General features: G+C 38.3%; 47 protein-coding genes, 1 pseudogene, 1 riboswitch and 1 other annotated feature (1 of these 50 running past the window's edge). Of the genes and pseudogenes, 2 read left to right on the top strand and 46 right to left on the bottom strand.

Features of this window, described 5'->3' with window-relative positions; all coding sequences use genetic code 11:
* The 25 genes from cbiB to E7276_RS09050 all read right to left on the bottom strand — a co-directional run.
* On the bottom strand, window positions 1–695 hold the 5' portion of the coding sequence (cbiB, locus tag E7276_RS09170) for an adenosylcobinamide-phosphate synthase CbiB (protein WP_294216616.1). 289 nt of this gene lie to the left of the window's left edge; 695 of the gene's 984 nt are visible here — the first part of the coding sequence; its start codon is at window positions 693–695; the stop codon falls past the left edge of the window.
* Entirely contained in the window at window positions 628–1,212 is a 585-nt protein-coding gene (locus E7276_RS09165) for a histidine phosphatase family protein (protein ID WP_294216614.1), read from the bottom strand. The genes cbiB and E7276_RS09165 overlap by 68 nt, the downstream gene beginning before the upstream one ends.
* Window positions 1,212–1,544 (bottom strand): bifunctional adenosylcobinamide kinase/adenosylcobinamide-phosphate guanylyltransferase, encoded by a 333-nt coding sequence (locus tag E7276_RS09160; RefSeq protein ID WP_294216612.1) that lies wholly within the window; start codon window positions 1,542–1,544, stop codon window positions 1,212–1,214. Before E7276_RS09160 ends, E7276_RS09165 begins: the two co-directional genes overlap by 1 nt.
* A 3-nt stretch (window positions 1,545–1,547) precedes the next feature.
* Window positions 1,548–2,309: an adenosylcobinamide-GDP ribazoletransferase gene (locus tag E7276_RS09155; protein WP_294216610.1), complete on the bottom strand. Its 762-nt coding sequence runs from the start codon at window positions 2,307–2,309 to the stop codon at window positions 1,548–1,550.
* Window positions 2,310–2,313: 4 nt separating this feature from the next.
* The gene (locus E7276_RS09150; protein WP_294216609.1) at window positions 2,314–2,874 is read right to left on the bottom strand and encodes a bifunctional adenosylcobinamide kinase/adenosylcobinamide-phosphate guanylyltransferase; all 561 of its coding nucleotides are present in this window, start codon (window positions 2,872–2,874) and stop codon (window positions 2,314–2,316) included.
* Window positions 2,871–3,962, bottom strand: a complete 1,092-nt coding sequence (locus tag E7276_RS09145) for a nicotinate-nucleotide--dimethylbenzimidazole phosphoribosyltransferase (RefSeq protein ID WP_294216605.1) — start codon at window positions 3,960–3,962, stop codon at window positions 2,871–2,873. The genes E7276_RS09150 and E7276_RS09145 overlap by 4 nt, the downstream gene beginning before the upstream one ends.
* The gene (locus E7276_RS09140; RefSeq protein ID WP_294216602.1) at window positions 3,955–5,286 is read right to left on the bottom strand and encodes a cobyrinate a,c-diamide synthase; all 1,332 of its coding nucleotides are present in this window, start codon (window positions 5,284–5,286) and stop codon (window positions 3,955–3,957) included. Before E7276_RS09140 ends, E7276_RS09145 begins: the two co-directional genes overlap by 8 nt.
* Before the next feature lie 37 nt (window positions 5,287–5,323).
* Window positions 5,324–7,402 carry a precorrin-6A reductase gene (gene cobK, locus E7276_RS09135; protein WP_294216599.1) on the bottom strand — a complete coding sequence of 693 codons (2,079 nt, stop codon included), beginning with the start codon at window positions 7,400–7,402 and terminating at the stop codon, window positions 5,324–5,326.
* Window positions 7,395–8,147, bottom strand: a complete 753-nt coding sequence (cobJ, locus tag E7276_RS09130; RefSeq protein WP_294216596.1) for a precorrin-3B C(17)-methyltransferase — start codon at window positions 8,145–8,147, stop codon at window positions 7,395–7,397. Before cobJ ends, cobK begins: the two co-directional genes overlap by 8 nt.
* Before the next feature lie 5 nt (window positions 8,148–8,152).
* Window positions 8,153–9,079, bottom strand: coding sequence for a cobalt-precorrin 5A hydrolase (locus E7276_RS09125; protein WP_294216593.1), 927 nt, complete (start codon window positions 9,077–9,079; stop codon window positions 8,153–8,155).
* The gene (cobM, locus tag E7276_RS09120) at window positions 9,072–9,830 is read right to left on the bottom strand and encodes a precorrin-4 C(11)-methyltransferase (protein WP_294216591.1); all 759 of its coding nucleotides are present in this window, start codon (window positions 9,828–9,830) and stop codon (window positions 9,072–9,074) included. Before cobM ends, E7276_RS09125 begins: the two co-directional genes overlap by 8 nt.
* Before the next feature lie 29 nt (window positions 9,831–9,859).
* Window positions 9,860–10,966 carry a cobalt-precorrin-5B (C(1))-methyltransferase CbiD gene (gene cbiD, locus E7276_RS09115; RefSeq protein WP_294216589.1) on the bottom strand — a complete coding sequence of 369 codons (1,107 nt, stop codon included), beginning with the start codon at window positions 10,964–10,966 and terminating at the stop codon, window positions 9,860–9,862.
* Window positions 10,963–11,592, bottom strand: coding sequence for a precorrin-8X methylmutase (locus E7276_RS09110; RefSeq protein WP_294216587.1), 630 nt, complete (start codon window positions 11,590–11,592; stop codon window positions 10,963–10,965). Before E7276_RS09110 ends, cbiD begins: the two co-directional genes overlap by 4 nt.
* A complete protein-coding gene (locus E7276_RS09105) occupies window positions 11,589–13,088 on the bottom strand; it encodes a cobyric acid synthase (protein WP_294216585.1) in 1,500 nt (499 codons plus the stop codon). The genes E7276_RS09110 and E7276_RS09105 overlap by 4 nt, the downstream gene beginning before the upstream one ends.
* Window positions 13,076–13,876, bottom strand: coding sequence for an ABC transporter ATP-binding protein (locus tag E7276_RS09100; protein WP_294216582.1), 801 nt, complete (start codon window positions 13,874–13,876; stop codon window positions 13,076–13,078). Before E7276_RS09100 ends, E7276_RS09105 begins: the two co-directional genes overlap by 13 nt.
* On the bottom strand, window positions 13,869–14,843 hold the full coding sequence (locus E7276_RS09095; RefSeq protein ID WP_294216644.1) for a FecCD family ABC transporter permease: 975 nt from the start codon (window positions 14,841–14,843) through the stop codon (window positions 13,869–13,871). Before E7276_RS09095 ends, E7276_RS09100 begins: the two co-directional genes overlap by 8 nt.
* A 45-nt stretch (window positions 14,844–14,888) precedes the next feature.
* Window positions 14,889–16,415, bottom strand: coding sequence for an ABC transporter substrate-binding protein (locus E7276_RS09090; protein ID WP_294216579.1), 1,527 nt, complete (start codon window positions 16,413–16,415; stop codon window positions 14,889–14,891).
* Window positions 16,402–16,932 (bottom strand): hypothetical protein, encoded by a 531-nt coding sequence (locus tag E7276_RS09085; protein WP_294216575.1) that lies wholly within the window; start codon window positions 16,930–16,932, stop codon window positions 16,402–16,404. Before E7276_RS09085 ends, E7276_RS09090 begins: the two co-directional genes overlap by 14 nt.
* Before the next feature lie 3 nt (window positions 16,933–16,935).
* A complete protein-coding gene (locus E7276_RS09080; RefSeq protein WP_294216573.1) occupies window positions 16,936–18,147 on the bottom strand; it encodes a sirohydrochlorin cobaltochelatase in 1,212 nt (403 codons plus the stop codon).
* A 102-nt stretch (window positions 18,148–18,249) separates the two neighbouring features.
* Window positions 18,250–18,437, bottom strand: a riboswitch (cobalamin riboswitch).
* 43 nt (window positions 18,438–18,480) lie between these two features.
* Entirely contained in the window at window positions 18,481–20,637 is a 2,157-nt protein-coding gene (locus tag E7276_RS09075) for an EAL domain-containing protein (RefSeq protein WP_294216572.1), read from the bottom strand.
* A gap of 84 nt (window positions 20,638–20,721) precedes the next feature.
* A complete protein-coding gene (locus tag E7276_RS09070) occupies window positions 20,722–23,274 on the bottom strand; it encodes a translation factor GTPase family protein (protein WP_294216570.1) in 2,553 nt (850 codons plus the stop codon).
* An 18-nt stretch (window positions 23,275–23,292) separates the two neighbouring features.
* The gene (locus E7276_RS09065) at window positions 23,293–24,159 is read right to left on the bottom strand and encodes a YitT family protein (protein ID WP_294216569.1); all 867 of its coding nucleotides are present in this window, start codon (window positions 24,157–24,159) and stop codon (window positions 23,293–23,295) included.
* Window positions 24,156–25,481: an RsmF rRNA methyltransferase first C-terminal domain-containing protein gene (locus tag E7276_RS09060; RefSeq protein ID WP_294216566.1), complete on the bottom strand. Its 1,326-nt coding sequence runs from the start codon at window positions 25,479–25,481 to the stop codon at window positions 24,156–24,158. The genes E7276_RS09065 and E7276_RS09060 overlap by 4 nt, the downstream gene beginning before the upstream one ends.
* Complete coding sequence (gene argS, locus E7276_RS09055) at window positions 25,481–27,241, bottom strand: arginine--tRNA ligase (RefSeq protein ID WP_294216563.1); 1,761 nt, start codon at window positions 27,239–27,241, stop codon at window positions 25,481–25,483. The genes E7276_RS09060 and argS overlap by 1 nt, the downstream gene beginning before the upstream one ends.
* Window positions 27,242–27,268: 27 nt before the next feature.
* Window positions 27,269–27,769 carry a QueT transporter family protein gene (locus E7276_RS09050; RefSeq protein WP_294216561.1) on the bottom strand — a complete coding sequence of 167 codons (501 nt, stop codon included), beginning with the start codon at window positions 27,767–27,769 and terminating at the stop codon, window positions 27,269–27,271.
* A 166-nt stretch (window positions 27,770–27,935) separates the two neighbouring features.
* Between E7276_RS09050 and E7276_RS09045 the strand changes: the two genes are divergently transcribed.
* Window positions 27,936–28,319, top strand: a complete 384-nt coding sequence (locus tag E7276_RS09045; RefSeq protein ID WP_294216559.1) for a thioesterase family protein — start codon at window positions 27,936–27,938, stop codon at window positions 28,317–28,319.
* A gap of 87 nt (window positions 28,320–28,406) precedes the next feature.
* Here the strand turns inward: E7276_RS09045 and E7276_RS09040 are convergent, their stop codons facing one another.
* On the bottom strand, window positions 28,407–28,970 hold the full coding sequence (locus E7276_RS09040) for a biotin transporter BioY (RefSeq protein ID WP_294216556.1): 564 nt from the start codon (window positions 28,968–28,970) through the stop codon (window positions 28,407–28,409).
* Window positions 28,971–29,169: 199 nt separating this feature from the next.
* Between E7276_RS09040 and E7276_RS09035 the strand changes: the two genes are divergently transcribed.
* Window positions 29,170–29,628 carry a C-GCAxxG-C-C family protein gene (locus tag E7276_RS09035; RefSeq protein WP_294216551.1) on the top strand — a complete coding sequence of 153 codons (459 nt, stop codon included), beginning with the start codon at window positions 29,170–29,172 and terminating at the stop codon, window positions 29,626–29,628.
* Between the two features lie 36 nt (window positions 29,629–29,664).
* Here E7276_RS09035 and E7276_RS09030 read toward each other — a convergent pair whose 3' ends face one another.
* The 20 genes and pseudogenes from E7276_RS09030 to E7276_RS08935 all read right to left on the bottom strand — a co-directional run bounded on the left by E7276_RS09030 (window position 29,665) and on the right by E7276_RS08935 (window position 57,465).
* On the bottom strand, window positions 29,665–31,410 hold the full coding sequence (locus E7276_RS09030) for an ammonium transporter (protein ID WP_294216549.1): 1,746 nt from the start codon (window positions 31,408–31,410) through the stop codon (window positions 29,665–29,667).
* Between the two features lie 20 nt (window positions 31,411–31,430).
* Window positions 31,431–33,524, bottom strand: coding sequence for a glutamine synthetase III family protein (locus E7276_RS09025; RefSeq protein WP_294216547.1), 2,094 nt, complete (start codon window positions 33,522–33,524; stop codon window positions 31,431–31,433).
* A 129-nt stretch (window positions 33,525–33,653) separates the two neighbouring features.
* Window positions 33,654–35,240 (bottom strand): asparagine synthase B, encoded by a 1,587-nt coding sequence (asnB, locus tag E7276_RS09020; RefSeq protein ID WP_294216544.1) that lies wholly within the window; start codon window positions 35,238–35,240, stop codon window positions 33,654–33,656.
* 231 nt (window positions 35,241–35,471) lie between these two features.
* Window positions 35,472–36,968, bottom strand: a complete 1,497-nt coding sequence (locus tag E7276_RS09015) for a glutamate synthase subunit beta (protein WP_294216542.1) — start codon at window positions 36,966–36,968, stop codon at window positions 35,472–35,474.
* Between the two features lie 12 nt (window positions 36,969–36,980).
* Window positions 36,981–41,513, bottom strand: a complete 4,533-nt coding sequence (gene gltB / locus E7276_RS09010) for a glutamate synthase large subunit (RefSeq protein ID WP_294216539.1) — start codon at window positions 41,511–41,513, stop codon at window positions 36,981–36,983.
* Between the two features lie 194 nt (window positions 41,514–41,707).
* Window positions 41,708–43,363, bottom strand: a complete 1,656-nt coding sequence (locus tag E7276_RS09005; RefSeq protein WP_294216537.1) for a methyl-accepting chemotaxis protein — start codon at window positions 43,361–43,363, stop codon at window positions 41,708–41,710.
* 141 nt (window positions 43,364–43,504) lie between these two features.
* The gene (locus E7276_RS09000; RefSeq protein WP_294216535.1) at window positions 43,505–44,071 is read right to left on the bottom strand and encodes an anthranilate synthase component II; all 567 of its coding nucleotides are present in this window, start codon (window positions 44,069–44,071) and stop codon (window positions 43,505–43,507) included.
* Complete coding sequence (trpE, locus tag E7276_RS08995) at window positions 44,068–45,564, bottom strand: anthranilate synthase component I (RefSeq protein ID WP_294216533.1); 1,497 nt, start codon at window positions 45,562–45,564, stop codon at window positions 44,068–44,070. The genes E7276_RS09000 and trpE overlap by 4 nt, the downstream gene beginning before the upstream one ends.
* Complete coding sequence (gene trpA, locus E7276_RS08990) at window positions 45,554–46,330, bottom strand: tryptophan synthase subunit alpha (RefSeq protein WP_294216529.1); 777 nt, start codon at window positions 46,328–46,330, stop codon at window positions 45,554–45,556. Before trpA ends, trpE begins: the two co-directional genes overlap by 11 nt.
* Entirely contained in the window at window positions 46,323–47,552 is a 1,230-nt protein-coding gene (gene trpB / locus E7276_RS08985; protein WP_294216641.1) for a tryptophan synthase subunit beta, read from the bottom strand. The genes trpA and trpB overlap by 8 nt, the downstream gene beginning before the upstream one ends.
* A pseudogene (locus E7276_RS15125) lies at window positions 47,547–48,116 on the bottom strand (phosphoribosylanthranilate isomerase); the annotation flags it as partial. The pseudogene E7276_RS15125 and the gene trpB, both read right to left, overlap by 6 nt.
* 1 nt (window position 48,117) lies before the next feature.
* Window positions 48,118–48,897, bottom strand: a complete 780-nt coding sequence (gene trpC, locus E7276_RS08975) for an indole-3-glycerol phosphate synthase TrpC (RefSeq protein WP_294216528.1) — start codon at window positions 48,895–48,897, stop codon at window positions 48,118–48,120.
* A complete protein-coding gene (gene trpD, locus E7276_RS08970) occupies window positions 48,863–49,930 on the bottom strand; it encodes an anthranilate phosphoribosyltransferase (RefSeq protein ID WP_294216526.1) in 1,068 nt (355 codons plus the stop codon). The genes trpC and trpD overlap by 35 nt, the downstream gene beginning before the upstream one ends.
* Before the next feature lie 96 nt (window positions 49,931–50,026).
* Window positions 50,027–50,271, bottom strand: a binding site (T-box leader).
* Window positions 50,272–50,468: 197 nt separating this feature from the next.
* On the bottom strand, window positions 50,469–50,870 hold the full coding sequence (gene rbsD, locus E7276_RS08965; protein WP_294216524.1) for a D-ribose pyranase: 402 nt from the start codon (window positions 50,868–50,870) through the stop codon (window positions 50,469–50,471).
* 20 nt (window positions 50,871–50,890) lie between these two features.
* Window positions 50,891–51,949: an ABC transporter permease gene (locus E7276_RS08960; RefSeq protein WP_294216522.1), complete on the bottom strand. Its 1,059-nt coding sequence runs from the start codon at window positions 51,947–51,949 to the stop codon at window positions 50,891–50,893.
* 5 nt (window positions 51,950–51,954) lie between these two features.
* On the bottom strand, window positions 51,955–53,508 hold the full coding sequence (locus E7276_RS08955; RefSeq protein ID WP_294216518.1) for a sugar ABC transporter ATP-binding protein: 1,554 nt from the start codon (window positions 53,506–53,508) through the stop codon (window positions 51,955–51,957).
* Window positions 53,509–53,521: 13 nt separating this feature from the next.
* Complete coding sequence (locus E7276_RS08950; protein ID WP_294216515.1) at window positions 53,522–54,103, bottom strand: DUF2291 family protein; 582 nt, start codon at window positions 54,101–54,103, stop codon at window positions 53,522–53,524.
* 70 nt (window positions 54,104–54,173) lie between these two features.
* A complete protein-coding gene (locus E7276_RS08945; RefSeq protein ID WP_294216513.1) occupies window positions 54,174–55,220 on the bottom strand; it encodes a D-ribose ABC transporter substrate-binding protein in 1,047 nt (348 codons plus the stop codon).
* A 166-nt stretch (window positions 55,221–55,386) separates the two neighbouring features.
* Entirely contained in the window at window positions 55,387–56,406 is a 1,020-nt protein-coding gene (locus E7276_RS08940; RefSeq protein WP_294216511.1) for a LacI family DNA-binding transcriptional regulator, read from the bottom strand.
* 174 nt (window positions 56,407–56,580) lie between these two features.
* Complete coding sequence (locus tag E7276_RS08935) at window positions 56,581–57,465, bottom strand: ribokinase (RefSeq protein ID WP_294216510.1); 885 nt, start codon at window positions 57,463–57,465, stop codon at window positions 56,581–56,583.
* Between the last annotated feature and the right edge of the window lie 206 nt (window positions 57,466–57,671).

The raw sequence follows: 57,671 nt of genomic DNA, 5'->3' as shown, positions 1-57,671 counted from the left end.
AACAAACAGCTAATAATCATTAATAAAGCACTTATTCGAGCGGGTATAAAGTTTGCTATATCATCTAGCTTGGCTGCAATTCTGCCAAAATCCATATACTTATCGTTTTTATATCCTACCATAGAATCCATTGTATTAATCGCTTTGTAAATGAATCCCAAAACTGGACCGCCTATAGCAAGATAAATCATAGGCGCAATAACTCCGTCAGATGTGTTTTCAGCCACAGTTTCAACTGCCGCCTTAATTACACCATTTTGATCTAAGTTTACAGTGTCCCTACCAACAATCATAGAAACCGCTCTTCTTCCAGAATCAAGCCCCTCATTTTTAAGGGCATGGAAAACCTTCATGCTTTCAGAATATAAGGACTTTGAAGCCAAGCAATAGTAGGTCATTATAGCTTCTATAATAACCCCTAATAATGTATTTATTGTGTAAGCGCTAAATAAGAGTAAAAATGAAATCCCGCCTGATATCGTGATTACGATAATTACTAAGAATAATCCATATAACCTCTTGCGTTTATGGATAGAATCAGTATCTAAGCTTCTATCAGCTCTATCCAATAATTCTCTTGTGGTAAATCCAATCAAACTGCCAATCCATCTTATTGGATGTGGCCAATTAATTGGATCCCCTAAGAAAAGATCTAGGACAAAGCCCGCTACAAATGCCATCAAATGATAAATCAAAAGTATATCCCTCACCGTTTTCGACATGATATGAATAATATTCTCCCCCAAAAAGCTCACTGAGTATAGCCATTATCGTTCCTCCGTGAGCTACAATTGAAATGCTCCTATAATTTTTACTTTGCTCTAAAACCTTTGCAAAGCCTTCCATTGTTCTTTGAATCGCTTGAGTTCTGCTTTCTCCACCTGGGAAAGCATCCTCACCGCCACTTTCCATCCAGGCAATATAATCTGGGTTATGGGAAAGCTCTTTATAGTTTTTCCCCTCAAAAAGTCCAAAATCAGTTTCCCGCAAATCCTCTACAATAACTATTTCATTGGTTGGATAAATAATTTTAGATGTACGTATGCATCTACTTAATGGGCTGGAATAAACTATGTCTGCTTCAGGATACTCACGGAGTCTAATTTCATTTTCACCATCCAGCGTCATCTGCTCATCTGTGACTCCTATGTATCTCTTTTCATAATTCCCTGCCGTTTTGCCATGGCGAATCAAGGTAAACTTTCTATCCATTACTTTATCCTTTGTCCGATACCACAGACCACTCTATAAACCTCTTCAGCCTCATCAGCTAATTCTATGAGAATCTTGCCTGTAATATCTCTGTATTCTCTATCCTCTTGTTCAATAGGTACAACACCATTCCCAACCTCATCTGAAATGATAACCCACTGTCCATCACCTATAGCATCTTTGATTTCTGTTAGTATCTGTATAGGCTTTTTCTCTTCTTGCAATCTTTTTTTAATGAACAAATGCAATTGATTGAAATAGCGACACTCCGGGAAATTGTTCCTAGCAAATTTTGTTTTTCCTTGATAGCTTCCGCCTACAATAAGAATCATTTTCTACCTCAAAACTGTATATAGTGCAATAGCCACAGCCGAAAAGGTCTCGGCCATACAAACGAACCATCCTGCCAAATCACCTGTTATTCCGCCAAATTTTGAATAAGCAGTATAAATATAATAAATCAACGAAATGAATATAGCCAAAAGACCTATAGTCCAATACCACTGAAAATAAATTCCAGCAATAACTGCACAAATTATAAACTGTATTGCAAGACAAAACATAACAACCTTGTCTGATGCAGTTTCAGCAGAAGTATTTAAAATTCCTTCTGATTTAGCTTTTTTATATCGGACAACACAAATGCCACTAACAGCTCTAACTGCAAACAATGTAAAACACCAAGCCAAAAAGCCATTAAGATTTAAAGTCAATATTGCAGCAAATAGTATCAATCCTAATGTAATAAGCCTTATTATCGCAAAGGCTCCCACATGGGAATCCTTTAGTATTTCTAGTCGCTTTTCTTTGTCTCCCCAAGATGATAAGGCATCACTTGTATCCATAAACCCATCTATGTGAAAACCGCCTGTTACTATAATAGGAATAGCTAATACAATTATTGAAAATACGGTATGTGTCAAACCAAATTGCTGACAAAACAAAAGCCATAAATATTCTATTACTGCAATTACCGCTCCTACCCATGGGAAAAAGATCAAATGATATTTCATATCTTCTGATGCCCAATTAAACCTCGGCATAGGTATTCTTGAATACATAGAAAATGCAACTGCTATTGATTTTAATATTCTCATATATTCATCCCTTTATTTTAATTCCGATTCCCACAACTACTTCATAAACTTCATCAGATATAACACTGAGTTTTTGATTAAGTGTGCCTAGGGCTCGTAGATAATCCTTTGTACCAGCATCATATTCTCTTCCGTCTTCAAAAATATTATTGGAAACTATTACTATTGAAGAAACCTTCTGACTAAGCTTTTTTAAATCGTCTATTATTTTTGCAACGCAGTAATCAGAGCTGTTAACCAGTCCATCTCTAAACATTTCGTTAGCCACAAGATTCGATAGACACTCTAGCAAAATAATATCGTCATTTCCTTCGGTGGAAAAATCTCCCTGGTCTATTTGATCAATGCCGTAAATAGCGTCAACAATATCTACTGGTTGTTCAAGTGTCACAAAACCTTTCCCAGCGCGCATTTTTCTATGATTGTTAACTCGTTTTATTGATTCATTATCATTGGCACTCATAGTAGCCATATAGTATTTGTTTTTGCATTTTGAAGCACATACATAGTTTTCAGCAAAAGCTGATTTTCCACTACTACTTCCACCGTAAATTAAGGTAATCATTTTGAATCATCCTTTGAGAAATCCTCATACTGCTCAACACCTGAATCTCCAAATTTCAAAGCATCATGAAATACAACGTCTGTAAGCTTCAAAAGTTGAGCCATCATAACAGCTCCTGCTCCCTCTCCAACTGCCATGTTTGCTTCGAGAACAGTAGGCAGATTTAGCTTTTTACCAAGCTTTATAGCCACTGGCTCTTTGCTAATGTGCGAAGGAATCAAATAGTCTTTTGCGTTTTCAATGAGACGCTCCGCCACCAAGGCTGAAACCTGGCTAAGCATACCGTCTATTATAATTGGCACCTTGTAAAGGCCACCACCAATCACAACTCCAGTCATAGCCGCTAGCTCAAGCCCACCAAAATATGAGCAAATCTCAACTGGTGAAAGCCCACTGTACATTGATAATGCCATAGAAACTACTGCGCGCTTACGACTAAGTCCCTCATCATCAAGGCCAGCACCTCTACCTGTTACAGCCTCTGCGTTTAAATCTAAAAGATATCCTGCAACCACAGCTGCAGAAGTAGTATTTCCAATTCCCATTTCCCCTACAAGCAAAGTGGTAAATCCCTGCTCCTTGCTTTCTTTTACAAGGTCCATACCAACCTGAACTGCCTTTGAAAACTCTTCAACTGACATAGCTGGCTGCTTTAGGAAATTACATGTGCCATATTTTACTCTTCTGTTGAGAGTGTAAGGCACTTCCTTTGAATAATTAATCCCCACATCAACTGCCACAATGTCTATGCCCAGACTTTTGGCCATAACACCTGCAGTGGTTAATCCCTTTGCAATGTTGGTGGCGCATATTCTTGTAACGTCCTGGCTTGTCTGGGTAACACCTTCCTCAACAATTCCATGATCGCCACAGCAAACAATTAATCGCATGTGGGATAAATCAGGAGCTTTAAATCCCTGAATAGCAGCAATTTTAGAATGCAAATCTTCTAGGCTGCCAAAGCTATTTATTGGCTTAGATACTTTATTCCAAGCCTCTTTCATTTCGGTATATGCCTTTTTATCCAATGGCTGTATAGACAATTTATTCTCTAGAACATCTTCAAATAGGTATCTAGTTTCATCCATAGTTTTTCATAGCCTCCACGAATTTATCTACAAAAACAGGTGCTGATGGATAATACAAATGTGGGAATCCAATATATGAGCTTCCTGATTTGTGCATACATGGCCAGCTTCTGTTTCCTGTTGGCTTTTTAGCAACAAATGATGAACCATTATTATCGGTATCATAATAGTGGAATTCATGGCCCTTAATATCAAATCCATCGGCCTCGATTGTCACATATCCAAATCTAACTAGTTTGCCGGTCCACTCTGCTTTTCCATTAATGGCGCCAACCATATTGTAGCTTTTATCTTTTTCGTTTTTTATTGAATCCAATAGATACATGAATCCGCCGCACTCAGCTAAAACAGGCATTCCATGATCCATTGCCTTTTTAATTTCTTGTTTAATAAATGTATTACCCTGCAAATCCACTAAATAATTTTCTGGGTAACCGCCACCAAGAAGTATTCCAGAAATATTATCAGGAAGATGATGGTCCACCATAGGGGAGAATTCTACTAGCTCAACTCCTCTTTCTTTTAGCATCTGTAGGTTCTCTCTATAGTAGAAGCAAAATGCTTTGTCTCTTGCTACTGCAAGTCTTACATTATTCGTATTTACGATATTATTATTTTCAATATTTATATCTAAGTGTTCTGCTCCTTTTGCCAAAGCAATAATGGCCTCCAAATCAATTCCCTCAGATATCATTTTTGTTTCTTGGTCTAGTATTTCCTTTAGTTCGTTTATTTCCTCCGGTAATACTAATCCTAGATGTCTACTAGACAATTCAATATCTTTATTTTCTGGAACAACACCAAAGCATTTAATGCCAAATTCTTTTTCAATTAATTCTCCCAAGGTTTTGCCAAAGGCTAAAGAGGTTTTATTTAGAATAACACCTTTAATTAAGTGTTCTTCATCATAGTCTAAAAAGCCCTTGATTTCAGCAAGCACTGATCTACCTGCTCCCTTAGCATTAATTACTAGAATAATTGGTGTCGATAAAACCCTAGCCAAATCGTAAGAAGAGCCTGAAAGCTCTATACCACCAAGGCCATCATAGAGTCCCATAACACCTTCTATTACTGCAACATCACCTTCATATTCCTTTTCAAATAGTGACTTCGTAATATTATCATCTGTAAAAAAAGTATCTAAATTTCCTGCTGGAACGCCAATTACATTTCTATGAAACATTGGATCAATGTAATCTGGCCCACACTTGAAACTACATGGATTCAGTCCCTTCTCTTTTAAAGCAGCTAGTATGCCGCAAGTTATTGTTGTCTTTCCGCTGCCACTTTTAGTTGCGGCTACCATAAATCTTGAATAATCCATAATGTGCCCCCATATGTTGTTTTTGTTCCTTTTCAGGTTAAATATTAATTGTCACTATGTATACTGGATTCTGTCCTTGCATAAGCGAATAATCCCCAGCTTTTTTCGCCTTTGACACTGCAACTTGAATTATGTCTTCATTTTCAATTCCAAGCTTTTTGATGACTGCATTTATCTCAGCTATAGTCTCCAAAGTGACTGCATTAATAACAATTCGCATTTGCGAATTATATGCTTTTAGTTTTAAAAGAATGTCTTCTAAACGACCAGCACTCCCCCCAATAAATACATGGGTAGGAACTGGCAGTCCTTCTAGACAATCAGGAGCTGTTCCCTCTATAACAGCTACATTTTTCAGCATGAATCTATCAAGATTTTTTTGTATGAGATTGCATGCTTCATTTTTAAGTTCAACTGCAAAAACCTTTACAGATGAATCAAGGCTTGCAAGCTCCACAGCAACTGAGCCGCTACCACTACCAATGTCATAAATAATACTATCTTTTGTAGGTAGAAGCTTGCATATTGAAAGAGCCCTTATCTCCTCCTTAGACATAGGTACCTTATCTCTAATAAACTCTTCATCCTTCATTCCAGGCGACAATTGTTTTGGAGTGAATTTAGTATTCTTAATTAGCAAAGAACATAAACCATCTCTTTCAAAATTCCAGCATTTTTCTGGTGTAAGCCACTCTAGCTTTTCTGCAGAATAAAGATTTGTTCCCACAAAAATTCTGAAATCACAAGTGTTATTCTCCTGTAAGCCAATTAGAATTTGGCCAATTTTTCTGACGTCCTTGGAGCCTGATGTCAATGCAAATGTTTTTTCATTATGCAAAACCGACTGAATCAATTCCGGCATCCATATAGCTTCTTCTACACCATGAGTACTAACTAATGAGCCCTCCTGCCAGGTCTCATTTGCTCTAGCTGCCAGGGCGCTGACAGTACTGATGCCAGGTAATATTTTAACCTTGCAATACTCCAATTCCATTAATGCAGCTTTTAGTTTGCTGGCGCCACTATAAAATCCTGTATCACCAGAGAAAAGAACAACTATATTTTTGATTCCATATGATATTTCTGCTGACAGGCTTTGAATTGTAGGAATAATATCCTCTGCAAGATAATATGGATACTTTTTGGCATTAGTATCTATACCAACTACCATTCTCGGTGCTCCGAAAATATAGTCCGCATCATCTATTAGCTCTTGAACCTCTTTTGTTAAGGTGGCATGTCCCATGCCAAAGCCTGCTAGTGAAACATTAAATTTAATATCCGGTGTTATTTTTTCTTTGATTTTGTCTGCTGCCGAATGTAAATCATCAACCTTTGTGAAGCGCTCTTTTATATCAAACTGAGAAAAAAGCCTATCCTCAACCTCAGCAAAAGAATAAGTGCCAGGCGCTTCCTTTGGACGCCTGATTACAAAGCATTTTGCACCGCAGGCATTAGCAGCCTCTATCCTTGCTGCCTCTCCACCAGCTTTGCCGCTTTCCTTAAGAACCATAATATTGGCTTCGTACTCGCGCATAAAAGCAATATTCATCATTTTAGAAAATGGTCCCTGAAGGGCAACAATTTGATTTCCCTTCAAGCCACAGGATTTGCAAATTTCTAGACTCTCATCATTAGGAAGAATTCGAGCGATGATTCTATCTCTTAAGGACTCCTCCTGACAAAAAGTAGGCAATTCCTTGCTTCCTGTAGTTAAAAAAACTTTACCCTCTGTATTTAAAAGTGCTCTAGCACAATCCACAGCCGAATCAAAAAAAACACAGTTACTAACATCTACCGTATCTTCTTCCCTAGAAAGCCTGTAAAATGGAACAGTTTCGTAATTCCTTAAGCTATTTGTTATCTCTCCCTTAACAACCTCTGCAAAGGGGTGAGTAGCATCAATAATGGCATCAGGTCGCTCGCACTGGTAAAGCTTTAACATCTCATTTGAATCCATTCTACCAGAATGGATGTGAATACAGCTGGATTCCTCAATTGGTTCCTTGCCATATTCTGTAGCAACACAATAAATGCTAACCACATCATGTTCAGCTAAATCCTGAGCCAATCTTCTGCCTTCAGTTGTACCGCCAAAAATAATAACCTTATTCATACTTATATCCCCTTGGTGTAACTATTTTATCACCAATAATTTTGCTATTAGAATTGCCAATGAAAACTGTTGTAAACATGTTTACTTCAGTATCCATCAGCTCCTTAAGTGTGCATGTGTTATAGCTTTGGCCTTCTCGTCCAATGTTTTCTACATACCCACAGGCTCTATTTTTATCTGCACCAGCCGCAAGCATAATGCTGCATGCCTTTTTTAAATAGTCATGTCTTTTGTGACTAGAAGGGTTGTATATTGCAATGGCAAAATCTCCCATTATAGCTGCTTGTAATCTCTTTTCGATTCTGTCCCATGGAGTAAGCAAATCGCTAAGACTGATTACACAAAAATCATGATTAATTGGAGCCCCTAAAACTGCTGCTCCTGAAATCGCAGCTGTGACACCAGGAATAACTGTGATATTTTCTTCACCAAAGTTATCTGTTGTATATTCAGGCAGCAGCTCAAACATTGGTGCAGCCATTCCATAAACCCCTGCATCACCACTACAAATAAAGGCTACATCCTTTCCTGAAATAGCGTAATCAAAGCATGCTCTACATCTTTCAATCTCCTTTTTCATAGGAGTTGTAAAGAATTCCTTTTCAGGAAAATGTTCCTTAACTAAATCTATATAAACAGTATAACCAACGATAACATCAGACTTTTCCATAGCCGAAAAAGCTGCTTCAGTCATCATCGATTTAAATCCCGGTCCCATTCCAATAATGTATATTTGTCCTGCCATATTATTTACCATTTTAATTCAATTTTTTCTCTTTTTGCTTCAGCCAAGGTGATTCCATCTGAAGCGTATTTGTTCATAACTAAGTATGATTTCTCACCAGCCCCCAGTATAGCTGAGCGCTCGCAAACATTTCCCGTTCCAACTTTTTCTTTGACAAACTGAGAATTAGAGAAATCTCCCTGAAGGCTATCAAGCTCCTCAGAAGAAAAAGTAAGGAATTTTACTCCATAAAACTGAGCTAGCTTTATCAATCCCACCTCGTCAGCTTTTACATCGATGGAACATATCGCATATAGATTATTAAAAAGATAGTCATCCTCATAAAATCTATTTATAAATTCATGAAGCTCCTGAAAGGTTTTTCCTCTTTTACAGCCAATTCCCAGTACCACCCTTTTGGGAATAAGCTTTAGACCTTCAATATCTATTTGTCCATCCTTTTCAATAACATGTAATTTTTCCCCAGCAAGTGCCAAGGTTGACACCTTTTTAATAAGGGATTTATCTGTGATTAAAAGACCATTTTCTTTAGCAAAAACATCTACCGCAAATACGTTATTAATATCTGTGGCTGTCGTAATAATAGGATTCGCTCCAAGGACTTCTGCTATTTCCCATGCAAGTGCATTAGCACCTCCAAAATGTCCTGACAAAATCGGAACAATATTACGTCCTAATTCATCCACCACTATTACTGGAGAATCCTTTAATTTATCAGAAACAAATGGTGCAATTGTCCTGACTGCTATTCCAACAGAGCTTACAAATAGAATAGGTAAATGCATTTTAAAACAATCACCTGTCCACTCTGATAGCGAGGCTTCATCTGATTTTGATTCAATAATGAACCTATCATCTCCTGCGATTTTGTCTATCAAGTTTTTACCATTTGTAGTAAATGCAACTACTCTAAGTATCTTTTTTTCAATCATTTTTCTTCCTAAATGCTGTCTCAAAATCAGGATCGTATAATTTGGATAATGCATAACCAGATTTTGAAATCACATTTCCAACTAAAACAACTGCCAAATTTTTAATACCATGTTTTTCACCTGTTGAAGCAAGTGTATCAACCGTACAAATGTATTTTTCTTCTTCTGGCCATGTAGCCTTATAAACAATTGCCGCTGGAGTATTTCCTGAGTATCCACCATCAATAAGTCTGTTTTGTAATTCTTCAAGCATACCAGCGCTGAGATAAATAGCCATAGATGCTCCATGAGCAGCAAAGCTTTCTATTGATTCTTTTGGTGGTACAGATGTACGTCCTGCCATTCTAGTAATAATCAAGGATTGGCTGATTTCTGGCAATGTATACTCTAAATTAAGGCTGGCTGCGGCACCAAAGCATGCGCTAACCCCTGGGCAGCTCTCGTAGGCAATTTTGTTTTCATCCAAAATATGCATTTGCTCCTGAACAGCTCCATAAATACTAGGTTCACCAGTATGAAGTCGTACGACATTTTTACCTTCTTTTGAAGCCTTTAGTGTTATATCCATCACTTCATCCAAGGTTAAAACTGCACTATTATATATTTCGCAATCCGACTTTGCGTATTCTAAAAGCTGTGGATTAACAAGTGAACCAGCATAAATAACCACATCAGCCTGCTTTATTAAATTCATGCCACGAACTGTGATTAAATCTGCCGCTCCGCATCCAGCACCAACAAAATAAACCATTTTTTTGCCCTTTTTATACAAATAATTCTCTAGTTATTCTTTATATATTCTATCATATTTCTAGCATCAGAAGACTCTGCCAGCAGTCCAAATTCGTTTGAATATAAAATACATTCGATTTGGATTTTACCTTGGCTTCTAAAGTTAAGATAAAACAGTATTTTCTCTAGGATTAATTCCATTGTCTCTTTTATCAATCCTGCTTTATCTAAGATTTGTAATGCCTCTTCTGTATTTAAGCAATCAAGTATTTTCTTTGCCACCTCCAAATCACAGCCTGCCTTAATAGCTGCCGCCGAAAGCAGTTCTGCTCTGGCATCTGCCTCATGGGAATGGGTATTCATAATACCACCAGCCACCTTCACCAGCTTTCCAATGTGGCCTGTAATAATCATGCCTTCAAAGCCTAAAACACAAACCTCATCCACTGTTTGACCAATGAAATTAGAGCATTTTACACTTGCATCCAAGTCATACCCAAAATTGTCCTTCATAAATTGTAAGCCGTAATTACCTGGGGACACTGCAACATATTTTTGTCCTAAGGCTTTCTTTTGGCTAAGCTCAACTTTAATTGTATCAATTAAAGCTTTATTGCTCATTGGTTCCACAATGCCGGTGGTGCCAAGGATTGATATTCCATCTGTTATTCCAAGTCTAGGATTAAAGGTTTTCCCTGCCAGTGTACGCCCCTCTGGGACAGATATAACAACCTTCACTTCACCATTAAAATCTAGGAGCTTACAAACCTCAGTAACCTCCTTTTCAATCATCTCCCTTGGAACATGATTGATTGCTGCATTTCCTACCGGTTGGTCTAGACCTGGCAAATTAACTCTTCCTACGCCTTCGCCACCATCGATTGAGACCTTAAATTCGCATGCTTGCTCATTCAAGGAAACAGTGGCAACTACATGGGCTCCTGTTGTCACATCAGGATCATCCCCACCATCCTTTATTACAGCACAAGAAACCTGCTTTTCATCTCTTTTAATATCAACTATTGTTGCATTAAAAATAACTCCTGCAGGGGTGGTGATTTCTATATTATGTTTTTCTTGTCCAAACAGCAGCATATATGTGGCTGCCTTTGCGGCTGCCGCCGCACAGCTTCCTGTTGTGAATCCTTTTCTCATAAACTATATAATAACGCATTTACGATAGCAGCTGCTATATTGCTACCGCCTTTGCGTCCTCTATTGATAATATATGGTACATCTGAATCCAAAAACAATTCCTTAGCAGCCACCACATTAACAAAGCCCACCGGAACTCCGATAACAAATTCTGGAGTAAACACTTTCTTTTCCATCATTTCATAAAGGCTTATAAGGGCAGTTGGGGCATTTCCCAGTGCAAATATAACAGGCTTTTTAAGCAAAGCTGCTCTTTCCATGGAAACAGTTGCTCTTGTAACCTGACGTTTCTTGGCCTCAGCTGCTACATCTTCATCTGCCATAAAACAATGCACTTGGCCTCCGTACTCTGCTAATCGTTTTTTATTTATTCCAGACATTGCCATATTAGTATCTGTTACAATATCAGCTCCTGATGTGATTAACTCCTTTGCTATTGCTATTGCCCCAGGGGAATAACACATAGTTTTAGCATAATCAAAATCAGCACTAGTATGTATCACTCGCTTTGTAATAGGAGCCTCCTCCTCTGGGATGACAATACCCATTTCAGCCAATTCCTGTCCTATTATTTCAAAGCTTCTTTTTTCTATTTCATTTGGTAAAACGTACTCTATGTTTTTCATTTTAATAATCCATAAATATAATCCATGTCCAAATTTGTTCGTACAACCTTTGCAAGCTTGTCATACTCACCTTCTTTGAATTCCTGATAGTTCAGGGCTGACTGATTATCAAGACTAAGTCCCTTTCTATTTGCAAGCTCACTAACAAGCCTAAAGGCCAAATCCTCATTATCAAATATGCCGTGAACATAAGTACCCAGACAATTTCCTTGTTGTACCAATATAATATTGCCCTCGTCGTCTCGCTCGATAACCTCAGGAATATTAGCCGAAGCATCAATGCTACTAATCCCATTGTGGATTTCATAGCCTATAAATTCTTCCCCTGAGAGAACTTCAAACACTCCAAATAAATCTTCAAAGCAATCCTCTGTCTGGCTGCGATATTTTTGTCCACTTAAGGTGGTAGTCATAGGAATGAGCTCCATCCCTCTTAAGCTTCCCCCTTCTTCCACTCCAAGTGGATCAGAAACTAAATTTCCCATCATTTGAAAGCCACCGCATATACCAATAACTGGTTTTGTAGCATAAAATTTCTTTATGGCAGCTTCAAAGCCCGACTCTCTCAAATAACGTAAATCCGATAATGTATTTTTGCTACCGGGAATAATTACAAGATCTGCATCTTCAATTTCTCTAGGATTAGTTATGAAATTAACCTTGACACCCTTAATACTCTCAAATGGTGCCACATCAGTAAAATTAGAGATTCTTGGAAGTCGAATGACAGCAATATTAACTATGCATTTTGCTTCGTCCTTTATATGATTTCCTAATCTCTCACTAAGGCTATCCTCATCATCAATCATTAATTGAGTGTATGGTATGGTTCCAACCACTGGAACCTTTCCCATGCTTTCTAGCATCTCAATTCCAGAATCCAAAAGGGTTTTGTCCCCTCTAAACTTATTGATGATAAGCCCCTTTACTCGTTCTCTTTCAGAAGGCTCTAACAACTCTATGGTACCAAGCAGCTGAGCAAATACTCCACCTCGGTCAATATCTCCCACTAAAAGTACAGGAGCATCCACCAGCTCTGCCATACCCATATTTACAATGTCATCTTTTTTAAGATTTATTTCAGCAGGAGAGCCTGCTCCTTCTATAACTATAATATCAGCCCATTCTTCTAGCTTTTTATAGGCCTTCAAAATGTCGTTTACAAGTGATTTTTTGTAAGCAAAATAATCCCTAGCCGACATATTACCTACAACCTCACCATTAACAATTACCTGTGAGCCCACATCATTTGTAGGCTTAAGCAAAATTGGATTCATATATACCGATGGCTCCACCCCAGCACATTCTGCCTGCATGGCCTGAGCTCTTCCAAGCTCTAGCCCATCCTTAGTAACAAAGGAATTAAGAGCCATATTCTGTGATTTAAATGGGGCTACCTTATATCCATCCTGCTTAAAAATTCTGCACAAGGCCCCCACTAACAAGCTTTTGCCAACATTAGACATGGTGCCCTGAACCATTATTACTTTTGACATAACATAATCCTTTTCAAAGCATCAGCGTATTTTAAAATACCATCAACAATAATCTCTCCAGCTTCCTTATTCATTCCATATATTTCATGAATAATATCACCTGTAAATATCTCTCCGGCAGTGCCACAGGCTACCACCCTTTTATCTCCTACAGCCACCACCTTGTCAGCTATAGCAGGAACAAATTCAAGTTCATGTATAGACATAAGAACTGCAATATTTCTTTCCTTAGCAAGTCTTTTTATTACAGATAAAATATCTATTTTAAAACTAATATCAAGAAATGATGTTGGCTCATCAAGAATCATAATCTGAGGCTCCTGACAAATAGCTCTTGCAAGCATAACTCTTTGCCTTTGGCCATCACTGACCTTCATAAAATCCTTGTCTGCTACCTCTTGAGCTCCAACTAATTCTATGGACTGATTTATCTTTTCCATATCGGATTTTGATAATATTCCCATCCTTCCTGTATATGGATATCTACCTGTGGCAACCACCTCAAAGCAGCTCATTAATTCTGGATGAATTCTTTCTGTCATAACCATTGAAAGCTTCTCTGAAAGCTTCTGCTCTGTTAATTCATTCTCATCAGTTCCACAAATATAAATGCATCCATCTAATTTTTTTAGCTGACGAGTAATTGTTTTAAGAAGGGTAGACTTACCTGCTCCATTAGGGCCAATTAAGGCAACAATATCTCCCGCCTCAATATTAAGGGAAACATTTTCTATTACTTTACTAGAATAACCTACTGTTAAAGCATCTAATTCTATGCCATTAACCATGATAAACCTCTTTTCGCTTTATCAGCAAATATATAACTACTGGTGCTAAGCCAATAGCTGTAACGGCACTGATGCTTAATTCCCTAGGGGCAAAGGCAGTGCGTGCAATACTATCACAAAGCAATGTAATTATAGCTCCTCCCAAATAGCATGAAGGAATCATTACGATTGGCTTTGACGTTTTCATTATTGTTCTCATAATATGAGGAACTGCTATTCCTACAAATGAAATAGGACCTGCAAAGGCTGTTACTGTAGCTGACAAAATGCTAGATAAGAGAATTAATACAATGCGAAGTCTCTTAATGTTAACTCCCATATTCCTAGCATATGCCTCTCCCAATTGATATGCTCCAATTGGCTTTGAAAGCATAAATGTAATAATCATTGTAACAAGCACTATAACAAAGGAAATCAAAACATCATTCCAACTAATTCCAGAAAAGCTGCCTAGAGACCAATTGTGGAGATTTACAATATTTGTATCATCTGCAAAGGTAATTATGAACTCTGTAATAGCTGAGCAAATATATCCAATCATGACACCACATACTACTAGTAATGACATATTCCTTACCTTGTTTGCCATTACCATTACAAGTCCCATGGCTACAAGGGAGCCAATAAATGCAGCTATAACCATTCCTATTGCACTTATGTATTTGCCATTGCTAAGCATGAACACCATTACCAATGCCACAACAAGCTTGGCTCCTGAAGAAATTCCTAATACGTAAGGGCCTGCAATAGGATTTCCAAAGAAAATTTGTAGCAAAAATCCAGAAACAGCCAGTGCTCCACCAAGGCATATTGCCCCAAGAATTCTTGGCAATCTTATAGAAATTACGATTTTACCCATATGAACATCCCCTGGATCAAATAGGGACTTCATGATGGTTTTTAGACTAATATCAGCGCTTCCGAAACCTAAACTAAAGATGAAAAATGCTAAAAGAAGGGCTAACATGATGATTAGTAACAATCCATACCGTTTTCTATTATTCTCCACTTTTTACTCCTCTAGCTTATAAATATGCTTTAATATATTTTCTTCCCCACATAATATATTGTGTACATCTTCTATAAATTCTGCCACATCTGAGCTCTGTTGGAAATAGGCTTTTTCCAAACAATAAACCTCACCTGACTGAACCGCATTAAAGTCTGCTAAGATTTCTGCTTTTTTCACTAATTCATCAATAGAAGAAACCTCACCTTCTATGGTGCTGTTGTAGATTAAAATATCAGCATCAACAGCCTCTACATAGAAATCTTCCATTGTAATTTTGATTGTAGACAAGCTATTCTCATCTACTCCCTGAAGCTGAGACGGAATGTATACTCCCCCAGCCATATCCACCATTTTGCTAAGATAATCTCCTGGCTTTCTTACTGTAACCATACCACTGGAATCGATGGAAAAAATAGCAACTTTTTTTCTTGTTTCTTCTAGGTTTGCTATCTCACTTATTTCAGAAACCTGCTGTTCAAAGAACTGATTTGCCTCTTCTAATTTTCCATATAAAATACCGTATAGCTTTATCCATTCTAGCTTACCCAAAGGATTTTCTTCATAGCTTGATCTTTCTACTATCACAGGAATACCAAGAGATTCTAATTTTTCCTTTACGTCAGGGTTATGATAAATCATTGTATTTTCTATGGCCAAGTTACACTCTTTAGATATTAAAAGCTCGTAATCTGGAGCCGAATATTTGCCTGCATACAATATATTACCTGAGCTTATTTTTTCTTTGGCTTCAGGTATGTACCAATCCTTGCTATCTGTGCCAGAAAACTTCACGCTATCAAGTGCATCTATAGTAACTAGCAAATCCATTACCGATGTTGATACAAGATATGTTTTATCAACATCATTTATATAAGTTATATTTTCAGAAATCCCTTCCGGCTTATTTTTAGTATCTCCTACTAAAATGAACTGTGGGCTTTCATTGTTTCCGATTTTAATAAATTTATAGCTATTAGCGTGAACGTCCTCATAGAAATCCACAGAAAACTGTGTAGCATATTGTAGTTCAAGAGAATCTACTAGCTCTAATCCACCTAAATCATAGGTGTTATCAACTGTAGCTTCTGATGTGGCAGTGGTATTTTCCTCTACACCATCATATTCTGGGGCATACACTGTTAGCTCATATTCAATTTCATGAGGTGTACTCATAGCAGTTGTATCACCTATCACCGAAAATGAAGTGTTAAAACGACTAAATGGTATCGTAAATACGGAATTATCTCCAGGTGCTGCCTCATTATCATATCTAGCTCCATCCACAAGCATATAATCGTAATATATGCTTGACCAAACTAGTTTAACTGTATAGGTTTCTCCCGAAACCCAGACCTTGGCTGGAGACTCAACTGATGCTTTGCCGCTACCACCCTCTAGGGATACCTGGCAGTAGTACTCTCCATCCTCAATAGCTGTATTTAATTTTAAAAAATGTCTAATAAAAAAGCCGCAGGCTGCTATACAAGCTAGCAGCACCGCAGCCTTAAAAATCTTAGTTTGCTTCATATGTAACCTTTACTTTATGATCGTACCAAGTACCCTTTGTTCCAAAAAGTGCCAAATCAAACTCTTCATTTAACACTGGAACCGGCACATCAAAACCGTAAACAGTTTCTGTCATACCGTCATCATATGTAACAGAATCCTCTGTGTAGTTTAACCAATTTTCTTCATCAGATTCTGCATCAGCAGCTAAGCCCAAATATAAATTAATAATACCTGTGCCTGCCAAAGTAATATGAACAGTTCCTACACCATCCTTAACAGTAAGGTCAGCCTTGTTATCTAGTGTTTCATTTATATGGAACATATTACTGTCTGTAGTAAATTCTACTTCGTACTGTCCATCAGGAATATCAAGCTTAGAAACCTCTTTTGCTTCTGTAGCAGATGTTTCTTCAGTAACTTCTGTTGTTTCTGCAACCTCAGCTACTTCTTTAGCTTCTTCTGTTTTATTCCCACATGCTACAACAGTAAATGCCATTACCATAACGGCAACTAATGATAGTAATTTCTTTTTCATAAATTATAAAACTTCCTTTAAATGTTCAACATAAATTGCTTCAATGTCAGCGATTGAACCTAAACCAGCAACCTGACAATCTACAGATTCAAATGAGCCATCTGCCAAGAACATTGACTTCCATGAATCCTCATCATCACCAGCCATATCATTGTTTGCGTGATCACCGGCAACAACCATAAGTGGTCTAAGAACAACCTTTGTGTATCCAGCTGCCTTTACATTTTCAATGATGTTTTCGCAAGATGTCTCTTCTGGCTCACCTTCAACAGTACCAACAAAAACATTCTCATAGCCCAACTCATTCATCTGTGTCTGCATCTGAGAATATGTAACCTTTGCATTGTGGCTTGTGCCATGTCCCATGAATACAAATGCAACACCATCTTCTGCAGCTGCTGTAAGGTCATCATAACCTGCTGTTGCTACCGCTTCAGCTGTTACAGCCTTTGCAACCTTTTCCTTGTCAGAGTTTACTTCTGTCTCATCAGCTCCTACCTGACCTAACAATGGCTCAGAAATAGAAACTGACTCAAAGTTATCTGCATATTCCTCTACTGTAGCAACCAAATCATCATACTCAGCGCCATGCATAAGGTGAGTAGGCTGAACTACAAGATTTTTTACTCCGTTTGCTACTGCTCTATCTAATGCCTGCTCCACGTTATCAATCTTTTCATTGTCGCGAGCCTGAATATGATTGATGATAATCTGTGATGTAAATGCTCTGCGAACTGACCAATCAGGGTAAGCCTCTGCAATAGCCTTTTCAACGCCACCGATATCAGTTGCACGGCTATCATTAAATGATGTACCAAAGCTTACTACAAGAATTTCATTCTCACCAATCTCGTCCTGGTTAAGTGGGTCATCCTTGCTTGCATCACCTGTATCTCTACCGAAGTAATCTGGATCTGCATTCTCGCCTTCTACTAACTCCTTTTGTGCATCTGTAAGGCCATCCCATGCCTCTTTTGCAGCTGCACACTGAGCGTCTGTTTCGTCTGTTCTCTCCTGAACATAAATCGCATCTATTAACGCTGCACAATTGTCTGCTGCCAACTGATCTGTATCCTCCTGAGCTACTTCCTCTGTCTGTTCTACTGCCTGACTTTCATCCTGCTTTTCTTCTGTGTCATTGGTATTTCCGCAAGCAGAAAATAAAACAACTGAACTCATTAAAACTGCCAATGAACTAACTAATCTTCTTCTCATTGTTATCCTCCATTTCTATAATTGCGGATAACAAATCAAAAGGATCGCATAATGCGACCCTAATTCACTCTGTCATGAATTAAGATTCGAAAGTCCGCAAATCTTTAATTTTAAGAATAGGCAGGTCTCCTGACTACGATCAACATTTGTTCTCTCTTCCCAAGTGTACTCAGTGATATGAAAACAAACTCCCTAACACAGTGACGGCTTCGTTCTGGATTCTCACCAGATTCCCTTTTCACCTATACCGTATATACAATACTATAGGCACCTATTCCGAAGACTAATATTAAATTCAGCAACCACGTTATCATATTTATTTAGCACTGTCAATTAACTGGTAACTGATGGAATAACTATTTCTATAGCGACTGCATTTGTTAACGGATTCAATGCAACAAATTTTAAAAATACATCTGACATAAATCCGTTTTCAACACTACCGGATAAGCTTTCCCATTTTTTACTCTCTATACATTTTTCCACAGTCTTCATAAACCCAGGCTCTGGTCTTCTACTAGCAGACAACACACCGGTTCCCAAGTCAGATTCATTAATAAAACCTGTTTTAATCAAAAACAAGGCATAGGTTTTATTATATCTAAGGATTTTGATAGAATCATCAGCAAATTCGATAATGCCCATTGGCAACGGTCCAAAGTAATCATCAGAGTCAATTTCATAATCCTCGTCTATATCTGGCTCTATTAAATTTGCTTTACTTATGGCATCAAAATAATCTGTCTCCACAGTGGATTCCGGAAGATTTCCAGTATTATTTTCAAAAACGCTGTGCTTAGCCAATAAATCATTAGGCTTTCCCCAATAGAAGCCCTGCATTTTATCAGCACCAATTTCTCTTAAAAACCTTACCTGTTCAAAAGTCTCCACACCCTCAACCACTGTATCTACATCAAGCTTGTCGGCCATAAGCATCAGCTCTTTTAAAATAATGTGGCATTTTTTGTTAACAGAAAATTCCCGCATAAATTTCATGTCGAATTTAATGGTGTCAAAATCAAAGGTCTGAAGCATGTTTAATGTAGAATATCCGCTTCCAAAATCATCCATCCATATTTCAAAACCAGCCTTATGAATTTTGTCAATTTGTGCCTTTACAAAACTTTCTTCAAAAATAGAAACACTTTCTGTAACCTCAAGAGAAATCAAGGATGTATCAATGCCTGCTGCCTTAACCTTCTTTTCAATTTTTCCAACAACATCACATAATCTAAAATCGTATTTGGAAAGATTTATAGAAACTGGCACTAGCGGCATTCCTTTGCTTTTTGTGGTGTTCATATCTTCCAAGATTCTATCTACCATATACAAATCAAATCTATGTATCAAATTAGCATCCTCTAAAATAGGGATAAATATATCTGGCGGAATAGTTCCTTTATTAGGATCCTCCCACCTAGCCAGCGCTTCTTCATCACAAACCATGCCATTAATCGATCTGATAATCGGTTGATAATATGGCCTAATCCACCTTTCAGCCATGGCAGTTTCGAATGTATTTAATACATAATTGTATTGTTTTGATTGATTATGAACCTCAGTATTATAAAATGCATATACAGAATTATATATTCCCTTTTGCATGTCACATACAATCTTTGCCCTGTCCAAAGCAGTAGCTGCTGGAACATCTTCAAAACTAGATAGATAAATACCTACATGCAATGGCAAGCTTCTGCAATCATTGGCATTTTTCATCTGGGCCAAAATATCATCTAGTGTGTCTTTTAGTCCCTCTGCATCAACGAATGCAGCAAAATGGTCCTGACCTAATCGTCCACAATTTTCATTTGAAAATTTCCTTTTTAAAATATTAGCCAATTCAACCAAAAGAATGTCTCCTTCTTGGAGCCCATACTTTTGATTATAGAATTTCATTCCTGCCAAATCGAAATACAAAAGGGCTGCATCTTTTCCATCTGCTACTAAAGACCTTTTGGCAGCATTGGCCAACGCAATAAAATATGACATATTAGGAAGCCCCGTAAGAGTATCATAGAAATTATCTCTAATTAAGCTCTCCTTTGTCATCATACTGTTAAAATTGCTAGCTAATTCTTCCGTCAAAGGATTGGAAGAATCTTCCCCCACACCTTCAATTATGTACAATGTGGTAGATAGCATTGTTCCATCGTCTGTAAAAAAATGAGTCCCACGTGAATGGATGATTACATAATCATTTATCAAATGGGACATAGTTCTATACACAACATCAAAGATATCCCCTCCAGAAGCAAATTTCAAAGCAGCATCTGCTACTCTAGCCTTGTCATCTGGGTGGGTATCACGATACATATCTGTGTCAAATAATTCAATTATTTCTTCGCGGGATTGTCCCATTAAATTACACATTCCATCGGTAACTAATAGGGTTACTACACGCTTGTCGATAAACTGATAGATTGTCATTGGAATATTAAGCTTCTCTAGAATTTTCCTCTCATTTGCATCAAATTCATACTTAGCCATCAGTTTGCCTCCAACATGTAAATAAATTACCAACAATCCATTATTTTGTAATTATATATAATAATTATGGAGTTATTGTTAAAATCATTTTATGTTATATTTTTCCCTAAGTTCTATTGCTCTGCTTTCCACCTCACTTATGAATTCCCTTGAAGATACTAGTTTTGCACCAGCTCCTCTAATTATTAACTGCTCTAATCCATCGGATGTAACTACTGTAATATCATATTTTTTTCCATGCTCATGAGTAAATCTCTCAATATAAGCATCAGCTGTCTGAGCCTCAGCTGTAAATACCTGATGGATATTAAGATAGTCAGAGGCTGTAACCTCATGCCCTTTTACTTTATAGGCATCAAAAACAGCAATCACATTATAATCCGTCATAGCTTTGTAGTTACTTAGAATATCAAGGAGCTTACCTCTTGCTCCATCCAAATTGACCTCAAGGACCTCCTTCAATTCAGGCCATGCATATATCAAATTGTAGCCATCAACCAGCAAATATTTCTCCTTTGGTTTTATTTCCTTAGGTGCTTGATATTCATAATCACTGTCTACTCTTCTAGGCCTAGATGTCTGGCCATAATGCCAGCCTTTCTTTGGATTCTTCCCGTGGTTACTATGAGTAGCCATATGTAAAATCCTATCAATCTCATCTGGATCTAGCCATTCATCCACACCATGATTCATTCTTTTTGTGTTAATTACCTCTTCGTCCTGAGGATTATCTCGGTCCTGAATACATGGCACATGACATCTAGATTTCACTTCGTCCCAAGGCACAAGCTCTCCTGAGCCATGACTACAAAATACTGAAGAAGAAGGATTATCAGCATCCATATCAGGATCGTAGGCAAATTGTTCTAATACTTCACTTTCATTGTGGCAATCATTATATCCGTTAAACACAAGGGATATTCTTCCTTCTCCCTTGGTAAATGCAGCAAGTTTTGCCTGATAGTTTCTGATTGTAGCAACTGGTGCAGTTCCATTAAGAATAGAACGTCCATCTACTTCTATAGGCGATTCAAAGGAACCATTCATTGCTTGCACATCACTCATAACGCGACCAATCTGGCCAGATGGCACAGAAATTTCGAATTTGAAATAAGGCTCTAAGATTTTAGTGCCAGTTTCCATCAAGCCCTGTCTAATAGCCCTATAGGTAGCCTCTCTAAAATCTCCACCCTCAGTATGCTTTATGTGTGCTCTGCCACCAACAATTGTATATTTAATATCTGTCAATGGTGCACCAATGAGAATACCAACATGCTCTTTTTCTAGAATGTGTGTGGTAATAAGCCTCTGCCAATTTAAAGCAAGTTGATCAGTAGAAACATTTGCAGAAACTGTTATTCCACTGCCTGGTTCTGCTGGTTCCATATAAATATGTGCTTCTGCATAATGGCGAAGTGGCTCAAAATGCCCTACACCTTCAACCGGTGAAGCGATAGTCTCTTTATATAAAACACCGCACTCTTCAAAGCTTACTTCAATTCCAAGTATATTTTTGATACGTGCAGTTAAAATTTCAGTTTGTATCTGACCCATCAAATTAACTCTAATCTGCTCTAGATTAGCATCCCATGAAAGATTTAAGGATGGGTCTTCCTCATTAAGAGCAGCAAGCTTTGGATAGGCAACTCTAGGAACAGTATCATCCAAAAATACCAATTGATATTGTAATACTGGAGTAATATTTAGTTCTGCTCTATCAGTTTCAGTTCCAAGTCCCTGACCTGCATAGGTTGTTTTAGGTCCAACTAAGGCTACAATATCCCCTTCACCAGCAGAATTTACCTGTCCAAATTTACTTCCGGAATACACACGAATCTGATCGATTTTTTCTCCATTGGGCAGATTATCTTTCACATTGATTGTTCCACCAGTTATTTTTGCAAAGGTTAACCTACTATCGCTTCCAAGGCTCTCGATTTTGTAAACTCTTGCTCCAAATTCACTGCTGCCTGCCGGCCTTCTGTTTGCAACCACCTTTGACATTAAGGCTAGCAGTTCCCCTATTCCCTCATTTTTTAGGGCTGAGCCTGTAAGAACAGGATAGAAATCTCTATTTAAAATCATAGACATAATTGTTGCATCTGATAGAGAATCAGTTTCCAAATACTCATCCATAGCCATCTCATTCTCTGCCGCTATAGATTCATAATCATTTATAAATGCACAATTATCCTTTAGCTCTTTTCTGATACCTAAAATAAGCCTGTTAGCGTCCGTATCAGGCATATCCATTTTATTAATGAAAATGATTGTGGGTATATTGTATTTCTGAAGAAGTGAAAACAATGTTTTGGTATGAGGCTGAACCCCATCTGTTCCACTTATCAAAAGAATGGCCCCATCAAGGGCCCATAAGGCTCTCTCTGTCTCTGTGGCAAAATCCACATGGCCCGGAGTATCAAGAAGGGTCATATTAGAACCATTAAACGAAAAAACAGCCGGCTTAGAAAAAATAGTAATTCCTCTATTTTTTTCTTGAGAGTCGGTATCTAAAAAGGCGTCACCATGGTCTACTCGACCAATGGACGCCAATATTCCTGAGTTGTATAAAATTGCCTCTGACAAAGTTGTCTTGCCAGCATCAACATGAGCAAGAATTCCCCAAGTAAAGTTCATATCATTCTCCAAGTAATTTTAATTGTATCCTCTAAAGCCTTTGCCAATTATCTCACTACTATTTGTAATAGCAATAAAGGCACTAGGTTGATTTCTACGAATATAATTTTTCAATTCTACAGCCTGTTGTCTTTTAAGAATTGTAAGAATAACAGTTTTTTCTTTATGACCGTAAGCACCCTGAGCCTTATAAACAGTAGCGCCCTTGCCTAAATCATTCATAATGAAATTCACTATAGGCTCTGGGTCATTACATATAATAGTAAAATATTTAGCTAGGTTAATGTTCTCTATAGTCTCATCTACTACAAGAGACTTGGCCAATAGACCTACCAATGAAAATAGACCTGTCTGCACATTAAATACTAGGCATGCACTAATGACTATCATTACATCAGACATAAATAATGCAGTACCAATATCTACCTTTGTATATTTTTTAAGAATCATGGCAACAATATCTGTTCCGCCTGAAGATGCTCCCAGGTTGAAAAAAACAGCTGAAGCAAATGCTGGCAGTGCAATCGCAAACATAAGCTCTAAAACTGGCTGCTCTGTAAGAGGACCATCCATTGGACTAATTTTTTCTAGAATACTAGGTCCAAATGAAACTAAAAGTGTAATATAAGTTGTCTTAATTCCAAATTCTTTTCCAAAAACAATAAAGCCCAATAACAACAGGAAAATATTAATTATCAGGTTAATAGAACCTGGTGTCTTAGGCAACAATTCTGACAAAACAATAGAAAGACCACTAACGCCACCAAATGAAAAATGGTTAGGGAACTTAAAAAAATAGATACCTATAACCATCACTGCTGAGGCAACAGTGAACATAATAAACTCGTATATATCTTGTTTGTGCATATAAATTTTGTGAATCATACTTTACGCAATCCCTTCGGATAATGATTTTTTATTTGGCCTTTTGAAGCCTTACCCCATCCCAAAGAATATCCATCTACTGTTATCAAAGTCCAACCATCCTTTACCTGTCCATATATTGACTGCCCCTTTAGATAGTTGTCAGTGTCAGAGTCCTCTCTAGATAAATTATAACTATTTTTTACTTCTGTATCCTTTAGTGCAAGAGCCAAGGCATGGCTTGGTTCAAAGCGATTCTTTTTAAATGATCCTAAGAATAATCCGCCTCTTAGAACATGAATACCAGTAAAGTCTGGGCAATTAGCCGGCAAACTATATAACTGGTCATTTACAAGAAGCAGATTATCTAATATTGGTTCTGTCATGACTTCTTTAGCAAAAACTAAATAGTCATTAATAGTTCTATTATTAATCTTTTTAAGTGGATATTGTTTTCTATTGGCTGCGCAGTCTTCTGCTATGTTATCTAAATCAGCTTTTTCAAGAAGGGCTGCATAATGTCCCTCTCCCTTTACCTGATGTGGCCATAGCCTGCGCTCCTCAATAAGGGTCATATCTGGATGTCTCTTAATAAAATCAGCAACTGCCTCTTCATCCTCTAATTTGGCAAAGGTACATGTGCTATAACAAATTCTTCCTCCCGGAATAAGCATCTCATAAGCACAGTCAAAAATCTGAGCCTGTCTTTCAGCGCACATTTCCACTGATTCTAAAGACCACTCTGCACACGCATCATGATTTTTTCTAAACATACCCTCACCAGAGCATGGCGCATCCACCATTATTTTATCAAAGTACAATGGAAATGTCTCAGCAAGTTTGTCTGGATACTCTGATGTGACAATGGCATTTCTTATTCCAAGGCGTTCTACATTCTCTGATAGAATCTTTGCTCTATTTTTCATCGGCTCATTGGAAACAAGAAGTCCCTGGCCCATTAAATAGCCTGCTATCTGAGTAGATTTACCACCTGGTGCAGCGCACAAATCCAGGCAATAGTCTCCTGGCTGCACAGAAAGCATCTCAACTGGTAGCTGAGCTGATGCGTCCTGAATATAATATACTCCCGCATGATGATATGGATGAATTCCTGGCCTACTGTTTTCATCATCATAGTAGTAGCCATTAGGGCTCCAATCAACATTTTCTTTTAGTGTATCTGCCATATTTTCAATTGCCTTTTTGTCGGCTTTGATTGGATTAAATCTAAGAGCAGATATCTTGTTCTCATCATAAGAACGCAAAAACGCATGGAAGTCAGGACCTAAGTCCTGCTCCATGCGGTTAATAAAATCAATTGGTAAAAAAGATTGTTCTGACATTACATACGCTCCGGTGCTTTAAAACCGAGAAGGTCAATTGCCTTTTCAAGAACACCTCTAGTAAGCCATAAAAGCTTAAGGTAGCTTGCCTTAACAGCCTCGTCCTCCTCAGCTAAAATCTTTGTATCATGATAAAATCTATTAAATGCATTAGCTAAATCATAGATATAAGCACAAATCTTGTGAGGAGCCATATCCTCATATGCAGAAGAAAGAGCTGCCATAAACTTTGTAAGTTCAAGCTGAAGTGCTCTCTCTGACTCAGAATGAGCTGGAAGAATAGCGCCATCAAAGCTGCTAACGCCTGCCTTTGTAAGGATTGACTTACATCTAACGATTGTGTAAAGAATGTATGGACCTGTATTTCCCTCTGCAGAGGTAAATCTATCAATATCAAAGATATAATCCTTTGATGCCTGATTAGAAAGGTCTCCATATTTAACAGCTGAAAGTCCAACTATCTGAGCTGTCTTTTCAGCATCCTCATCATTCATTGTACCATTCTCTTTAATCTTCTCAAGCATCTTTTCCTCTACCTCAGCAAGGAGATACTCAAGTCTCATAACGCCACCCTGACGTGTCTTGAATGGTTTGCCATCCTTACCATTCATAGTACCAAAGCCTACGAAATAAAGATTAGTATCAGCAGGAACTATTCCTGTCTTTTTAGCACATCTAAATACCTGTGTGAAATATAATTCCTGACGCTTATCAACAACATAAATGATTGAATCTGGATTATAATCCTTCATTCTCCATACCATTGTTGCAAGATCAGTTGTATTGTAAAGTGAAGCACCATCAGATTTAAGAATCATACATGGTGGCACCTCTTTTGTATCTGTGTCTTCTTTGACATCAACTACAAGTGCTCCCTCAGAGATATATGCAAATCCATCATCCTTCATCTTTTGAACCATATCTGGGATATAAGGCTGAGCATCACTCTCTCCCTTCCAAAGGTCAAAAGTAACATCAAGCTTCTCATAATTTCTCTTAAGGTCATTAACTGAAACATTAAGAATATGAGAAAGAAGTGCCTGATAGCCCTTGCGACCGTGCTGAAGCTCATATGTAGCTGTCATAGCTGCTTCTTTGTATGCAGGGTCTTCCTTTGACTTTCCAGAAGCACATGGATAAATCTCTTCAAGCTCTGAAATAGTAAACGGAGCCTCTGTTGGATACTCTCCATCATAGTTTTCATCAAAGTATACAAGTTCAGGCTTGCGAAGTTTGAGCTCTGTAATGATAAGTCCCATCTGAAGACCCCAATCGCCAAGGTGAACATCACCTACTACTTCATCACCCATAAAACGAGCTGTGCGCTTAATTGACTCACCAATAATAGCTGAACGAAGGTGACCTACGTGAAGTGGCTTTGCCACATTAGGTCCGCCGTAATCAATCATTACTTTCTTAGGTGTAGAAACCTTGTCCACTCCAAATCTCTCTGTGTCATCAGCCATTTTTGAAACAAAAGCTGCTATAAACTCATCAGAAAGGTTCATATTAATGAAGCCTGGTGGGCATGCCTCGCACTTAGAAAACATTGCATTATCAGCTAACTTCTCTACTACCTCATTAGCGATAGCAATTGGTGCCTTTTTGTATTCTTTTGCTGCTGCCATAGCTCCATTGCACTGAAACTGGCATAAATCAGGTCTGTTTGATAGTGTAACCATTGCATATTTTTCATCATAACCTGCTGATTTAAAGCCAGCAATTACTTGTTCTTTGATTTGTCCAAGTATTTCTTTCATCTCTTCCTCCGTCCAATTTAAAAAATATTAGGCATTCAATTCTGCATTTCTAAAAATGAATTTATGCTGTGGCCAAAGAGCAGCCTTTAAAATCATGCCTAAAATGCATACACAAATGATTTCGCCTGCACATACAGTAGCTACTAAGAACCAGTAAGCATCTGTCATATGATAAGCAAATCTAAGTACTAATGGGATAATAATGCCATTTGCAATAACAGGTGGTAATGTAAATACGAACTTTGTCTTTCTAAGGTAGTATGTACCGAAAGCACCTATTAATGTTGCAAGACTACCAAAAATAATATCATAGATTGCGCTACCCATAAATATATTTGATAGTAGGCAACCAACGAACAATCCTGGAACAGCTGCTGGAGTAAAAATAGGCAAGATACATAATGCCTCTGAAATTCTAACCTGAATTGCTCCACTTGCAAGATTGAATGTGTTAATAAACATAGTTAACACAACATAAATGGCCGCAATCATTGCGCCCTGGCAAATAAATAATACTTTTTTGTTCATTTTAAAAATCTCCTTAGTTTTGATTTACGTGAGGATGGTTACGAACTCACGGTGAAAAATTATATCACAAAAATAAGCTTTCTACAACGAAGGAAACCGTTGTTTATTCTAAAGAAAATACACTATAATACTATAATGTACAGAATAAATTGGGAAGGAGCTTTTTATGTTAGAAATAGGAATGAAGGGAAAAGCCGAAACAATAGTTACGATTGATAATACTGCAAAAGCATTTACCAGCGGTGCTTTAGATGTTTTTGCTACACCAGCAATGATTTCTTTAATGGAAGAAACCTGTTGGAAAATGATACAGCCAGAGTTAGAAGAAGGTTCAGGATCTGTAGGAACAAAAGTTGATGTTAGCCATACAGCACCTAGTGCCATCGGCATGACTGTAAAGTGTGAAGCCACTCTTACAGAAATAGATGGTCGCAAGCTTACATTTGAAGTTGTTTGCTCAGATGAAAACGGTGTTGTTGGAATGGGTACTCATGAACGCTTCATTATTAATAATGAAAAATTCATGGCAAAGGCTCAGGGACGTCACTAATAAAAAGTACCCTCTTTACTGGTTGTCCAGTAAAGAGGGTACTTTTTACAAAGAATCACGACTTTCTTTTATTAATATTCTTATTTATTATCTAAGTACAGGTCTTACTCTTCTAGCAAGTACAATGGCAAGTACCAGCTTAACTAAATCCGGAATAATAAATGGAAATACACACCAGCCTAATGCTGTCATAGCTCCAATGGCCCCATTAGCTTTTGAATAAACCTGAATGAACCAAACAGTTCCAACTGCGTAACATACTGCAAGTCCCAAAACAAGAGCTATAATTTCACCTACCAAAGTCTTTTTAAAAAGCTTCTCATATACAATGTAGATTACTCCTGTAAGAATAAATCCAATTATATATCCCCCAGTGCTACCTAATAAAACTCCAAGTCCGCCTGTAAAATTAGCAAATACTGGTACACCTACAGCACCAAGTAAAATGTAGACTAATGTTGCGAGAGTTCCTCTTTTTCCACCTAATAAAGACAAAATCATAAATACAGCGAATGTCTGCAATGTGAAAGGCACTGTAGTTGGAATGCTAATCCATGAGCATATAGCAATTAATGCTGCACCAAGTGCGATATATGCAATGTCTAATGTTGAATAATTACTTTTTGTAGTTGCTACTTTTGTTGTGTTCATTTTTTCCTCCCAAATAATTCAATTAATAACGCATTTACGATATCATAGCCCATGTAGATTGTCAACCTTTTATAAATTTCAGGGTGACATTTACTGATTTCCATTGTTTGTCACCCTATCTCTTCATATTTAAATAATGGAATAATATTTTTAGTTGGGCTATAATTAATTCAATTTATATTCGAAAGGATTCTATACTATGACTCGAAGAGAAATTGCCATGGCAAATTTCAAAAATGGATATAATTGCTCACAAGCTATTACTCTTGCCTTTGCAGATATGCTTCCTATTGATGAGACTACACTACTTAAAATGGCATCCTCATTTGGTGGTGGAATGGGTCGCCTTAGAGAGGTATGTGGCTCTGTAAGCGGCATGTTCATGATTACAGGACTATTATATGGATACGACGGACCTGAAACTGGCCAGGTCAAAGCAGATCATTACGCAAGAATTCAAGAACTTGCTCATAAATTTGAGGAGCAACACGGCTCTATTGTTTGCAGAGAAATGCTTGGCTTAAACACAAAACACGATATTCCTGTTCCTGAGGCTCGCACAGCTGAATACTACAAGAAACGACCTTGTGCAGAAATCATAGGCGATGCCGCAGAAATCCTAGAACAGTACATTAATGAGCATCCTATACCACAATAAATAATAAAACCACCGGAAAGCCGGTGGTTTTAATTTTTACTCTACATCCTGAAGAGCTGCGAAATCCTCTTCACCTGTTCTAATCTTAACAACCTGCTCAACATCATAAACGAAAATCTTTCCATCTCCGATGTGACCTGTGTAAAGAACCCTCTTAGCTGTTTCTATAACCTGTGCTACAGGAACCTTGCAAACAACTACGTCAACACGAATCTTAGGAAGAAGTGCTGGCTCTAAAGCAACTCCTCTATAGTACTCAGGTGTGCCCTTCTGTACACCACATCCCATTACATGAGAAACTGTCATACCAGTAATTCCAAGCTTTAAAAGTCCATTCTTAAGCTTCTCAAGGTTACGCTCCTTGCAAAGGATTTCTACCTTTGTCATACGTGGTCTACCTGCTGATGTAATCTGTGATGGAGCATATTCTACTTCGATAGCTTCCTCTGGAGTAGCAAGACCTGCTGCCTCAAGAGTTTCTGTAATAAGACTTGCTGTCTCCTCATCATAATCATCTGTATCAAAGTCATCTTCTAGCATATTAAATCCTGAATATGCTGATGGAAGGCCATGCTCTGTTCTATCAAGACCTACGATTTCCTCTTCTGCTGATGCACGAAGACCGATTGTAGCCTTGATTACCGAAAATGCGATAGTAATTGTAACTGCTGCCCAAGCGCCAACTGTAACTACGCCTAAAAGCTGTATTCCAAGTAATTTAAACCCGCCCCCATAGAAAAGACCTGTAAGCTCGCTAGCTGGAGCTGATGTTGTAGCAAAAAGACCAACAGCAAGTGTTCCCCAGATACCATTCATCATATGAACTGCAACTGCACCTACAGGATCATCAACGTGAAGCTTGTAATCTAAAAGCCATACACCAAATACTACTAAGAAACCTGAAACAATACCGATAATAGCTGCACCAAGTGCATCTGTAACGTCGCATGGGGCTGTGATTGCTACCAAGCCTGCAAGTGAAGCATTAAGTGACATTGAAACATCAGGCTTACCATACTTAACCCATGTGAATGCCATTGTAGTACATGTAGCAACTGCTGGTGAAATTGTTGTTGTTACAAAGATTGATGCTAACTGCTCAAGTGATGTAGCAGCTGCGCCGTTGAATCCGTACCAACCAAGCCAAAGAATAAATACACCAAGTGCTCCAAGAGCAATATTGTGACCTGGGAAAGCATTAACCTTTACTACCTTACCATTCTTATCATGACTAAACTTGCCAATACGAGGTCCTAAGATTTTTGCACCGATAAGTGCGCAAATACCACCAACCATGTGAATTGCTGCAGAACCTGCAAAATCATGGAATCCAAGCTGCGAAAGCCAGCCGCCACCCCAAATCCAGTGAGCCTCGATTGGGTAAATTACAAGTGAAATAACACCTGAGTAAATACAATAGCTGATGAACTTTGTACGCTCAGCCATGGCACCACTTACGATTGTTGCTGTTGTAGCGCAGAAAACTAAGTTAAATACAAAGTTACTCCAATCGAAGTTTGCATAATCTGTAAAAATACCAAGTGTTGGTCTACCAACCAAACCGAAGAGACAATCCTCTCCAAACATTAAACCAAATCCTAAAAGTACGAACATAACAGTTCCAATACAGAAATCCATCAAGTTTTTCATAATGATGTTTCCTGTGTTCTTTGCTCTGGTGAAACCAGCCTCTACCATTGCAAAGCCTGCCTGCATCCAGAATACCAATGCAGCGCCTATAAGGAACCACACTCCAAATAAAATGCTTGTGTACTCTTCCATAATATTTTCCTCCTATTTGCTTATTTAACAGAATATAAAATCTCTCCATATGTTGGATAAGGCCAGATATCACTTGGTACCACTGTCTCAAGTAAATCAACCACCTCACGAACTTCGTTCATGTCTGCAAATATTACATCGTGGTGGAACTTAGCCAAATCATATGTATCTGAAAGCTCTTTTGCCTTTTCAATATCTGCTTCAAGCTTTTCAAGTCTCTGATCCATCTTTGTTGTAAGCTTTGAAGCACATTCAAGTCTCTTCTTTTCTACTGTTGAATCTACAGAAAGACCAGTTGCTGCTTTTGCGTTAAGTGTCTCAGCAAGTGAATACTGATAATCACTAGCAGCTGCCATAATATCTTTCTTTACCATCTGATCTAATGTAAGAGCCTCAATATCAATTACCTTATAGTAATTCTCAAGCTGAATATCGTATCGGCTTAGGATTTCCTGCTCTGTGAATACTCCATGCTTTGTGAATAAGTCGATTGACTTCTTCTCTACGAATGCTGGAAGAGCATCTACTGTAGACTTAAGGTTCTTAAGACCTCTCCTCTCAGCCTCAGCTACCCATTCCTCTGAATATCCATTACCATTGAAGATAATTCTCTTGTGAGCTGTAAGCTCTCTCTTTAAAAGCTCTGCAAGGGCCTTGTCAAAATCTGCTGCCTTTTCAAGTTCTTCTGAGAACTTATCAAGCTCCTCTGCAACGATTGTATTTAAGATTACGTTTGGTCCTGAAATAGATGCAGCTGAACCAAGTGAACGGAACTCAAATTTATTTCCTGTAAATGCAAATGGTGATGTTCTGTTTCTATCTGTAGTATCCTGTGAAATGCTAGGAATTACTGCAGCACCAATTGACATCTTTTTCTTTTTGATATCCTCATAATCTGTGCCATCAATAATTGATTCCACGATTGCCTCAAGCTCGTCGCCAAGGAACATAGAAATGATTGCTGGTGGTGCCTCGTTTGCTCCAAGTCTGTGATCATTTCCAGCAGAAGCAACTGAAACACGGAGCAATTCCTGATACTCATCAACAGCCTTAATTACTGCTGTCAAGAATAATAAGAACTGTGGGTTCTGGGAAGGAGTAGCTCCCGGTTCTAACAGGTTTACTCCGGTATCAGTTGAAATAGACCAGTTGTTGTGTTTACCTGAACCGTTAACCCCTGCAAATGGCTTCTCATGTAAAAGACATACCATGCCATGTCTCTTTGCAACTCGCTTCATCATCTCCATGGTCAGCTGATTATGGTCTGTTGCTATATTAGTGGTTGAGAATACTGGTGCAAGCTCATGCTGTGCTGGTGCAACCTCATTATGCTTTGTCTTTGCAAGTACACCCAGTTTCCACAACTCCTCGTCTAACTCCTTCATAAAAGCAGATACTCTTGGCTTAATGATTCCAAAGTAATGATCATCAAGCTCCTGTCCCTTTGGTGGCTTAGCACCAAATAGTGTTCTGCCTGTGTAAATTAAATCAGGGCGCTTGTTATACATCTTTTCATCAATTAAGAAATATTCCTGCTCTGGTCCAACTGTAGTGATAACACGCTTTACATCATCATGACCAAAAAGCTTTAATACTCTAACTGCCGATTTATCAAGAGCTTCCATTGATCTAAGAAGTGGTGTTTTCTTATCAAGAGCCTCTCCTGAATAAGAGCAGAATGCTGTTGGAATACAAAGTGTGTCATCCTTGATAAATACATAGCTTGTTGGGTCCCAAGCTGTATAGCCTCTTGCCTCGAATGTAGCTCTAAGACCACCTGATGGGAATGAAGACGCATCAGGCTCACCCTTAATAAGCTCCTTGCCTGAGAATGTCATGATAACTCTTCCGCCCTCTTCTGGCTGGATAAATGAATCATGCTTCTCTGCTGTAACACCAGTCATTGGCTGGAACCAATGTGTAAAGTGTGTAGCGCCAAGCTCGATTGCCCATTCCTTCATAGCATGTGCAATTACATTTGCCAAATCTCTATCTAGAGGTCTTCCCTCCTCTACTGTATTCCTAAGGGCCTTGTATGCATCCTTAGGAAGACGCTCCTTCATAGTTTCATCATTAAAAACCATGCTTCCAAAAATTTCTGTTACCTTGCTCATAAAATTATCCTCCTTTGGTACGGCTGTTACGCTAACAAGCATTATGATTTCTCCGCTCAGCTAACATGCTTCGCTAAAGAAATATAATAGCTTGTTAGCTACAACCTCAATTAAATAACTATTTGTTCGCTATACGCCTGATGCACCGTAATTACTTAGCACACGGGCTGACGGGTCGTCTACATCGCAGCCTTCCCAATTCTTATTTGGCATCCAGAAGTCTACAATCATGCCCGCTTGTCCTTTGTAGTACTTTTCAAATAAATCTCTATATAAAAGTGATTCCTTTGTAAATGGTGCTCTATATTCGTATTTACGTTTTGCTGCCTCTAAATCCTCATCTGAATAAATGCTATTTGCATATTCCTTCAGGTAATAAACCATTGAATGTCCTACCGCATCAGAAAAGGCTGCTTTTTCTCTAAAGAGAATGTCATAAGGCAAGTAATCGTCTCCCTCAAATGCATGCCTTAGCAGGTACTTTCCTTTGTTATATTTATTCATCTTTAGCTCAGGATTTATGCTCATTACATAATCAACAAATGCTAAATCTCCAAATGGAACTCTTGCTTCCATCGAGTGAACCGAAATACATCTATCGGCTCGAAGTACATCATACATGTACAATTCTCTAAGTCTCTTCTCAGCCTCTCTTTGGAACTCCTCAGAGTTTGGAGCAAAATCTGTGTATTTATATCCGAAAATCTCATCAGAAATCTCACCAGTTAAAAGAACTCTGATTTCAGGGAACTGTTTTTTGATTCCTTTGCAAATGAGATACATTCCCATTGAAGCTCTTATTGTTGTGATGTCGTATGTTCCAAGTGCTGCTACAACTTCCTCTAATGACTCAAGAACGATTTCTTTGTTAATTATGATTTCGTGATGTTCTGAGCCGATGTAATCTGCAACCTCTTTTGCGTACTTTAAATCAATTGCATCTTCATTCATTCCAATGGCGAAGGTCTTAATTGGCTTGTCCATCATTTTCTGAGCTATTGCGCATACAAGGGATGAATCAAGTCCGCCTGAAAGAAGAAAACCAACTGGCGCATCTGCATCAAGTCTTTTCTCAACTCCTGCAACAAGAAGCTCTTTAATCTTTGCTGAAGCCTCATCCACTGAATCCTTCACATAGGTCTGACGCTTTGCCAAATCTCTATAGCATGTGAAGACGCCCTTGTAATAATAATGTCCTGGTGGGAAAGGCTTAACTTCATCTGTAAGTCCAACTAAGTTCTTAGCCTCTGAAGCAAACATTATGGATCCTTCTTTGTCATATCCGTAAAACAATGGTCTGATTCCGATTGGATCTCTGGCTGCTACCAAGTCATCGATCCCGCTGTCATAGATAACCATTGCAAACTCAGCATCAAGCTTTTCAAACATCTTTAATCCGTATTTACGATACATCGGCAAGATGATTTCGCAGTCGCTATCGCTCATAAACTTGTAACCATCTGACTTTAGCTCATCCCTTACTGGCTTGAATCCGTAAAGCTCACCGTTACAGATTACATAATTGCCATCCAACTCAAAGGGTTGCATTCCAGCATCAGTCAATCCCATAATTGATAATCTTTGGAATCCAAGGACCGAATCGTTTATGCATATCACCTTTTGCATATCAGGTCCTCTAGAAACTGTTTTTGAAAATGCCGCCTCGAAATCCTTCATTTCAATGTGGCACTTACTTAAAGCCATTATTGAACACATATACTTTTTCCTTCCCATTTAAGCTGATTAAAGTCACAAGCCTTAGTGTTTTCTCATTCAGCTAACACGCTTCATTCGAAAACAAAAGAGCCTGTTGCTTATCAGCTATTAGTAAACAAAAAAAGGAGTCGCAAACGTAGTAAAACTACGTTTACGACTCCTTTGTCGTTTCAATTGTTTTTATTTGTTTTGTATAATAAAACTTCGTTAATTGCTTGTCAACTACTTTTTTTACAAATTACTATAACCCATCAAATATTCATCAACCTCGCGGGCACAGTCTCTACCTTGACGGATAGCCTTTACAACCAAAGACTGACCTGTATGCATATCACCAGCAGTAAATACCTTTGGCTGATTTGTAGCAAAGGAATTTGCATTTACAGAGGCAACATTAGTACGTCCGTCAACATCTACCTTGAAAGCATCAGTAACATACTTTTCTGAACCTAAGAATCCTGCTGCTATTAAGCAAAGCTGGCATGGCATTTCCTTTTCTGTACCTTCTACTGGTACCATCATCCTTCGTCCGCTCTTCTTGTCTATTTTTGATTCCAATGATACAAGTACTACTGACTTTAGGCTACCATTTTTGTCTGTCTTAAATTCCTTTACAGTGGTTGTGTAGATACGTGGATCATGACCGAATTTTGCGATAGCTTCCTCCTGACCGTAATCTGTCTTGCAAACAAGTGGCCACTGTGGCCATGGATTAGACTCTGCTCTCTCGTCTGGAGCCTTTGGCATCATCTCAAGCTGAGTTACTGATTTACAGCCGTGACGAATAGAGGTACCAACACAGTCATTTCCTGTGTCACCACCACCGATGATAATAACATCCTTGCCCTTTGCAGATATATACTGACCATCTACAAGCTGCATATTATTAGCCCAAAGACACTTTGTAGTAGACGCTAAAAAGTCTACAGCAAAGTGTATCCCCTTTGCCTCCTTGCGACCTACAGCATCAATATCACGAGGGTTAGAAGATCCGCAGCAAAGAACTACAGCATCAAACTTTGATGTTAAATCTTTAGCCTTAACCTCCACTCCTACATTGGCATTTACAATAAAGCTAACACCCTCTTCTTCCATTACCTTTATTTTTCTATCAATAACTTGCTTTTCAAGTTTCATGTTAGGAATGCCGTAGCGAAGAAGTCCTCCTACATTGTCGTTGCGTTCGTAAACTGTAACCTTGTGTCCACGTCTATTTAGCTGATCAGCAACTGCAAGCCCCGAAGGACCTGAACCAACTACAGCTACACTCTTTCCTGTGCGAACCTTTGGCGGTTTTGCATCAGCAAGACCGTTTGCATAAGCATATTCAATAATAGCTTTCTCGTTTTCCTTCGTAGATACAGGCTCACCATTTAATCCACAAGTACAAGCCTTCTCACATAATGCAGGACAAACACGACAAGTAAACTCAGGGAAATTGCTAGTCTTTTTAAGTCTACGGTACGCCATCTCATAATTTCCCTGGTATACCAAATCATTCCATTCAGGTATTAAATTGTTAAGTGGGCAACCTGAAGTCATACCCTTTATTGTCATTCCAGCCTGACAGAATGGAACGCCACAATCCATGCAACGTCCACCCTGACACTTCTGCTCTGCCTCAGAAAGTGGCTCATGGAACTCGTTAAAATTCTTTATTCTCTCTAGAGGACTTACTGCAGGCGCCTCTACTCTCTCATATTCCAAAAATCCAGTTGGCTTTCCCATCACTAACTCCTCCTATTTAGATAATAAATTAAATGCTTCAATCTGCGCCTGCTCAGAGGATAATCCCTTTTCTTCCATCTGAACAATTGTCTGCATCATCTTCTTATAATCAAATGGTACGATACGCTTAAACTTTGGTAGGTATTCGCTAAAGTTGTCATAGATTTCTTTACCCTTTAGTGAACCAGTTGCAGCAACATGCTCTGCAATGATTTCTTTAAGTTCAAGCACATCATATTTATCAGTAACAGTTTCCAAGCTAACCATGGATTTATTGAGACGCTTGTAAAGTGTAGCATCCTCATCTAATACATAGGCAATACCGCCTGACATACCAGCGGCAAAGTTCTTTCCTGTTTCTCCAAGAACAACCACTCTACCACCAGTCATGTACTCACATCCATGATCTCCACAGCCCTCAACTACTGCTGTAGCACCTGAATTTCTAACGGCAAATCTCTCACCAGCTACACCATTAATAAATGCCTTACCAGAAGTTGCACCATAAAGAGCGACATTACCGATGATAATATTCTCATCCTGCTTATATGTGGCAGAAGCTGAAGGATAAACCACAAGCTTTCCACCTGAGAGACCTTTACCAAAGTAATCGTTAGAGTCACCCTCTAGGCGAAGTGTAAGTCCCTTTGGAACAAATGCACCAAATGATTGACCACCTGCGCCGTGGCAATTAACAACATATGTATCTTCCTCAAGGGATTCTCCAAATTTTCTTGTAAGCTCTGCACCAAGTAATGTTCCAAGTGAACGGTTTACATTTGAAACATCAACAGTAACCTCACCCTTATTACCTGATTCCATAGCAGACTTTAACTTCTTTAAAAGTTCTTTCTCATCAACAGTTTTTTCCAATTCGAAGTTATATACATTCTTCTTTGCGTAGTTAATCTTCTCATATGGATTTGGATTTGATACCACAGGTGTCAAATCAACCTTTGACAATCGCTTTTTGGCATCAACATCCTTAAGCTTTAATAAGTCATATCTACCGCAAAGCTCATCAACAGTTTTACAGCCAAGTTCAGCCATATACTCACGAAGCTCCTGAGCAATAAATCTCATAAAGTTTACTACGTATTCTGGCTTACCTGTGAAACGCTTTCTAAGCTCTGGGTTTTGTGTAGCAACACCAACTGGGCAGGTATCAAGATTACATACACGCATCATTACACAACCCATAGTTACAAGTGGAGCTGTTGCAAAGCCAAACTCCTCTGCACCAAGTGCACATGCAATTGCTACGTCACGGCCACTCATAAGCTTTCCATCAGTTTCAATAACGACCTTATTTCTAAGTCCATTCATGGCAAGTGTCTGGTGTGCCTCTGCAAGACCAAGCTCCCATGGAAGACCTGCATTGTGGATTGATGACTTAGGAGCTGCACCTGTTCCACCGTCATATCCAGAAATGAGAATTACCTGCGCTCCGGCCTTTGCAACACCTGATGCTACTGTACCAACTCCGGCCTCTGAAACTAGCTTTACAGAAATACGTGCATTCTTGTTTGCATTCTTTAAATCGTAAATAAGCTCAGCCAAATCCTCAATGGAATAAATGTCATGATGAGGTGGTGGTGAAATAAGAGCTACACCTGGAGTTGAAAGTCTTGTCTTTGCAATCCATGGATAAACCTTCTTTCCTGGAAGATGTCCACCTTCACCTGGCTTTGCCCCCTGAGCCATCTTAATCTGGATTTCCTTTGCACTAACCAAGTATTTACTTGTAACACCAAATCTACCAGATGCAACCTGCTTGATTGCAGAACAGCGATTGAGTCCGTCTGGTCCTACCTCGTAGCGTGATTCTTCTTCGCCACCTTCACCAGAGTTAGACTTTCCCTGTAGCATATTCATGGCAATTGCCATTGTCTCATGTGCTTCCTTTGAAATAGAACCATAGCTCATGGCTCCAGTTTTAAATCTCTTTACAATAGAATCTACTGACTCTACTTCGTCTATACTTATGCCCTTCTTTGGATATTTGAAATCAATTAATCCACGAAGATTTCTTACTGAATCCTCTTTGTTAACAAGGCTTGTGTACTCCTTGAAGGTATTGTAATCACCTGTTCTTGTAGAAAGCTGAAGTAAATGAATTGTAGCAGGATTGTATAAATGCTCCTCTGCACCTGAACGCATCTTGTGTTGTCCTCTTGAGTCAAGGGTCTCATCAACTGAAAGCTCAAGCGGATCAAAGGCCTTATTATGCTGCATCTCAACATCAGCCTGAATATCCTCTATAGAGATACCACCAATTCGGCTAATTGTGCCAGTAAAGTACTTATCAATAACCTTTTTGCTAATACCAATTGCCTCAAAGATTTTTGCACCCTGGTATGACTGAACTGTAGAAATACCCATCTTTGATGCAATCTTGATAATTCCAGAAATAACCGCTTCGTTATAAGCATCAATTGCTGCATGAACATCCTTTTTTAGCTGTCCCTTTTCTACCAACTCAGCAATTGTTTCCTGGGCCAAGTATGGATTAATTGCAGATGCACCATAACCTAAAAGAGTAGCAAAATGATGCACCTCTCTAGGCTCTCCCGACTCCAAAATTACTGAAAGACTTGTACGCTTCTTTGTCTGTACTAAATGATGCTGTACAGCTGCCACTGCAAGAAGTGATGGAATAGCAACATGATTCTCGTCTACACCTCTATCAGAAAGAATGATAATGTTGGCACCCTCTCTATTTACTCTATCAACCTCTACAAAAAGATGGTCTATTGCCTTTTCCAGAGAAGTATTCTTGTAATAAGTAATTGGAACTGTTGCAACCTTAAGTCCTGGCACCTTCATGGACTTAATCTTCATTAAATCAGTAACAGTAAGGATAGGATTGTGAATCTCTAGCATGTTGCAATTCTCTTCCTTCTCCTCAAGTACATTTCCTGCTGTACCAATATATATAGTTGTTGCAGTAACAATCTCCTCGCGAATAGAATCGATTGGTGGATTTGTTACCTGGGCAAATAACTGCTTAAAGTAATTAAACAATGGCTGATGGTGATCTGACAAAACTGCAAGAGGTACATCAATACCCATCGCACCTGTATTTTCTACACCATTAAGAGCCATTGGAAGAATAGATTCCTTAATCTCCTCATATGAATATCCAAAGGCCTTTTGAAGCTTATCTCTTTCCTCTTGAGAATACTTTGGTACTGGCTCATTAGGAATCTTGATTTCAGAAAGACGAGCAAGATTTGCATCAAGCCACTGACCATAAGGCTTGCGGCTAGCAAATTTTTCCTTTAACTCATCATCATCAATAAGTCTTTCCTCAACAGTATCTACAAGAAGCATCTTTCCTGGACGAAGTCTGTCCTTCTTTGTTATTCTGCTCTCCTCAATAGGAAGAACACCAACCTCTGATGAAAGAATTAAATAATCATCATCTGTAATATAGTATCTAGATGGGCGAAGTCCATTTCTATCAAGGACAGCCCCCATAATATCTCCATCTGAAAACAGAATTGAAGCAGGGCCATCCCATGGCTCCATCATTGTGGAATAATACTGGTAGAAATCTCTACGGGCCTGATCCATAGCTTTATTTTTCACCCATGGTTCTGGGATGGTAATCATAACCGCAAGTGGGAGTGGCATTCCATTCATAACAAGGAATTCAAGTGCGTTATCTAGCATTGCAGAATCTGAACCGGCCTGATTGCATACTGGAGTAATTTTAGTCATTTCAGATTCAAGTACTCTAGAAACCATTGTCTCTTCACGAGAAAGCATTTTATCTGCATTACCCTTAATGGTATTAATTTCACCATTATGAACAATAAATCTGTTTGGATGTGCTCTTTCCCAAGAAGGATTTGTATTAGTAGAGAATCTAGAGTGAACTGTAGCGATTGCTGATTCATAATCCTCATCATGAAGATCCTCAAAGAACAATCTAAGCTGGTCTACCAAAAACATACCCTTGTATACAATGGTTCTGCTTGAAAGAGATGCAACATATGTATCTTCTGCTGTCTGCTCAAATACACGGCGAGCTACATACAGCTTTCTATCAAAATCTAATCCTTTATTACAATCCTCTGGTTTCTTAATGAAGCCCTGCATAATATGAGGCATGCAATCTACAGCAAGTTTGCCGAGAATCTCTGGCTTTGTAGGAACCTCTCTCCAACCTAATAATTCTAAGCCTTCCTTCTCAACAATGATTTCAAACATTTTCATTGCTTGCTTTCTTTTTAGCTCATCCTGTGGAAAGAAAAACATTCCAATACCATAATCTCTCTCTCCACCGATATTAATGCCTATTTCCTTACAAGCCTTTTTAAAGAATTTGTGGGAAATCTGAAGTAAAATACCAACACCGTCTCCAGTTTCACCAGATGCATCCTTACCTGCTCTATGCTCAAGATTTTCAACAATCTTAAGTGCATCTGAAACAGTCTGGTGAGTCTTGATTCCTTTAATAGAAACAACAGCACCGATACCGCAATTGTCATGTTCAAACTCAGGACTATAAAGTCCTAACTGCTGATTGTCATTATCCATATTAGAAACTCCTTCCATCAAAAAAGCGCCTAAACAAAAACCCACTATGGGTTTTGTTTAGACGCCTTTGTCTTTGAAATAATATACAATTATTTAATCATAAATGCAAGCACTTTTTCACGTTAAAGTACTAAATTATTTTTTTCATTTTTTAATAATTATTTATAACTAGTAGGGTTACTTAATTATAATTCCTAAGCAATTTCCTGATTAAAGAATGACATTTCTTTCTCGAGAATCTTAGAAATATCGTTAAGATTATTTGCTTTCTCAGAAAGCTTACTTACTGTATCAGAAAGCTCAAGCATAGAAGCTCTTGTTTCCTCTGTGCTTGCTGCATTTTCCTGTGAAATAGCAGAAAGTGAACTGATTGTATCGGAAAATACCTTTGTAGCTTTGTCTGACTTCATAACACTATCAGCTATTTCGTTTGTAACTACAAGTGATTCATCAATATTGCTAATCATTGAATTTACAAGGTCAATAGTTTTACTGATAACCTCATTCTGACGCTGAACAGTGCCCTGAACTTCTCCTGCGTTTGCCATAGTTTCTTCAGAATCATTAGAAAGCTCTCTCATGATTTCTTGAATATTTTTAGCTGCTGCTGACGACTGGTCTGCAAGCTCACGAATCTCATTAGCAACTACAGCGAATCCTCTTCCTGACTCTCCTGCTCTTGCAGCCTCAATGCTTGCATTTAATGAAAGAAGATTTGTCTGGTCTGCAATAGAATTAATTATTTCAATTGCCTCGCTAATTGAATTAACAGCTGTGTTAGTCTGGTCAATCATGCTTACAATTCCTTCAATTGCAGTGATTGTCTCTTCAGTTGATGCCTGAAGTTCCTGTAGGGCAGCTGAGCTTGACTGAGAATGATTCTGCATATACTCTGCAAGTTCATTCATGTGATTTGTATTGTCTGTTATTAACTGAATAGCATCATTAATCTCCTCAACACTTGCAACAGCATCCTGAAGTGATTCTGCCTGGTTAGTTGCACCGTAAGCCACATGATCTACAGCTGATGATACGTTATCTGCTGTAATTGAAATTGTCTCTGCTGTCTGTGAAAGATACTCTGCAGAAACGTCTAATTCGCTAGAAGAATTAAGGGCATTACCAATAACTGACTGTAATTTCTGCGAAAGATTAAGGACAGAAGCTGCCATTAATCCCAACTCATCAGGACGCTTCAAAATAAACTTTGGTATACTAATATCAAGGTTACCAGTAGAAAGCTTGTTAACAGCAGCTACATTTAGCTTTATTGCCTTAGAAACTCTAAGAGCCGCAAAAATTGCAAATCCCAAAAGAAGCGCCATAACACCTAAAGAAACCACAACCATGCTTCTTGTACGCTCTCCAACATATGACCAAATGTCAGCCTTTTTCAAACCAACAAAAGCCATTCCTACGATTTCTGTGTTATAAACAAGTGGCTCATAAGCAACGTAATACAATTCACCATTAATATCTACATCACTATCACTATAGTTTTGTCCCTGATTAATTACCGCTTCAACGATTTCATCTGCAGCTTGTGTGCCAACTACTCCATCAATAGAAGAACGTTCTCTAGTATCTCCTATGAAAAATGTGTAATCATATCCAGTATCCTTATGAAGCTGGAACTCTAAACTATCGTTAATTTTGTCAGTATCAAAGGAAGTATTTTCCAAGATAGTGGCATATGTCTGACAAGTAGCTTCAAGACCTCTCATGGCCTCATGTTCCATACCATTTCTCAAATTGTAAATGCTGTACACTAAACTGATAGTTCCAATTGAGCCAAGGCATAATATAACCATACCAATTAGTGCTACCGTAATCGAAAATTTAACTTTCATGCTTTTCCCTTTACTAAATAATCAAAATTCCAAAAGTGACTCGGAAAATATACACAATTTTTTCACAAATTAATATAGTAAAAGTGCACAAAAGTTATTTTATTGATATTATTTGTCATTTAGTATTAATATATAACACTATTAAGCACAAATAAAGTTTCCTATTATTTCTTTACCCTCTGCGGTCAAAATAGATTCTGGATGAAATTGTAGGCCATAAACCTCATAATCCTTATGTTTAACTGCCATTATTTCCCCATCCTCTGAAGTTGCAATAACTGATAGATTACTTGGCAATTTCATTTTATTTGCTGCCAGGGAATGGTATCGTGCAACCTTGATTTTTTCAGGCAAACCATTAAATATTTTATTTTCTCTGTCTAAAAACACGGTAGACTGTTTACCATGCATCAATTCCTTTGCATAGGTAATATCTCCACCAAAGGTTTCGCATATAGCCTGATGTCCAAGGCAAACTCCCAAAATAGGCACTTTACCTGCAAAATGTGCGATCACATCCTCACATATACCTGCATCTATCGGTCTGCCAGGTCCAGGCGAAATAATAATATGACTAGGATTTAGTCGCTCAATATCGCATATACGTAGTTCATCATTTCGAACAACCTTAATGTCTGGATTTATCTCGCCAATTAATTGATATAAATTATAAGAAAAGCTGTCATAATTATCTATTAATATAATCATGCCAAACCTCCCTCTGCTGCTTTAACTGCATTTACTACAGCTTTTGCTTTGTTTATACATTCTTTTGCTTCATTTAATGGAACGGAATCATACACAATTCCTGCACCAGAGCGAATACAAATAGTATCGCCCTTTTTATATACGAGACGAATAGCGATACACACATCCAAATTTCCTGTAAAATCAATATATCCTAATGCCCCACCATAAATACCGCGCTTGCTCTGTTCCAATTCCTCTATAATCTGACAAGCTCTAAATTTTGGAGCGCCAGAAAGTGTGCCTGCTGGAAGGATAGCATCAACCGCGTCTATAATATCTTTGTCATCTGCTAATGTGCCTACCACCGTGGAACCTATATGCATAACATGGGAATAACGCTCTACTCCCATATATTTTTCCACATTTACAGAACCAAGCTCACTTATTTTTCCAATATCGTTTCTGCCTAAATCCACAAGCATATTGTGCTCAGCACATTCTTTCTCATCAGCAAGAAGCTCTTTCTCCAAAGCTAAGTCTAGCTCACTACTCTCACCCCTAGGTCTTGTTCCTGCCAGTGGAAATGTACTGACCTTTTTCTGTTCAACCTTTACAAGTGTTTCTGGTGATGCACCAGCTATTTCAATATCATCACTTGTAAAATAGAACATATATGGTGAAGGATTTGTAGATCTAAGATATCTATAGGTATCAAATAAGCTTCCACTGGCCTTTGCTGTCAAAGGATTTGATAGCACAACCTGAAATATATCTCCCTCTTTGATATACTCTCGTGCTTTTTCAACCATCTGGCCATATTCTTCGTTAGTAAACTTTGGGGTGATTTTTGATTTTAATTCAAGGGGCTCAAACTGCTTTTTTTCTCCACCAATCAACAATTCTTTTATTTTCTCAAGCTTCTCTTTTGCTTCATCATAAAGCTCCAAAATCCCCTTATTTTCTTCTAGCAAAATTCCTGTAATCAGATAGATTTTCTGCTTGTAATTGTCAAAAGCAATTACATCATCAAACAGCATTAAATCCATATCCTTAAAGTCATCCTCGCCATGATTATTAAGTACAAGCTTTGGCTCACTATACTTAATGTAATCATAAGAAAAATACCCAACTAAACCTCCGGTGAAGGTTGGCATTCCTTCAACTTTAGGTGTTTTATATTTTGAAATATATTCTCTTAATATCTCACCTGGATGGTCCACCTGTTTTTCTTCAACAAGTATTTTTTTATCGCCTTTATTTTCCTTTATTAAAACATGCCCATCCTGACAGGTAATTTCTATTTTAGGATTGAAGCCAAGAAATGAATATCTACCCCAGGTTTCCTTTTGGCTAGCACTTTCAAGTAAATAGCACTGGTGACTTTGATTCTTGAGAATTCTCACTGCATCAATGGTAGTCAAACTATCAGATAGCATCTCTATAGCTACTGGTATCCTTTTAAAATTGCCTGTTGTTGCTAAATTAATTACCTGCTCGATACTAGGAAACATAATACGCCTCTTTCATATTTCTAACGAATTCTCCTACATGCTTTGGTGCCTCTTTGCCGTACTGTGCAATAACACGAACGATTGCAGAGCCTACAATGGCACCGTCAGCAATACCCGCCATCTCTGCGGCCTGCTCAGGTGTGGAAATTCCAAAGCCTACGGCACAAGGTACATTTGTATTGTTTCTAACTCTATCAACAAGTCCCCTAATGTTGCTATTAAACTCAGTTCTTGTTCCAGTAACTCCCAGGCTAGATACGATATATATGAATCCCTTGGCATCTCTTGAAATGGTATCTATTCTATCCTCTGAGGTTGGTGCAATCATGGATACAAATTCCACATCATATTCTAATGCTGTATCCTCAAACTCTGCCTTTTCCTCAAATGGAACGTCCGGAAGAATAATTCCGCAAATGCCTGTTTCTTTACAGCGCTTGAAAAATCTTTCTATACCATAAGAATAAACAACATTTGCATAGGTCATAAATACAAGTGGAATATCAACCTCTTTTTTTACCGACATAACCATTTCAAATACATCATCTGTAGTGATATGATTTTTAAGGGCTCTAATATTTGCCTCCATGATTACCGGACCTTCCGCTGTTGGATCAGAAAATGGAATTCCAAGCTCTATTAAATCTGCTCCATTTTCTGCCATTTCCTTTATTATCTTTTTTGTGGTTTCAAGGTCAGGGTCACCACAGGTAATGAAAGGAATAAATGCCTTTTTATTGTTAAATGCTTCTGCTATTTTACTCATAAATATTTTCTCCTCTATATCGTGCAATTGCTGCACAGTCCTTGTCACCACGTCCTGAAACAGTAACCATTATGATTTGGTCCTTTTTCATAGTTGGAGCCAATTTCTTTGCGTAGGCAATAGCATGTGAACTTTCTATAGCCGCTATGATACCCTCTGTTTTTGCAATATACTCAAATGCCTCAACTGCTTCCTCATCTGTAACAGGTACATATTCTGCTCTTCCGATATCATGAAGATAAGCATGCTCTGGGCCAACTCCCGGATAGTCAAGACCAGCAGAAATTGAATACACTGGTGCAATCTGTCCATATTCATCCTGGCAGAAATACGATTTCATACCATGGAATATACCAACCTTTCCTGTATTCACGGTTGCTGCCGTCTCAAAGGTATCAATTCCTCTTCCTGCTGCTTCGCATCCAATCAGTCTGACTTTCTCATCACCTATGTAATGGTAGAAAGAACCCATTGCATTGCTGCCACCACCTACACAAGCAATTACTGCATCTGGCAATCTTCCTTCCTTTTCAAGTATCTGCTGACGCGACTCTCTAGAAATAACAGCCTGAAAATCTCTTACAATTGTAGGGAATGGATGTGGTCCCATTACTGAGCCTAAGCAATAATGTGTATCATCAATTCTTGTGGTCCATTCTCTCATGCACTCAGAAACTGCATCCTTTAATGTAGCTGTTCCACTTGTAACAGGTACAACATCTGCACCAAGAAGCTTCATTCTATAAACATTGAGCGCCTGTCTTTTAGTGTCCTCCTCGCCCATGAAAATCACACATTCCATATCAAGGAGAGCCGCTGCTGTTGCTGTAGCTACACCATGCTGTCCTGCACCTGTCTCAGCTATAAGTCTTGTTTTGCCCATTTTCTTTGCAAGTAGCGCCTGTCCAAGAACATTGTTAATCTTGTGGGAACCAGTATGATTTAAATCCTCTCTTTTTAAGTAGATTTTTGCGCCACCAAGGTCCTCTGTCATTTTCTTTGCATAATATAGAAGACTTGGTCTGCCTGCATATTCATCTAGCAGTTCCTTTAATTCTCTGTTAAAATCTGAATCATCTTTATAGTGATTGTAGGCTTCTTCTAGCTCATTTACTGCATTCATCAATGTTTCAGGAATGTACTGTCCCCCGTGAACGCCAAATCTGCCTTTACTTTTTGCAGCTGCCTTATCTGTTCTGACGGCATTAACAAATTCCTTCATTTTATTTCCATCCTTAAGATTATCAGTTTCAATACCTGAGCTAACGTCGACACCATAGGGATTTGTTACATGTATTGCCTCTGCTACATTTTCTTGATTAAGGCCACCTGCTAAAATAAATGGTCTTTCTATATAAGTAAGAAGATTCCAATCTCTTAGTGTCTTGCCCTCTCCATTTCCAGCATCAAACATAATCATATCTGCGCTGGATTTTTCTGCCTTTATAATTTCCTCAGGGGCGTCAGCCTTAAAGGTTTTAATAACAGGGATGTTCTTATCCTGAAGCTCTTTTATGTAGTCATCATTTTCATTTCCGTGAAGCTGAGCCACATCTATTATTCTTTCCTGGAATAAATCCTCAATCTCCACAGGATTTGCATTGACAAACACGCCTACCGTCTTGATTTCTGGATTTAGAAGACTTCTAAGCTTTTTTGCCTTATCTCTAGAAACCCTTCTTTTACTTTTTTCATAGAAAACAAACCCAACATATTCTGGTTTAATCTCATTTGCTTTCTTAATATCTTCTTCTCTTGTTAAACCGCACAATTTAATCGCTGTCATATCAATATCCTCGCAATTCTCTAAGCTTTTTTACTTTATCCACAGACTTCATTAATGTTTCACCTATCAGAACTGCATTTATTTTTGCAGCCTTTAGCTGTTGTATATCTGAAGCATCCTTTACTCCACTTTCCGAAACAAAAATTACATCCTTTGGAATTAGTTCTCTTAATCTTCTGCTGTTGTTTGTATCTACTGAAAAATCCTTTAAATTCCTGTTGTTTACTCCAATAAGTCTTGCCTTCGCTGACAAGGCAGTTTTTATTTCTGCCTCATCATGAGCTTCAACAAGAGCGCTGATACCAAGCTCATCACAAATTTGAATATACTCTCTAATCTGTCTCTCGCTTAAGATTGAACAAATAAGAAGTACTGCTTTTGCGCCTAATACTTTAGCTTCATATATCATGTACTCATCAACAGTGAAATCTTTTCTGATACATGGCACATTAACGTTTGCTGCTATTTCCTTTAAATATTCATTGCTTCCTAAAAACCATTTAGGTTCTGTAAGAACTGAAATGCAATCTGCTCCTGCTACCTCGTAATCCTTTGCTATCTGTAGATAATTAAAATCCTCAGCTATGATTCCTTTTGATGGAGAAGCTTTTTTACACTCGCAAATGAAATTCATTCCTTCCTTTTTCAATGCCGTTTCAAATTCAAAGGAGCCCTTGCCAAGTTCTAAAGCTTGTGACCTAATGGCTTCTAAGGATTTTTCTCTTTTAGCAATTTCAACTCTTTGTTTAGCATGCTCCGCTAGCTGCTGTAGAATATCCATCCTCGTCTCCTGACTTAATCTCATTGCTGATTAGTATTAGTTTTTCTAAAGTTTCAAGTGCTTTTCCTGATTCAATTATTTCTCTAGCACGCTTGATACCATCTGCAAAGCTTTCTGCCTTGCCACCAATATAAAGAGCTGCTCCCGCATTCATTAAAACCGCATCTGTCTTTGGTCCTTTGGCACCATTTAAAATATCTCTTGTAATTTTTGCATTTTCCTCTGGTGTGCCACCTTTTAATTCCTCTTTTGTGCACTTGTTAAATCCAAAATCCTCAGGCTCGATTGTGTAAGTTTTGAACTCTCCATTGTTTATCTCACAAACTATTGTTGGTGCACTCATTGAAATTTCATCTAGTTTATCCATACCATAAACAACCATTCCTCGTTTTACACCTAAGTTTGAAAGTACATGTGCAAGAGGCTCTACCAAATAATCATCATAAACCCCAAGAAGCTGCATTGATGGAGTTGCTGGATTTGTAAGTGGTCCCAAAATATTAAATACTGTTCTGAATCCAAGCTCTTTTCTAATGGCTCCAACATATTTCATGGATGTATGGTATTTCTGAGCAAAGAAGAAGCACATTCCTACCTTTTCAAGAAGCTCTCTACATTTATCTTGATCCTGCTGGATATTTACTCCCAAAGCTTCTAAGCAATCAGCTGTTCCGCATAATGATGAAGCTGCTCTATTTCCATGCTTTGCCACCTTCATTCCTGCAGCTGCCGCCACTAGTGCTGATGTAGTAGAAATATTAAAGCTATGTGCTCCGTCTCCACCTGTTCCAACTATTTCAAAAACCTCCATGCCTGTTTCAACCTTTAAAGCATGCTCTCTCATTGCAGTAGCACATCCTGATATTTCCTCTATTGTCTCTGCCTTTGCACTCTTTGTTGATAGAGCTGCTAGGAAGGCTGCATTCTGAGTTTGACTTGTTTCACCTGCCATTATTTCATTCATAACGGTGTAGGCTTCATCATATGTTAAATCCTCTTTGTTAACGATTTTTACAATTGCTTCTTTAATCATGTTTTTTCTCCTTTCTTGATGCATTGTTTCAATCTTAAGTTTTACTTTGCTCTGAATAGAAACAAAAAAAGTCCTTGATAAAAGCAGTATACTTTTACCAAGGACGAAAAATCTTTTCCGCGGTGCCACCTTGAATTCATGAATAATCATGCTCTTACAGGATACCAACATATCCATGGCAACTAACGTATGCCCTACGTCGTGCAATACTCTAGCTAAATATCAGCTATTTCCTCACGCCCTCAGGAGTCCATTCCCAAATCACTATCTTACTGTATCCCACCATCACAGCTCTCTCTAAAGAATCATGAAGAGGTACTCTTCTCCCTCATCGGTTTAGTGCTTTATTAAGTTGAAGTAAATATATCATTACAATTCACAAGTGTCAATGCATTATTTCAGAAAATTTTTAAAATATAATCTTGATTTACAAAAAATGATGTTCACTCCCCTCACATAAAAAATAAAATGCAAGAAGACATTAACGTATTTACAATAATTAGACGCCCCACAATGCGCAGGGCGTCTATTATCTCATTTACTGAAAACTACAAAAGGCTTTTAAAATTATATTAGGGTAAACTGAAAATTCTCCAGTTCTCACTATAAACTTACATTTTTTTGACAGTTCTTTAAATTCAGGCTCATGTGGAACATAAGTGCATGGAACATCTTTTAGTTTCCTTTGAATATATTCTAGGAGCTTTGGATTATTAGCTTTTATTTCCTCGGCCAAATAGTATTCCTCTACTCCTGCCTCATCTAAAATTGCCTCCATAGCTTGCTTAAAAGTAGGTACCCCACCTACCAAGGCAAGATCTACAACCTCCACATCCTTTGGAAGTGGCATGCCACCGTCACAAATCATAAATAAATCCTTGTGGCCTAGTGATGCGATACAACCAGCTAACTGCTTGTTTATTATCCCTTTTCTTTTCATAAATACTAGTCCCCTTCTGATTATTTATTCTCATTTCTGCTTTGAAGTGCCATTTTTTCCTGCATATTACGTTGCATCTGATCAACAACAACAGCAAGAATAATAACAACACCTCTAATAACCTTTTGCCAAAACTCTGATACACCACACATTGTCATACCATCGTTGATAACGCCAATAACAAAAGCACCAACGATTGTTCCAATAATTGAGCCAGAACCACCACTCATTGATGTACCGCCAAGTACAGCGGCAGCAATGGCATTCATTTCCCAAGAATCACCTGAAGCTGGGTGTGCAGCTGCAAGCTGTGCAGTATTAATCATGCCTACTAAGGCAGCGCAGAAACCAGATATTACATATGCGTAAATCTTAATTCTGTCAGTCTTGATTCCAGATAATCTAGATGACTTTTCATTACCACCTACAGCAAGTACATGCCAACCGAATGCAGTCTTTCTCAAAAGCACAGCTCCAATCACTGCAAGTACTAATAGGAAAATCGCACCAACTGGAATAATACCAACGCTGGATCCCATTACTTTAAAGCCAGTATTTCCAAGTCCCTCATAGCCTTGAATGCTTGAGAAGGTTGCACCGCCTGAGCGAAGGTTTGCAAGACCTCGACAAATATACATAGTACCTAAAGTCGTAATAAATGGTGCAACATTTAGCTTTGTAATTATTAAACCGTTGACCCATCCAACAAAACAACCTACGAGCAATCCAATAACTACAATTACAGGAACACTAAAGTAAAGAGTTACACCTAATGAATTAATGGTAACGCCTTCTTGAATCATTCCACCAACCAGCATACCTACTAGGCCAACAACCGAACCTACAGATAAATCAATACCTGATGTAATGATAACGAAGGTCATACCTATTGCAAGAATTCCGTATAAAGCAACGTGCTTTGCAAGCATTGTAAGCGTAGTCACTGCCAAAAACTTGTCATTAACTATACTAAAAAACACTAAAAGAACTATTAGCACAATAAAGGTTCTGCCCTTTAAGAGTGTCATAATAAATTTAGAGTTATCTTTTTTTGCCCCACTTTTAACATCAGCTCCCATTACATTTACTCTCCTTTTTCATCCATTGTTCCATCCGTATGATGACCTGCATATGATGCTAAAACTAAGTTGTCTTCGGTAATGTCATTTTCATCCAAAACCCCTGTAACAATACCGTTTGAAAGGACTACTATTCTATCTGCAATGGCCATTATCTCCTTTAGCTCTGATGAGATTACAATAATTGATAGTCCCTTTTGAGCATACTCATGAATGATATCGAATACTTCAGTTTTTGCACCAATATCAATTCCTCTAGATGGTTCATCCAGCAACAGAATAGATGGATCTGTTAACAATCCTTTTCCAATAACTACTTTTTGCTGATTACCTCCGGAAAGAGATAAAATAGGAAGTCTCTTATCTGCTACTTTAATGTGAATATCCTTTATGGTCGATTCAACCTGCTCATTTTCTGTTTTCTCATCCACAAAAAAAGCCTTCTTTAATCGTTTCAAAACTGAAAGAGAGATATTTCGTCCAATATCAAGAGATTGTACTAATCCTTCTCTTTGTCTATCCTCTGGAACAATTGCAAAACCTCTGTCAATTTGCTCTGCTATATTCTTAGGGCTAAACTCTTCTCCTCTAAGATACATCTTACCGGTGTGTTCAGGATGCATACCCATGATACACTCAAAGACCTCTGTTCTACCGGCTCCAAGCAGGCCATAAATTCCAAGGATTTCTCCCTCTCGCAAATTAAAGGATACATTATTTAATAGCCATCCGCCGCCCTTTTTAGGTAAACATAGATTTTCTATTCTTAGTATTTCTGGCTGGCTATCTAAATCAATGTCTCTGCTAATACGATGATAGGATTTTTCACTTCCCACCATATTTTTAACAATCCATGGAAGCTCAATATCCTTTACATCTGCATCAGCAACATATTTTCCATCCCTAAGGATTGTCACATGATCACCTATTTCCATAATTTCTTCCAAACGATGTGAAATATAAACAATGGAAATACCTGCTTCATTTAGCTCCCTCATTATTTTAAATAAAACCTTTACCTCAGCTGCAGAAAGCGAAGACGTAGGCTCGTCCATAATGAGGATTTTTAAATCATTTTGAATAAGGTTTCGAGCAATTTCTATCATTTGTTGCTGTCCAACTCTAAGTTCTCCAACAAGAGTATTTGGATTCATCTCGTGCTCCAACCTTTTTAGAACAACCTCAGCTCCCTTTGCATGTGCCTTGTCATCTAGGAATAACCCTTTTTTCTGTTCATGACACATGAAAATATTTTGATAGATATTTAAATTAGGGAAAAGGCTAAGTTCCTGATGGATAATTCCTATACCATGATTTCTTGCATCATTAGTATCCTTGAAATAAACTTCTTTTCCATCCATATACATTGTTCCACCTGATGGCTGTTCTATACCAGCAATCAGCTTCATCAATGTAGATTTTCCTGCTCCATTTTCTCCAATTAATACGTTTACCTTGCCCTCTAGAACATCAAAAGACACTTCGTCAAGGGCTTTTGTACCTGGATAAATCTTTTCCATTTTTTCACAGTGGAGCACAACATTTGGATTTTCCGCCATAATTTATCTCCCTTTACTCTACTGTTATTACCACAGGTGTAACCACAAGTGTGTCAGTTCCGTCATATTCAAATGTACCGATTACTTCTATTGTTTTTCCAACAGAGCCTTCAACATCAATGTTTGCAACAACATTATCATTTACATTAGAATTCAAAGTTTTTGCATATTCAGACCATTCTGTTTGGTTAGTAAAATCCTGATAGCTCTTGTATGTTTGTGCATCTCTAACGGTAGTGCCACTATAAACCTTTCCAACTTGAACATGAACAGCATTGCTTAAGCCATCAACTGTCACATCCAAATAACCCTTTGGAGTATCTGTATTATGTTCATTTACTTTACCAGAAAATGAAACCGTATATACGGTTCCCTTTTCCATGCCGGAAATTGTGTCTTTAAGCGGCTGCGCATTTCCAGTGATTTCTTCAACTACATAATCCCAGGAATCAGCAGCTTCAGCGCTTGCATCAAAGGTAGTTGAACCAGTATAGTTAGCCTCCTGTCCTATCGGAACGACCTTAACAATTCCACAACCCATTGACACAATTACCATAGATGCAAGAAGTGATAACATAATTAGTTTACTTTTCATTTGCTTATTCTCCTTTATATGCAAGACATGCCCGCATACTTCTATGCGGGCAAGCCTCTGCATTAGATTATTATTCTGTGTAAACGAAAGATGAAAGATTATCTACGTTATCAGATGTAATAGCGATACATGGAACTAACTGTTTCTCTTCTTCTGGAGCTGTTCCGTTAAGATAAGCATCACCTTGCTGTACTGCAAGCTGTGTAATATATGCGATTTGCTGAAGTGCTGTACCAACCATGCGGCCTTCCTTAATAAGTGCTGCTGCGTCATCAGAACCGTCAACACCGATAATTAACATGTCTTCTCTACCTGCATCCTTGCAAGCTGCTGCTGCGCCACATGCCATTGTATCATTACCACAAATGATACCCTTAATATCAGGATTTGCCTGAAGAATAGCCTCGGTCTTCTCATATGCCTCTGTCTGATCCCAGTTAGCTGACTGCTGAGCAACCATCTCTAGGTCCTCATACTGATCGATTACTGAGTGGAAGTTTTCAGAACGAACCTGGCAGTTTGTATCTGACTCAAGTCCTAATAACTCTGCATACTTTCCTTCGTAACCCATTGCGTCTACCCATGATTCTGCAATTGCTGCTGCGCCTTGGGCATTATCTGCAACAAGCTGAGCTACTGCAACGCCAGTAGTATTAATTTCTCTATCAACTAGGAATGTTGGAATACCTGCATCAGCTGCTCTCTGAATTGCCTCGATAGAAGCATCTGCACCTGCATTATCACAAACAATAAATGCTGCACCATCTGCTATGGCTTGATCGAATAAATCTGACTGAGCTGCTGCGTCATCATCATGTGAGAAGCACTTTACTTCATATCCAAGTGACTCACCTTCTGATGTACAGATGTCCTGAACAGTTTTGAAATAAACATTAGATGTAGATGGAGTGATACAGTAGATAATGTTTGAGCCTCCACCTGGTAGTAATTCTGCTGTACTAGTTTCAGCTGATGCTTCCCCTGCTGTATCATCAGCCTCTGCCTGTGTTGATTCAGCTGAGCTTTCAGCTGTGTCTGTAGCTTCTTCGCCACATCCAACAAATAGACAACCTACCATTGCCGCGCCAAGAATAGCGCTGAGAATTTTTTTCTTCATCCAGAAACCTCCCATTTTTTCCATTTTCTTCTTCTCCTACAGGCTATGTAAATATTTATGTAAATATTTACATAGCTCATGGTCTAAATGTAAAACTCTTGGGTTTCGATTTCAAGATGTTTTTTGTATTTTCGTCTTTTTAGACATTATTTATCTGACATCTTTGTTACTTTTTAATTTTTTTCACACTATCGCGTTCCACAAAAGTAGTGGTACTTGCTATCTTAAATGGTGTTGAATTGCCGTTTTCTACAAAATCTATAAGCCTTCTAACTGCTTCGCGTCCCATTTCTGGTTTATTAACATGTATGGTACTAAGAGCAGGATTTGACAGAACACAAAAATTCAAGTCATCAAATCCCACTATAGATACATCCTCAGGAACTCTATAGCCACTTTCCACCAAGGCTTTTAGACAGCCTAATGCTATCAAATCATTGTCTGCAAAAAATGCTGTAGGAAGCTTAGGCTTTTTCGCCAAATACTCCTTCATATCCTGGTAGGCAGCCTCTAATTTGGGAGTGAGAACAAATTTGTAATCACTCTTTGCCTTTAGGTTATGACTGCTCAGGCCTGCCAAATATCCTATTTCTCTAGATTTAAAAGCATCAATTCTAAAGCTTCCTGAAAGATATCCTATCTCCGTATGACCATTTGCAATCAAATGCTCTACCGCATTGAAAGCAGAATGAAAATTGTCTATCAACACGCTAGAAAAGCACCCCTGCTCATCCCATCCATCAAGCAATATAATTGGACATGGGCAGTTTCTGAATGGCTCAAAGTCCTCACTGCTCATCTCTGTTGCCAATAAAACAATTGCAGCCTCTGGGTCGGTAACTAGCTTTCTTACCTGATCAGCATAATCTACATCATCCCCTTGTAGCTTTACAAAAATAGTGCTCAGACCATGCTCCTTCGCTTCCGCCTCAACGCCTTCGATAACAGCTGTATGAAAGACACTTTCATCGATAATCAATCCACTTTTGCGGAACACAACAAATTTAATGTTTTTTAGTGTTTTTCTACTATTAGTTGTGTAACCTAAATTCTTTATTACTTCTGCAATCTTTTCAGAAGCCTCCTTGCTTACAGCTCGTCTGCCACTTAGGGCGTTAGACACTGTAGCTGGTGATAATCCCGTTAATTCACTTATTTTTTTTACACTTAGTTTATTTTTAGCCATAATACACCTCTCGTTTTTATTATAGACATTAGTCTGACAGTTATCAAATCTTTAATAAATCTTTACGTAAATATTTACATTTTAGATAAATTTATTGCCAATTTTAATACAAAATAACTTAAAAAAGTACCAACCCTATTTCTAAGGTTGGTACTTCTATAGTGATTAAATTCATTAGCCCTCAAATAATTCAACTTCAGACATAAAAGGAACTGACTGTGCTGCGCCATTTTTTTGCACAGCAAGTGCAGACGCCTTAGTGGCCATAAGAAGAACATCCCTCATAGGCATTTTCTTAAGAAGTCCAGCAATGAAAAATCCTGTAAATGTGTCACCAGCCGCTGTGGTATCCACTGCCTTTACCTCGAATGCTGGCTGATACAGCTCCTCATCACCATGATGATATATTGAACCACTCTTTCCAAGGGTAAGAACTATTTTGGCATTAGAATAATTTGCCTGCATACTTTGTATAATACCACTAGGGGTATTCTCACCAGTAAGCTGCTCCCCTTCTGTTTCATTCAAAATAAATACAGATACTTTTCCCAAATCACATTCATCGATTTTATCATCCAGAGGTGAAGGATTTAGCACAATTGTCATTCCAATCGAAAAAGCTCTGTCTATAATATATGGCAACTCATTAATCTCATTTTGAAGAACAATAATATCCCCTGCTTCAAAATGAGAAAGTACTTCATCTACATACTCTTTAGAATTCTTTTGGTTTGCTCCTCCAAAAAGGACAATACAATTCTGTCCGCTAGAATCCACCTGAATAATCGTATGACCACATCTACCAGTCACAGTCTTAATATAATCTGTTTTAATTCCATAAGTCTCACATGCATCAAAGAATACCAAGCCTTCCTCGCCTACTAATCCTGCATGATAAACTGGAATCCCAGCCCTAGACATAGCAACAGATTGATTAAAGCCCTTGCCACCAAGGTTCATAGCCATACCATTAGAAGAAATAGTTTCACCTTCTCTAACAATATGCTCAACACTATAAGTGTAATCCAAGTTTAAAGACCCAAAATTTAAAACTTTCATAGTCGCTCCCCCTTTGTGCCCTTTATTAACAAACTGTACCACAATATACGACTTTTTGTCTACTACATTACACAGTACCCCCATTCACAGTTCCTGTATTACTAAGTAGCCTGGCCAGAGGGGGCTGGCTAATCAAAACCACCGGCTTAGCCGGTGGTTTGTTCTAGCCCTATAAGGGCTTGTTACCGGCACTGGAGTCTAAAGAC

The sequence above is a fragment of the Pseudobutyrivibrio sp. genome (genome assembly GCF_015057185.1).
Taxonomy (GTDB): domain Bacteria; phylum Bacillota; class Clostridia; order Lachnospirales; family Lachnospiraceae; genus Pseudobutyrivibrio.
This window is presented reverse-complemented; position numbering and strand designations above follow the sequence as displayed.

What these genes read in the sequence shown, in the direction of transcription:
- E7276_RS09165 (WP_294216614.1), bottom strand. Translation starts at nt 1,212, where the DNA reads ATGGATAGAAAGTTTACCTTGATTCGCCATGGCAAAACGGCAGGGAAT.
- E7276_RS09160 (WP_294216612.1), bottom strand. Translation starts at nt 1,544, where the DNA reads ATGATTCTTATTGTAGGCGGAAGCTATCAAGGAAAAACAAAATTTGCT.
- E7276_RS09155 (WP_294216610.1), bottom strand. Translation starts at nt 2,309, where the DNA reads ATGAGAATATTAAAATCAATAGCAGTTGCATTTTCTATGTATTCAAGA.
- E7276_RS09150 (WP_294216609.1), bottom strand. Translation starts at nt 2,874, where the DNA reads ATGATTACCTTAATTTACGGTGGAAGTAGTAGTGGAAAATCAGCTTTT.
- E7276_RS09145 (WP_294216605.1), bottom strand. Translation starts at nt 3,962, where the DNA reads ATGGATGAAACTAGATACCTATTTGAAGATGTTCTAGAGAATAAATTG.
- E7276_RS09140 (WP_294216602.1), bottom strand. Translation starts at nt 5,286, where the DNA reads ATGGATTATTCAAGATTTATGGTAGCCGCAACTAAAAGTGGCAGCGGA.
- cobK (WP_294216599.1), bottom strand. Translation starts at nt 7,402, where the DNA reads ATGAATAAGGTTATTATTTTTGGCGGTACAACTGAAGGCAGAAGATTG.
- cobJ (WP_294216596.1), bottom strand. Translation starts at nt 8,147, where the DNA reads ATGGCAGGACAAATATACATTATTGGAATGGGACCGGGATTTAAATCG.
- E7276_RS09125 (WP_294216593.1), bottom strand. Translation starts at nt 9,079, where the DNA reads ATGATTGAAAAAAAGATACTTAGAGTAGTTGCATTTACTACAAATGGT.
- cobM (WP_294216591.1), bottom strand. Translation starts at nt 9,830, where the DNA reads ATGGTTTATTTTGTTGGTGCTGGATGCGGAGCGGCAGATTTAATCACA.
- cbiD (WP_294216589.1), bottom strand. Translation starts at nt 10,966, where the DNA reads ATGAGAAAAGGATTCACAACAGGAAGCTGTGCGGCGGCAGCCGCAAAG.
- E7276_RS09110 (WP_294216587.1), bottom strand. Translation starts at nt 11,592, where the DNA reads ATGAAAAACATAGAGTACGTTTTACCAAATGAAATAGAAAAAAGAAGC.
- E7276_RS09105 (WP_294216585.1), bottom strand. Translation starts at nt 13,088, where the DNA reads ATGTCAAAAGTAATAATGGTTCAGGGCACCATGTCTAATGTTGGCAAA.
- E7276_RS09100 (WP_294216582.1), bottom strand. Translation starts at nt 13,876, where the DNA reads ATGGTTAATGGCATAGAATTAGATGCTTTAACAGTAGGTTATTCTAGT.
- E7276_RS09095 (WP_294216644.1), bottom strand. Translation starts at nt 14,843, where the DNA reads ATGTTAGCCCTTCTTTTAGCATTTTTCATCTTTAGTTTAGGTTTCGGA.
- E7276_RS09090 (WP_294216579.1), bottom strand. Translation starts at nt 16,415, where the DNA reads ATGAAGCAAACTAAGATTTTTAAGGCTGCGGTGCTGCTAGCTTGTATA.
- E7276_RS09085 (WP_294216575.1), bottom strand. Translation starts at nt 16,932, where the DNA reads ATGAAAAAGAAATTACTATCATTAGTTGCCGTTATGGTAATGGCATTT.
- E7276_RS09080 (WP_294216573.1), bottom strand. Translation starts at nt 18,147, where the DNA reads ATGAGAAGAAGATTAGTTAGTTCATTGGCAGTTTTAATGAGTTCAGTT.
- E7276_RS09075 (WP_294216572.1), bottom strand. Translation starts at nt 20,637, where the DNA reads ATGGCTAAGTATGAATTTGATGCAAATGAGAGGAAAATTCTAGAGAAG.
- E7276_RS09070 (WP_294216570.1), bottom strand. Translation starts at nt 23,274, where the DNA reads ATGAACTTTACTTGGGGAATTCTTGCTCATGTTGATGCTGGCAAGACA.
- E7276_RS09065 (WP_294216569.1), bottom strand. Translation starts at nt 24,159, where the DNA reads ATGATTCACAAAATTTATATGCACAAACAAGATATATACGAGTTTATT.
- E7276_RS09060 (WP_294216566.1), bottom strand. Translation starts at nt 25,481, where the DNA reads ATGTCAGAACAATCTTTTTTACCAATTGATTTTATTAACCGCATGGAG.
- argS (WP_294216563.1), bottom strand. Translation starts at nt 27,241, where the DNA reads ATGAAAGAAATACTTGGACAAATCAAAGAACAAGTAATTGCTGGCTTT.
- E7276_RS09050 (WP_294216561.1), bottom strand. Translation starts at nt 27,769, where the DNA reads ATGAACAAAAAAGTATTATTTATTTGCCAGGGCGCAATGATTGCGGCC.
- E7276_RS09045 (WP_294216559.1), top strand. Translation starts at nt 27,936, where the DNA reads ATGTTAGAAATAGGAATGAAGGGAAAAGCCGAAACAATAGTTACGATT.
- E7276_RS09040 (WP_294216556.1), bottom strand. Translation starts at nt 28,970, where the DNA reads ATGAACACAACAAAAGTAGCAACTACAAAAAGTAATTATTCAACATTA.
- E7276_RS09035 (WP_294216551.1), top strand. Translation starts at nt 29,170, where the DNA reads ATGACTCGAAGAGAAATTGCCATGGCAAATTTCAAAAATGGATATAAT.
- E7276_RS09030 (WP_294216549.1), bottom strand. Translation starts at nt 31,410, where the DNA reads ATGGAAGAGTACACAAGCATTTTATTTGGAGTGTGGTTCCTTATAGGC.
- E7276_RS09025 (WP_294216547.1), bottom strand. Translation starts at nt 33,524, where the DNA reads ATGAGCAAGGTAACAGAAATTTTTGGAAGCATGGTTTTTAATGATGAA.
- asnB (WP_294216544.1), bottom strand. Translation starts at nt 35,240, where the DNA reads ATGTGTTCAATAATGGCTTTAAGTAAGTGCCACATTGAAATGAAGGAT.
- E7276_RS09015 (WP_294216542.1), bottom strand. Translation starts at nt 36,968, where the DNA reads ATGGGAAAGCCAACTGGATTTTTGGAATATGAGAGAGTAGAGGCGCCT.
- gltB (WP_294216539.1), bottom strand. Translation starts at nt 41,513, where the DNA reads ATGGATAATGACAATCAGCAGTTAGGACTTTATAGTCCTGAGTTTGAA.
- E7276_RS09005 (WP_294216537.1), bottom strand. Translation starts at nt 43,363, where the DNA reads ATGAAAGTTAAATTTTCGATTACGGTAGCACTAATTGGTATGGTTATA.
- E7276_RS09000 (WP_294216535.1), bottom strand. Translation starts at nt 44,071, where the DNA reads ATGATTATATTAATAGATAATTATGACAGCTTTTCTTATAATTTATAT.
- trpE (WP_294216533.1), bottom strand. Translation starts at nt 45,564, where the DNA reads ATGTTTCCTAGTATCGAGCAGGTAATTAATTTAGCAACAACAGGCAAT.
- trpA (WP_294216529.1), bottom strand. Translation starts at nt 46,330, where the DNA reads ATGAGTAAAATAGCAGAAGCATTTAACAATAAAAAGGCATTTATTCCT.
- trpB (WP_294216641.1), bottom strand. Translation starts at nt 47,552, where the DNA reads ATGAAGGAATTTGTTAATGCCGTCAGAACAGATAAGGCAGCTGCAAAA.
- trpC (WP_294216528.1), bottom strand. Translation starts at nt 48,897, where the DNA reads ATGGATATTCTACAGCAGCTAGCGGAGCATGCTAAACAAAGAGTTGAA.
- trpD (WP_294216526.1), bottom strand. Translation starts at nt 49,930, where the DNA reads ATGATTAAAGAAGCAATTGTAAAAATCGTTAACAAAGAGGATTTAACA.
- rbsD (WP_294216524.1), bottom strand. Translation starts at nt 50,870, where the DNA reads ATGAAAAGAAAAGGGATAATAAACAAGCAGTTAGCTGGTTGTATCGCA.
- E7276_RS08960 (WP_294216522.1), bottom strand. Translation starts at nt 51,949, where the DNA reads ATGGGAGCTGATGTTAAAAGTGGGGCAAAAAAAGATAACTCTAAATTT.
- E7276_RS08955 (WP_294216518.1), bottom strand. Translation starts at nt 53,508, where the DNA reads ATGGCGGAAAATCCAAATGTTGTGCTCCACTGTGAAAAAATGGAAAAG.
- E7276_RS08950 (WP_294216515.1), bottom strand. Translation starts at nt 54,103, where the DNA reads ATGAAAAGTAAACTAATTATGTTATCACTTCTTGCATCTATGGTAATT.
- E7276_RS08945 (WP_294216513.1), bottom strand. Translation starts at nt 55,220, where the DNA reads ATGAAGAAAAAAATTCTCAGCGCTATTCTTGGCGCGGCAATGGTAGGT.
- E7276_RS08940 (WP_294216511.1), bottom strand. Translation starts at nt 56,406, where the DNA reads ATGGCTAAAAATAAACTAAGTGTAAAAAAAATAAGTGAATTAACGGGA.
- E7276_RS08935 (WP_294216510.1), bottom strand. Translation starts at nt 57,465, where the DNA reads ATGAAAGTTTTAAATTTTGGGTCTTTAAACTTGGATTACACTTATAGT.